Source organism: Klebsiella sp. 141203, from assembly GCF_032601985.1.
Classification (GTDB): domain Bacteria; phylum Pseudomonadota; class Gammaproteobacteria; order Enterobacterales; family Enterobacteriaceae; genus Klebsiella; species Klebsiella aerogenes.
In genome coordinates this window covers 1,489,309-1,546,979 of sequence record NZ_JAQIRL010000001.1, presented here as the reverse complement: position 1 = coordinate 1,546,979, position 57,671 = coordinate 1,489,309, and the positions used below count along the sequence as shown (strand labels likewise).

General features: G+C 55.8%; 49 protein-coding genes and 1 pseudogene (2 of these 50 only partly in view). 30 read left to right on the top strand and 20 right to left on the bottom strand.

Features of this window, described 5'->3' with window-relative positions:
* The 10 genes from pbpC to PGR29_RS07340 form a co-directional block, all read left to right on the top strand.
* Positions 1–269, top strand: the final stretch of a protein-coding gene (pbpC, locus tag PGR29_RS07385) for a peptidoglycan glycosyltransferase PbpC (RefSeq protein ID WP_316424319.1). It extends 2,056 nt beyond the left edge of the window; 269 of the gene's 2,325 nt are visible here — the last part of the coding sequence; the start codon falls outside the window, past its left edge; its stop codon occupies positions 267–269.
* 160 nt (positions 270–429) lie between these two features.
* Positions 430–861, top strand: a complete 432-nt coding sequence (gene ndk, locus PGR29_RS07380) for a nucleoside-diphosphate kinase (RefSeq protein ID WP_004866348.1) — start codon at positions 430–432, stop codon at positions 859–861.
* Between the two features lie 349 nt (positions 862–1,210).
* Positions 1,211–2,377 (top strand): bifunctional tRNA (adenosine(37)-C2)-methyltransferase TrmG/ribosomal RNA large subunit methyltransferase RlmN, encoded by a 1,167-nt coding sequence (locus tag PGR29_RS07375; RefSeq protein WP_015370322.1) that lies wholly within the window; start codon positions 1,211–1,213, stop codon positions 2,375–2,377.
* Positions 2,378–2,651: 274 nt separating this feature from the next.
* Positions 2,652–3,638: a cytoskeleton protein RodZ gene (rodZ, locus tag PGR29_RS07370; RefSeq protein WP_087858407.1), complete on the top strand. Its 987-nt coding sequence runs from the start codon at positions 2,652–2,654 to the stop codon at positions 3,636–3,638.
* A 26-nt stretch (positions 3,639–3,664) separates the two neighbouring features.
* The gene (gene ispG / locus PGR29_RS07365) at positions 3,665–4,786 is read left to right on the top strand and encodes a flavodoxin-dependent (E)-4-hydroxy-3-methylbut-2-enyl-diphosphate synthase (RefSeq protein WP_087858408.1); all 1,122 of its coding nucleotides are present in this window, start codon (positions 3,665–3,667) and stop codon (positions 4,784–4,786) included.
* 89 nt (positions 4,787–4,875) lie between these two features.
* The gene (hisS, locus tag PGR29_RS07360; RefSeq protein ID WP_015703166.1) at positions 4,876–6,150 is read left to right on the top strand and encodes a histidine--tRNA ligase; all 1,275 of its coding nucleotides are present in this window, start codon (positions 4,876–4,878) and stop codon (positions 6,148–6,150) included.
* A gap of 34 nt (positions 6,151–6,184) precedes the next feature.
* Positions 6,185–6,805 carry a YfgM family protein gene (locus PGR29_RS07355; RefSeq protein WP_045377550.1) on the top strand — a complete coding sequence of 207 codons (621 nt, stop codon included), beginning with the start codon at positions 6,185–6,187 and terminating at the stop codon, positions 6,803–6,805.
* A gap of 10 nt (positions 6,806–6,815) precedes the next feature.
* Positions 6,816–7,994 carry an outer membrane protein assembly factor BamB gene (gene bamB, locus PGR29_RS07350; protein WP_045392712.1) on the top strand — a complete coding sequence of 393 codons (1,179 nt, stop codon included), beginning with the start codon at positions 6,816–6,818 and terminating at the stop codon, positions 7,992–7,994.
* 113 nt (positions 7,995–8,107) lie between these two features.
* Entirely contained in the window at positions 8,108–9,586 is a 1,479-nt protein-coding gene (gene der, locus PGR29_RS07345) for a ribosome biogenesis GTPase Der (RefSeq protein WP_015370328.1), read from the top strand.
* 117 nt (positions 9,587–9,703) lie between these two features.
* Positions 9,704–9,919, top strand: a complete 216-nt coding sequence (locus PGR29_RS07340) for a zinc ribbon domain-containing protein (protein WP_087858409.1) — start codon at positions 9,704–9,706, stop codon at positions 9,917–9,919.
* Here PGR29_RS07340 and PGR29_RS07335 read toward each other — a convergent pair.
* The 3 genes from PGR29_RS07335 to xseA form a co-directional block, all read right to left on the bottom strand.
* Complete coding sequence (locus PGR29_RS07335; protein ID WP_045386960.1) at positions 9,916–10,254, bottom strand: protealysin inhibitor emfourin; 339 nt, start codon at positions 10,252–10,254, stop codon at positions 9,916–9,918. The two genes, PGR29_RS07340 and PGR29_RS07335, sit on opposite strands and share 4 nt — an antisense overlap.
* Entirely contained in the window at positions 10,251–11,279 is a 1,029-nt protein-coding gene (locus PGR29_RS07330) for a M4 family metallopeptidase (protein ID WP_316424317.1), read from the bottom strand. Before PGR29_RS07330 ends, PGR29_RS07335 begins: the two co-directional genes overlap by 4 nt.
* 80 nt (positions 11,280–11,359) lie before the next feature.
* A complete protein-coding gene (gene xseA, locus PGR29_RS07325; protein ID WP_316424315.1) occupies positions 11,360–12,733 on the bottom strand; it encodes an exodeoxyribonuclease VII large subunit in 1,374 nt (457 codons plus the stop codon).
* Between the two features lie 158 nt (positions 12,734–12,891).
* Here xseA and guaB point away from each other — a divergent pair, with 158 nt between their 5' ends.
* The 3 genes and pseudogenes from guaB to PGR29_RS07310 form a co-directional block, all read left to right on the top strand.
* Positions 12,892–14,358, top strand: a complete 1,467-nt coding sequence (gene guaB, locus PGR29_RS07320) for an IMP dehydrogenase (protein WP_015370334.1) — start codon at positions 12,892–12,894, stop codon at positions 14,356–14,358.
* A 69-nt stretch (positions 14,359–14,427) separates the two neighbouring features.
* Positions 14,428–16,005, top strand: coding sequence for a glutamine-hydrolyzing GMP synthase (gene guaA, locus PGR29_RS07315; protein WP_015703162.1), 1,578 nt, complete (start codon positions 14,428–14,430; stop codon positions 16,003–16,005).
* A 203-nt stretch (positions 16,006–16,208) separates the two neighbouring features.
* A pseudogene (locus tag PGR29_RS07310) lies at positions 16,209–16,442 on the top strand (type II toxin-antitoxin system RelE/ParE family toxin); the annotation flags it as partial.
* Positions 16,443–16,476: 34 nt separating this feature from the next.
* On the opposite strand, the gene PGR29_RS07305 reads toward PGR29_RS07310, so the two are convergent.
* A complete protein-coding gene (locus PGR29_RS07305; protein WP_316424314.1) occupies positions 16,477–17,685 on the bottom strand; it encodes an MFS transporter in 1,209 nt (402 codons plus the stop codon).
* 98 nt (positions 17,686–17,783) lie between these two features.
* Between PGR29_RS07305 and PGR29_RS07300 the strand changes: the two genes are divergently transcribed.
* Positions 17,784–18,677: a LysR family transcriptional regulator gene (locus tag PGR29_RS07300; protein WP_316424313.1), complete on the top strand. Its 894-nt coding sequence runs from the start codon at positions 17,784–17,786 to the stop codon at positions 18,675–18,677.
* Positions 18,678–18,680: 3 nt separating this feature from the next.
* Here PGR29_RS07300 and PGR29_RS07295 read toward each other — a convergent pair whose 3' ends face one another.
* Positions 18,681–18,872, bottom strand: coding sequence for a YfgG family protein (locus PGR29_RS07295; RefSeq protein ID WP_015370389.1), 192 nt, complete (start codon positions 18,870–18,872; stop codon positions 18,681–18,683).
* A gap of 370 nt (positions 18,873–19,242) precedes the next feature.
* Here PGR29_RS07295 and PGR29_RS07290 point away from each other — a divergent pair, with 370 nt between their 5' ends.
* Entirely contained in the window at positions 19,243–21,474 is a 2,232-nt protein-coding gene (locus tag PGR29_RS07290) for an EAL domain-containing protein (protein WP_316424312.1), read from the top strand.
* A 48-nt stretch (positions 21,475–21,522) separates the two neighbouring features.
* On the opposite strand, the gene ppx is transcribed toward PGR29_RS07290, so the two are convergent.
* Positions 21,523–23,049, bottom strand: a complete 1,527-nt coding sequence (gene ppx / locus PGR29_RS07285; RefSeq protein ID WP_087858415.1) for an exopolyphosphatase — start codon at positions 23,047–23,049, stop codon at positions 21,523–21,525.
* A gap of 3 nt (positions 23,050–23,052) precedes the next feature.
* Positions 23,053–25,113 carry a polyphosphate kinase 1 gene (gene ppk1, locus PGR29_RS07280; RefSeq protein ID WP_047043447.1) on the bottom strand — a complete coding sequence of 687 codons (2,061 nt, stop codon included), beginning with the start codon at positions 25,111–25,113 and terminating at the stop codon, positions 23,053–23,055.
* Between the two features lie 177 nt (positions 25,114–25,290).
* Between ppk1 and PGR29_RS07275 the strand changes: the two genes are divergently transcribed.
* Positions 25,291–26,949, top strand: coding sequence for a hypothetical protein (locus PGR29_RS07275; protein WP_316424345.1), 1,659 nt, complete (start codon positions 25,291–25,293; stop codon positions 26,947–26,949).
* A 5-nt stretch (positions 26,950–26,954) separates the two neighbouring features.
* On the opposite strand, the gene PGR29_RS07270 is transcribed toward PGR29_RS07275, so the two are convergent.
* Together PGR29_RS07270 and PGR29_RS07265 are read right to left on the bottom strand one after the other, a co-directional pair.
* Positions 26,955–28,052 carry a glycoside hydrolase family 88/105 protein gene (locus PGR29_RS07270; RefSeq protein WP_308958510.1) on the bottom strand — a complete coding sequence of 366 codons (1,098 nt, stop codon included), beginning with the start codon at positions 28,050–28,052 and terminating at the stop codon, positions 26,955–26,957.
* Complete coding sequence (locus tag PGR29_RS07265; protein ID WP_308958512.1) at positions 28,027–29,478, bottom strand: MFS transporter; 1,452 nt, start codon at positions 29,476–29,478, stop codon at positions 28,027–28,029. Before PGR29_RS07265 ends, PGR29_RS07270 begins: the two co-directional genes overlap by 26 nt.
* 421 nt (positions 29,479–29,899) lie before the next feature.
* Here PGR29_RS07265 and PGR29_RS07260 point away from each other — a divergent pair, with 421 nt between their 5' ends.
* Positions 29,900–31,240, top strand: a complete 1,341-nt coding sequence (locus tag PGR29_RS07260; RefSeq protein ID WP_087858419.1) for a glycoside hydrolase family 28 protein — start codon at positions 29,900–29,902, stop codon at positions 31,238–31,240.
* A gap of 53 nt (positions 31,241–31,293) precedes the next feature.
* Here PGR29_RS07260 and purN read toward each other — a convergent pair whose 3' ends face one another.
* Positions 31,294–31,935 (bottom strand): phosphoribosylglycinamide formyltransferase, encoded by a 642-nt coding sequence (gene purN / locus PGR29_RS07255; protein WP_015370398.1) that lies wholly within the window; start codon positions 31,933–31,935, stop codon positions 31,294–31,296.
* A complete protein-coding gene (gene purM / locus PGR29_RS07250; RefSeq protein ID WP_020078194.1) occupies positions 31,932–32,969 on the bottom strand; it encodes a phosphoribosylformylglycinamidine cyclo-ligase in 1,038 nt (345 codons plus the stop codon). The genes purN and purM overlap by 4 nt, the downstream gene beginning before the upstream one ends.
* 249 nt (positions 32,970–33,218) lie before the next feature.
* Here purM and PGR29_RS07245 point away from each other — a divergent pair, with 249 nt between their 5' ends.
* The 4 genes from PGR29_RS07245 to PGR29_RS07230 all read left to right on the top strand — a co-directional run bounded on the left by PGR29_RS07245 (position 33,219) and on the right by PGR29_RS07230 (position 37,655).
* Positions 33,219–34,649, top strand: coding sequence for a 6-phospho-beta-glucosidase (locus tag PGR29_RS07245; RefSeq protein ID WP_316424311.1), 1,431 nt, complete (start codon positions 33,219–33,221; stop codon positions 34,647–34,649).
* A gap of 196 nt (positions 34,650–34,845) precedes the next feature.
* Positions 34,846–35,472, top strand: a complete 627-nt coding sequence (gene upp, locus PGR29_RS07240) for a uracil phosphoribosyltransferase (RefSeq protein WP_015370402.1) — start codon at positions 34,846–34,848, stop codon at positions 35,470–35,472.
* A 96-nt stretch (positions 35,473–35,568) separates the two neighbouring features.
* Positions 35,569–36,855, top strand: a complete 1,287-nt coding sequence (gene uraA / locus PGR29_RS07235) for a uracil permease (protein WP_015370403.1) — start codon at positions 35,569–35,571, stop codon at positions 36,853–36,855.
* 98 nt (positions 36,856–36,953) lie between these two features.
* Positions 36,954–37,655: a DnaA inactivator Hda gene (locus PGR29_RS07230; protein ID WP_026612247.1), complete on the top strand. Its 702-nt coding sequence runs from the start codon at positions 36,954–36,956 to the stop codon at positions 37,653–37,655.
* On the opposite strand, the gene PGR29_RS07225 is transcribed toward PGR29_RS07230, so the two are convergent.
* From PGR29_RS07225 to bepA, 3 genes are all read right to left on the bottom strand, one after another.
* Positions 37,652–38,575 (bottom strand): Rpn family recombination-promoting nuclease/putative transposase, encoded by a 924-nt coding sequence (locus PGR29_RS07225; protein ID WP_308959147.1) that lies wholly within the window; start codon positions 38,573–38,575, stop codon positions 37,652–37,654. The two genes, PGR29_RS07230 and PGR29_RS07225, sit on opposite strands and share 4 nt — an antisense overlap.
* Positions 38,576–38,711: 136 nt before the next feature.
* Positions 38,712–39,071: an arsenate reductase (glutaredoxin) gene (arsC, locus tag PGR29_RS07220; protein WP_047043470.1), complete on the bottom strand. Its 360-nt coding sequence runs from the start codon at positions 39,069–39,071 to the stop codon at positions 38,712–38,714.
* Between the two features lie 9 nt (positions 39,072–39,080).
* Complete coding sequence (bepA, locus tag PGR29_RS07215) at positions 39,081–40,544, bottom strand: beta-barrel assembly-enhancing protease (protein WP_015703149.1); 1,464 nt, start codon at positions 40,542–40,544, stop codon at positions 39,081–39,083.
* A 223-nt stretch (positions 40,545–40,767) separates the two neighbouring features.
* On the opposite strand from bepA, the gene PGR29_RS07210 reads away from it, so the two are divergent.
* A complete protein-coding gene (locus PGR29_RS07210; RefSeq protein WP_087858424.1) occupies positions 40,768–41,832 on the top strand; it encodes an AI-2E family transporter in 1,065 nt (354 codons plus the stop codon).
* Positions 41,833–41,896: 64 nt separating this feature from the next.
* On the opposite strand, the gene bcp is transcribed toward PGR29_RS07210, so the two are convergent.
* Entirely contained in the window at positions 41,897–42,367 is a 471-nt protein-coding gene (gene bcp / locus PGR29_RS07205) for a thioredoxin-dependent thiol peroxidase (protein ID WP_015365462.1), read from the bottom strand.
* A gap of 3 nt (positions 42,368–42,370) precedes the next feature.
* The gene (locus PGR29_RS07200) at positions 42,371–42,940 is read right to left on the bottom strand and encodes a glycine cleavage system transcriptional repressor (protein WP_015365463.1); all 570 of its coding nucleotides are present in this window, start codon (positions 42,938–42,940) and stop codon (positions 42,371–42,373) included.
* 153 nt (positions 42,941–43,093) lie between these two features.
* On the opposite strand from PGR29_RS07200, the gene dapA reads away from it, so the two are divergent.
* The 6 genes from dapA (at position 43,094) to ypfH (ending at position 49,691) form a co-directional block, all read left to right on the top strand.
* The gene (gene dapA, locus PGR29_RS07195) at positions 43,094–43,972 is read left to right on the top strand and encodes a 4-hydroxy-tetrahydrodipicolinate synthase (protein ID WP_015365464.1); all 879 of its coding nucleotides are present in this window, start codon (positions 43,094–43,096) and stop codon (positions 43,970–43,972) included.
* A gap of 16 nt (positions 43,973–43,988) precedes the next feature.
* Positions 43,989–45,023 (top strand): outer membrane protein assembly factor BamC, encoded by a 1,035-nt coding sequence (gene bamC, locus PGR29_RS07190; protein WP_316424308.1) that lies wholly within the window; start codon positions 43,989–43,991, stop codon positions 45,021–45,023.
* A 142-nt stretch (positions 45,024–45,165) separates the two neighbouring features.
* A complete protein-coding gene (gene purC / locus PGR29_RS07185; RefSeq protein WP_015703148.1) occupies positions 45,166–45,879 on the top strand; it encodes a phosphoribosylaminoimidazolesuccinocarboxamide synthase in 714 nt (237 codons plus the stop codon).
* Between the two features lie 120 nt (positions 45,880–45,999).
* Entirely contained in the window at positions 46,000–46,875 is an 876-nt protein-coding gene (gene ypfJ, locus PGR29_RS07180) for a KPN_02809 family neutral zinc metallopeptidase (protein WP_045392648.1), read from the top strand.
* A 9-nt stretch (positions 46,876–46,884) separates the two neighbouring features.
* The gene (locus tag PGR29_RS07175; RefSeq protein WP_316424307.1) at positions 46,885–48,885 is read left to right on the top strand and encodes a tRNA(Met) cytidine acetyltransferase TmcA; all 2,001 of its coding nucleotides are present in this window, start codon (positions 46,885–46,887) and stop codon (positions 48,883–48,885) included.
* Between the two features lie 107 nt (positions 48,886–48,992).
* The gene (gene ypfH / locus PGR29_RS07170; protein ID WP_316424306.1) at positions 48,993–49,691 is read left to right on the top strand and encodes an esterase; all 699 of its coding nucleotides are present in this window, start codon (positions 48,993–48,995) and stop codon (positions 49,689–49,691) included.
* 273 nt (positions 49,692–49,964) lie between these two features.
* On the opposite strand, the gene PGR29_RS07165 is transcribed toward ypfH, so the two are convergent.
* From PGR29_RS07165 to PGR29_RS07155, 3 genes are read right to left on the bottom strand one after another with little or no spacing between them, the layout of a single operon-like run.
* Positions 49,965–50,165 carry a YpfN family protein gene (locus tag PGR29_RS07165; protein ID WP_015365470.1) on the bottom strand — a complete coding sequence of 67 codons (201 nt, stop codon included), beginning with the start codon at positions 50,163–50,165 and terminating at the stop codon, positions 49,965–49,967.
* A gap of 53 nt (positions 50,166–50,218) precedes the next feature.
* Positions 50,219–51,346: a succinyl-diaminopimelate desuccinylase gene (dapE, locus tag PGR29_RS07160; protein WP_113374476.1), complete on the bottom strand. Its 1,128-nt coding sequence runs from the start codon at positions 51,344–51,346 to the stop codon at positions 50,219–50,221.
* Between the two features lie 3 nt (positions 51,347–51,349).
* Complete coding sequence (locus PGR29_RS07155) at positions 51,350–51,706, bottom strand: ArsC family reductase (RefSeq protein WP_316424305.1); 357 nt, start codon at positions 51,704–51,706, stop codon at positions 51,350–51,352.
* 355 nt (positions 51,707–52,061) lie between these two features.
* Here PGR29_RS07155 and ypfM point away from each other — a divergent pair, with 355 nt between their 5' ends.
* Positions 52,062–52,121 carry a protein YpfM gene (ypfM, locus tag PGR29_RS07150; protein ID WP_087867655.1) on the top strand — a complete coding sequence of 20 codons (60 nt, stop codon included), beginning with the start codon at positions 52,062–52,064 and terminating at the stop codon, positions 52,119–52,121.
* A gap of 84 nt (positions 52,122–52,205) precedes the next feature.
* Here ypfM and acrD read toward each other — a convergent pair whose 3' ends face one another.
* A complete protein-coding gene (gene acrD / locus PGR29_RS07145; RefSeq protein WP_316424304.1) occupies positions 52,206–55,319 on the bottom strand; it encodes a multidrug efflux RND transporter permease AcrD in 3,114 nt (1,037 codons plus the stop codon).
* A gap of 383 nt (positions 55,320–55,702) precedes the next feature.
* On the opposite strand from acrD, the gene aegA reads away from it, so the two are divergent.
* On the top strand, positions 55,703–57,671 hold the 5' portion of the coding sequence (gene aegA, locus PGR29_RS07140; RefSeq protein WP_316424302.1) for a formate-dependent uric acid utilization protein AegA. The gene runs 2 nt beyond the window's last position; 1,969 of the gene's 1,971 nt are visible here — the first part of the coding sequence; it begins with the start codon at positions 55,703–55,705; its stop codon straddles the right edge of the window (only 1 of its three bases is visible, at position 57,671).

The window sequence follows — 57,671 nt, the reverse complement described above, 5'->3', positions numbered from 1 at the left end:
CGCCGCTGCAAACTCAGGATGCCGCGCCGCTGGTGCTTTCCGGCATTCGCGAAGGGGCGGTGATAAAACGGCTCCCGGGCGAGGCGCGGGTGATGTTACCCGTGCAAACGAGCGGTGGAGAAGGGCGGCGCTGGTGGTTTATTAACGGCGAACCGTTAGAGGCGACAGGCGCAAGAACGACAATTACGCTAGATAAACCTGGCGAGTGGCAACTGGTGGTAATGGATGAGGCAGGGCAAACGGCAGCCGCCAGTTTTACCTTACAATAAACAGGGTAAATCTGTTGTTGGCGGTTTGTGTTGCTAATACTCATCTTATTTTAACAAAATGTTACCTTCATCCGTAGGCATCGCCGACGTTGCTCATTATAATGCGCGCCAGGCCATACGATCGTATGTGCAACAACAGAACATTTAATTAGAGGTAATCATGGCTATTGAACGTACTTTTTCCATCATCAAACCAAACGCGGTGGCAAAAAACGTTATTGGCAGCATCTTTTCTCGCTTTGAAGCTGCAGGGTTCAAAATCGTCGGCACCAAAATGCTGCATCTGACCGTTGAGCAGGCTCGCGGCTTCTACGCTGAGCACGAAGGCCGTCCGTTCTTCGACGGTCTGGTTGAGTTCATGACCTCCGGTCCGATCGTGGTTTCCGTACTGGAAGGCGAAAACGCGGTTCAGCGTCACCGTGACCTGCTGGGCGCCACCAACCCGGACAACGCCCTGGCTGGTACCCTGCGCGCTGACTACGCTGACAGCTTCACCGAGAACGGCACCCACGGTTCCGACTCTGTAGAGTCTGCGGCTCGCGAAATCGCGTTCTTCTTTGCTGAAGGCGAGGTTTGCCCGCGTACTCGCTAATCTCCTGCGTCTTTCACGCCACAGCTTTGTTGGCTTCATTCGCGCACCCCGGTCACATAGTTATCTATGCTCCCGGGGATTTGCGAACTCGCCGCCTCGCTGTGACCTGAAATACTTTGGAGATACGACCCTCGTCTTTTCGACCGTCGCGGCGTGGCCTGACAATCGAAAAGCCTTAGAGGATTGAGCAGTCAGTTACAGATTTTTTTATCATTGCTTTGTGCAAACGTGGCAATGATGCGCCAGAATTTGTAGAATATAGCGCCCCCGGACGAGCAGTCGCTCTCCGGGGCGTTTCTTTTTCAACCCACCTGGGGCCATAACGTGTAATAACGAGGCCGGAAAAATTATGTCTGAACAAATTGTCACACCTGATACCGCCGCTCTGACGGTGCCGAATAAAGATGCCAAAATCAACCTGCTGGATTTAAACCGTCAGCAGATGCGCGAGTTTTTCAAAAACATGGGCGAGAAGCCTTTCCGCGCCGATCAGGTGATGAAATGGATGTATCACTACTGCTGCGATGACTTTGATGAAATGACCGACATCAACAAAGTCCTGCGCGGCAAACTGAAGGAAGTCGCCGAGATCCGCGCCCCGGAAGTCGTTGAAGAGCAGCGCTCCAGCGATGGCACCATCAAATGGGCGATTGCCGTTGGCGATCAGCGCGTTGAAACGGTCTACATCCCGGAAGAAGACCGCGCCACGCTGTGCGTCTCTTCACAGGTTGGCTGTGCGCTGGAATGTAAATTCTGCTCCACCGCTCAGCAAGGCTTCAACCGTAACCTGCGCGTTTCCGAAATTATCGGCCAGGTCTGGCGCGCGGCGAAAATCGTCGGCGCGGTGAAGACTACCGGCGTGCGTCCAATTACCAACGTGGTAATGATGGGTATGGGCGAGCCGCTGCTGAATCTCAACAACGTCGTTCCGGCGATGGAAATCATGTTGGATGATTTCGGTTTTGGTCTCTCCAAACGCCGCGTGACCTTGTCCACTTCCGGCGTGGTGCCGGCGCTGGATAAACTCGGCGATATGATCGACGTTGCGCTGGCGATTTCTCTGCACGCGCCGAATGATACCATCCGTGACGAAATTGTACCGATTAACAAAAAGTACAATATTGAGACCTTCCTGAACTCGGTGCGCGGCTATATTTCGAAGTCCAACGCCAACCAGGGCCGAGTGACCATCGAGTACGTCATGCTGGATCACGTCAACGACGGTACCGAGCACGCCCACGAACTGGCGGCGCTGTTGAAAGATACGCCGTGCAAGATCAACCTGATCCCATGGAACCCGTTCCCGGGCGCGCCGTATGGCCGTAGTTCTAACAGCCGTATCGATCGTTTCTCCAAAGTGCTGATGGAATATGGTTTCACCACCATCGTGCGTAAAACCCGCGGCGACGATATCGATGCTGCCTGCGGCCAGCTGGCGGGCGATGTTATCGACCGCACCAAACGTACGCTGCGTAAGCGTATGCAGGGCGAAGCGATCGACGTTAAAGCCGTCTGATAAGTTATGCAGCGCACAGCTTTCGCTGCGCGCTGCATAAATATGTCGAATTGCCAGGCGAAATACGCTGATTCGGTTAATAATTACGGTGCGTTTTTGTCGACTTTGAGGCAGTATGTAGCGGTACAACAACCGCTTAGCATTCAATATTGATAAGTCTCTGTGATAGTCGCCCGGACAGCCTTATACTGTCGGTTGACGTTGAGCAGTGTCTCGCGGCGCAGGCTCTTTCCCGCGCTGAACTTTAAATTTCACGTACCAGTAGTTGTAGCGAATGAATACTGAAGCCACTCAAGACCATCAAGAAGCAAACTCTACGGGCGCGCGCCTGCGTAACGCCCGCGAACAACTCGGACTCAGCCAGCAAGCGGTGGCTGAACGCTTATGCCTGAAGGTTTCCACGGTTCGTGATATTGAAGAAGATAAGGCGCCAGCCGATCTCGCTTCGACCTTCCTGCGCGGCTATATCCGTTCCTACGCTCGCCTCGTACATATCCCGGAAGAAGAACTGCTGCCGATGATGGCGAAGCAAGCGCCAATTCGCGCCGCCAAAGTGGCGCCGATGCAGAGCTTCTCGCTGGGTAAACGTCGTAAAAAACGCGACGGTTGGCTGATGAGCTTTACCTGGCTGATTTTGTTTGTGGTTATCGGCCTGAGCGGCGCATGGTGGTGGCAAGACCACAAAGCGCAGCAGGAAGAGATCACCAGCATGGCCGATCAATCCACCAGCGACCTGAACGGCAGTCAGTCAATTCCGCTGGATACCAGCTCGGCGAATAACGCGCCGGATACGACGGCAGCCAATACCAATAGCGCGCCGGTCGATACCTCCACCGCACCTGCGCCAAGCGCACCAGCGGCTACCTCCGCGCCGGTGGATAACAACGCCGTGGTCGCCCCTTCGCAGGCTAACGTCGATACCGCCGCCGCCGCGCCGGCTTCGCCAGCCCCGACCTCCGCGTTGCCGACCGATCAGGCGAATGCCGCAGCGGCGGCTTCCGCTCAGGATCTGGTAATGAACTTTAGCGCCGATTGCTGGCTGGAAGTGAGCGATGCGACCGGTAAAAAACTGTTCAGCGGCCTGCAGCGTAAAGGCGGGAACCTGAACCTGAGCGGTCAGGCGCCATATAAGCTGAAAATCGGCGCCCCGGCTGCGGTACAAATCCAGTATCTGGGCAAACCAGTCGATTTGAGTCGTTTTATCAGAACTAACCAGGTTGCGCGTCTGACCCTAAATGCCGAACAATCACCGGCGCAGTAACAGACGGGTAACGCGGGAGATTTTTCATGCATAACCAGGCTCCGATTCAACGTAGAAAGTCCAAACGCATTTACGTTGGTAATGTGCCGATTGGCGATGGGGCTCCCATCGCCGTACAGTCGATGACCAATACTCGCACCACCGATGTGGCCGCGACGGTAAATCAAATTAAAGCGCTGGAGCGCGTGGGCGCGGACATCGTCCGCGTTTCCGTCCCGACGATGGACGCAGCGGAAGCTTTCAAGCTCATCAAACAGCAGGTCAACGTGCCGCTGGTCGCCGATATCCACTTTGACTACCGTATTGCGCTGAAAGTCGCGGAATATGGCGTTGATTGCCTGCGCATCAACCCAGGCAACATCGGTAACGAAGAGCGTATCCGCATGGTCGTGGACTGCGCGCGCGACAAAAACATTCCTATCCGCATCGGCGTCAACGCCGGTTCGCTGGAAAAAGATCTGCAGGAAAAATACGGCGAGCCGACGCCGCAGGCGCTGTTAGAGTCCGCCATGCGTCACGTCGATCATCTCGATCGTTTGAACTTCGATCGGTTCAAAGTTAGCGTAAAAGCCTCTGATGTCTTCCTCGCCGTTGAATCCTATCGCCTGTTGGCGAAGCAGATCGATCAGCCGCTGCATCTCGGGATCACCGAAGCCGGCGGCGCGCGTAGCGGCGCGGTGAAATCCGCAATCGGTTTAGGTTTGCTGCTGTCTGAAGGGATCGGCGATACCCTGCGCGTGTCGCTGGCCGCCGACCCGGTGGAAGAGATCAAAGTCGGTTTCGATATCCTCAAGTCGCTACGCATCCGCTCTCGCGGTATTAACTTCATCGCTTGCCCGACCTGCTCGCGTCAGGAATTTGACGTCATTGGTACGGTGAACGCGCTGGAACAGCGTCTGGAAGATATCATCACTCCGATGGATGTTTCGATCATCGGTTGCGTGGTTAACGGCCCAGGCGAAGCGCTGGTTTCCACCCTCGGCGTCACCGGCGGCAACAAGAAAAGCGGCCTGTACGAAGACGGCGTGCGCAAAGACCGACTGGACAATAACGACATGATCGACCAGCTGGAAGCGCGTATCCGTGCGAAAGCTACCATGCTGGATGAAGCGCGTCGTATTGAAGTTCAGCAGGTTGAAGCAAAATAACGTGTTGGGAAGCAATACGCTTCCCGTGTATGATTGAACCTGCGGGCGCAAGGCGCCGGGGTTCATTTTTATATATAAAGAGAATAAACGTGGCAAAGAACATTCAAGCCATCCGCGGCATGAACGATTATCTGCCGGGCGAAACCGCTCTCTGGCAGCGCATTGAAGGCTCACTGAAGCAGGTGCTCGGTAGCTACGGTTACAGCGAAATTCGTTTGCCGATTGTAGAGCAGACCCCGTTATTCAAACGCGCGATCGGCGAAGTGACCGACGTGGTTGAAAAAGAGATGTATACCTTCGAAGACCGCAATGGCGATAGCTTGACGCTGCGTCCGGAAGGAACGGCGGGCTGCGTACGTGCCGGCATCGAACATGGTCTGCTGTACAATCAAGAACAGCGTCTGTGGTACGTGGGGCCGATGTTCCGCCACGAGCGTCCGCAGAAAGGGCGCTACCGTCAGTTCCATCAGATTGGCGCGGAAGTCTTTGGCCTGCAGGGCCCGGATATCGACGCTGAGCTTATCATGTTGACCGCGCGCTGGTGGCGCGAGCTTGGCATTTCCGATCACGTCAGCCTCGAACTGAACTCCATCGGCTCGCTGGAGGCGCGTGCCGCCTATCGCGACGCGCTGGTTGCCTATCTGGAACAATTCAAAGATAAGCTGGATGAAGACTGCAAACGCCGCATGTATACCAACCCGCTGCGCGTGCTGGACTCTAAAAATCCGGAAGTACAGGCGCTGCTGAACGATGCGCCGGCGCTGGGCGATTATTTGGACGACGAGTCCAAAGAACACTTCGCCGGTCTGTGCGCGCTGCTCGACGCGGCCGGAATTCGCTATACCGTCAACCAGCGTCTGGTGCGCGGGCTTGACTATTACAATCGCACCGTATTTGAGTGGGTCACCACCAGCCTCGGTTCGCAGGGCACCGTCTGCGCCGGCGGCCGTTACGACGGTCTGGTTGAGCAGCTTGGCGGTCGCGCGACGCCGGGCGTTGGCTTTGCGATGGGCCTGGAACGTCTTGTTTTACTGGTTCAGGCCGTCAATCCGGAATTTAAAGCCGATCCTGTTGTCGATATATACCTGGTAGCCTCCGGTACCGATACTCAGTCCGCAGCAATGCGTCTGGCTGAGCAGGTTCGCGATGCGCTGCCCGGCGTTAAGCTGATGACTAACCACGGCGGCGGTAACTTTAAGAAGCAGTTCGCTCGCGCTGACAAGTGGGGCGCGCGCGTCGCGCTGGTGGTCGGTGAGTCAGAAATTGCTGACGGAAACGTGGTAGTGAAGGATTTACGCTCAGGTGAGCAAACTACCGTAACGCAGGATAGCGTTGCCGCGCATTTGCGCACACTTCTGGGTTAATTTCCCGGAAACCATTAGTCAGGAGAAGGACTGCGTGGAAACTTTCAACAACGAAAACGAGCAGGTCGACGCCCTCAAGCGTTTCTTTGCCGAGAACGGTAAAGCGCTGGCCGTCGGGGTGATTTTAGGGATCGGCGCGCTGGTTGGCTGGCGCTACTGGACTTCCCATCAGCTGGATTCGGCCCGGGATTCCTCTTTGGCCTATGAGAATGCCATTTCCGCGCTGAAGTCAGGTTCGCCTGAAACGCTGACCGCGGCGGAGAAATTCGCCGCCGACAGTAAAAACACCTATGGCGCGTTCGCATCGCTGGAGCTCGCGCAGCGTCTGGTCGATAAAAACGATCTGCAGGGCGCGGAGAAGCAGCTGCAACAAGGGCTGGCTGCCGCCTCTGATGATAATCTGAAATCAGTTATCAATATGCGTCTGGCGCGCGTACAGCTGCAGCTCAAGCAGCCGGATGCGGCGCTGAAAACCCTGGAAGGCATTAAAGGCGAAGGCTGGACCGCTATCGTCGCCGATTTGCGTGGTGAAATTCTGCTGAGCAAAGGCGACAAGCAGGGCGCCCGCGCGGCCTGGGAAGCAGGCGTGAAAAGCGATGCATCGCCAGCGCTCAGCGAAATGATGCGTATGAAAATAAATAATTTGTCCATCTGAGAGGGACTCGATGCAATTGCGTAAATTACTTTTGCCAGGGCTGCTTTCCGTCACCTTACTGAGCGGTTGCTCGCTGTTTAACAGCGAAGAAGATGTGGTGAAAATGTCACCGCTGCCGACGGTGGAAAATCAGTTTACGCCGTCCACGTCCTGGAGCACTTCAGTTGGCGATGGTATCGGTGATTTCTATTCCAACCTGCACCCGGCGTTTGCCGACGGCGTTGTGTATGCGGCTGACCGTAAAGGCACCGTGAAAGCGCTGCACGCTGAAGACGGTAAAGAAGTCTGGTCAGTGAACCTGGCGGAAAAAGACGGCTGGTTCTCGCGCGCTCCGGCGCTGCTCTCCGGCGGGCTGACCGTTTCCGGCGGCCACGTTTATGTTGGTACTGAAAAGGCGCAGCTGTTCGCGCTGAATACCAGTGACGGTACCGTCGCGTGGCAGAGCCGTGTTGCGGGTGAAGCGATTTCTCGTCCGGTCGTTAGCGATGGCATGGTACTGGTGCATACCAGTAACGGTCAGCTGCAGGCGCTGAACGAAACCGACGGCGCGGTGAAATGGACCGTGAACCTGGACATGCCTGCGCTCTCCCTGCGCGGTGAATCCGCTCCGGCTACCGCCTATGGCGCGGCGATTGTCGGCGGCGACAACGGTCGTGTCAGCGCCGTGCTGATGCAACAGGGGCAGATGATTTGGCAGCAGCGTATTTCTACGGCCACCGGCCCGACTGAAATCGACCGTCTGAACGATGTTGACACCACGCCGGTTATCGTTAATGGCGTTGTTTATACGTTGGCTTATAATGGCAACCTGACCGCGCTGGATCTGCGCAGCGGCCAGATTATCTGGAAACGCGAACTGGGTTCAGTGAACGATTTCATCGTTGACGGCAACCGTATCTATCTGGTCGATCAGAATGACCGCCTGCTGGCGCTGACCACCGATGGCGGCGTAACGCTGTGGACCCAGAGCGACCTGCTGCACCGTTTGCTGACCGCTCCGGCGCTGTATAACGGCAGCCTGGTGGTAGGCGACAGCGAAGGCTACATGCACTGGATTAATCCGGAAGACGGCCACTTTGTGGCGCAGCAGAAAGTCGATAGTTCCGGCTTCCTGACCGACCCGGTTATCGCCGATGGTCGCCTGCTTATCCAGGCCAAAGACGGTACGCTGTATTCGATCACGCGTTAACTCGCGCGGTAGTATCGCTTTAATAAACGGCTCCTGGCAGACAGGGGCCGTTTTGATTTTTTAAAAAACCTCGTAAAATGAGGTTGTATTGCAATTTGTATGAGGCATTTAACATGATACCTGTGGTCGCGCTTGTCGGGCGCCCTAACGTTGGAAAATCCACGCTCTTCAACCGCTTAACGCGCACTCGTGACGCGTTGGTCGCGGATTTCCCGGGGCTGACTCGCGACCGTAAGTACGGTCGTGCTGAAGTGGAAGGCCGCGAATTCATCTGTATCGATACCGGTGGTATCGACGGTACGGAAGAAGGCGTGGAAACCCGGATGGCGGAACAGTCTCTGCTGGCGATTGAAGAGGCCGACGTGGTGCTGTTTATGGTTGATGCGCGCGCGGGCCTGATGCCGGCGGATTCCGCGATCGCCAAACATCTGCGTTCTCGCGAAAAACCGACCTTCCTGGTGGCGAACAAAACTGACGGCATCGACGTCGATCAGGCGATGGCCGACTTCTGGTCGCTGGGGCTGGGCGATATTTATCCGATTGCCGCTTCGCATGGCCGCGGCGTCACCAGCCTGCTGGAACACGTGCTGCTGCCGTGGGTAGATGAGGTTAATCCTCAGGAAGAAGTGGATGAAGACGCCGCATACTGGGCGCAGTTTGAAGCCGAGCAAAACGGCGAAGAAGTTGAAGAGCCGGAAGACGACTTCAACCCGCAAGATCTCCCGATTAAGCTGGCGATCGTCGGTCGTCCAAATGTCGGTAAGTCAACGCTGACTAACCGTATTCTCGGCGAAGACCGCGTGGTGGTTTACGATATGCCGGGTACAACCCGCGACAGTATCTACATCCCGATGCAGCGCGATGAACGCGAATATGTGCTTATCGATACCGCCGGCGTGCGTAAGCGCGGCAAAATTACCGACGTCGTGGAGAAATTCTCGGTCATCAAGACGCTGCAGGCGATTGAAGACGCCAACGTGGTGATGCTGGTCATTGATGCCCGTGAAGGCATCTCCGATCAGGATCTGTCGCTGCTGGGCTTTATTCTTAACAGCGGTCGTTCCCTGGTTATCGTGGTTAACAAATGGGATGGCCTGAGCCAGGAAGTGAGAGAGCAGGTGAAAGAGACCCTCGACTTCCGTCTGGGCTTCATCGACTTCGCCCGCGTGCACTTTATCTCCGCTCTGCACGGCAGCGGCGTTGGCAACCTGTTCGAATCGGTGCGCGAAGCTTACGACAGCGCCACCCGTCGCGTGGGTACCGCCATGCTGACCCGCATTATGACCATGGCGGCAGAAGACCATCAGCCGCCGCTGGTACGCGGTCGCCGCGTGAAGCTGAAGTATGCGCATGCCGGTGGTTATAACCCGCCGATCGTGGTGATTCACGGCAACCAGGTGAAAGACCTGCCGGATTCCTACAAGCGTTATCTGATGAACTACTTCCGTAAATCCCTGGATGTCATGGGAACGCCGATCCGCATTCAGTTCAAGGAAGGGGAGAACCCGTTTGCCAATAAACGTAATACCCTGACGCCGAACCAGATGCGTAAGCGTAAACGCTTGATTAAGCATATCAAGAAAAGCAAATAATGCAGAAACCCGCCGCTGGCGGGTTTTTTTATCTACCCTATTCAACGCTTCGCCGGGTCAGCAACGCTGACGTATGACGTGATAAACTCATGCTATTCATTATGAGAAGGAGACGCCATGGAACTCAATTGCCCCATTTGTCATGCCCGGTTGGAAGCACAAGGCAACAGCGCGCATTGCGCGCACTGTGAGAAAGATTTTGCTTTAGAGGCGCGCTGCCCGGACTGCCATCAGCCGCTGGAAGTGCTGAAGGCGTGCGGCGCGGTGGATTATTTCTGCCAGCACGGCCACGGGCTGATCTCGAAAAAGCGCGTCGAATTTGTGCCTGTCTAATCGCTAACGCAGCCTTCACCATTACGCCAGAGTTCAACCAGCGCCTGCGGCGCGCGCTCTTCCGGGATGAGAATGATCAGGCTGTGATAGTGCTGGGCGCTGATTATCTGAATGCGAAAAAAACGCTGGTCGCCGCTACCCGGAGAATCCGGCTGCCCCGGCGGCTTGCCCAGCGGCAACGACTGCTGCAGTATTGCGGCGATGCGCTGTTTTTGTTGCTCGTTAAGCTGCGCCACGACAATCTTACGCATGCCGCTCAGCGTCGGGATCCAGGCGACGCCGCCCTCGCGCGCCAGTTCAATAATTGCGTCATCGCTGAGGTCGGCCTCGTTCATGATGTGACTCCAACGCCCTCCCAGGCCTGGCGAATCGCCTCGGCGACCGTTTTACCAAAACGTTTTTCGCCATGTTGAATCGTCAGTCCGGCAAAGGCTGAAAAATCGGCGTCTTTGGCCAGTGACTTATCACAAACTGCGTCGTACCAGGCATATCCCGCTTTTTCCCATGCAAAACCACCCAGCGCGCTGGCGGCGAGATAGAAAGCATGATTAGGAATGCCGGAGTTAATATGCACGCCGCCGTTATCCTGCTGGGTATGCACAAAATCTTTCATATGGGCGGGTTGCGGGTCTTTACCAAGAATGGGGTCATCATAGGCGGTTCCCGGGTGCGACATCGAACGCAGTCCTTGGCCGTGAATACCTTTCGCGAGGAGCCCCTCGCCAATTATCCAGTCTGCTTTATCTGCCGTTTGCTGGCGTTGATATTGCTTGACCAGTGAGCCAAAAACATCGGAAAGCGATTCATTGAGCGCGCCGGATTGTTCGAAATAGATAAGCCCGGCTTCGCTCTCCGTAACGCCATGGCTTAACTCGTGCGCCACCACATCAATCGCAATAGTAAAGCGATTAAAGATTTCACCATCACCGTCGCCAAACACCATTTGCTGCCCATTCCAGAAAGCGTTTTGATATTCGTGACCATAGTGGACGCTGCCGGTCAGCTTCAATCCGCGGTTGTCCAGCGAATCACGATGATAGCTCGTCCAGAAAAACTCATGGGTGATGCCGAGATAGTCGTAGGCTTCATCCACGGCGACATCGCCGTTGGAAGGCTGTCCTTCAAAGCGCACCTGGAATCCTGGAAGTTCCTGAGTCTGCCTGGCATCGTAAATGTCGCGCTCAAGCTGGCCTGGCGTGGCGACATGGGCGGCGGCGGGGCGGCCCGGCACGTGCGTCATCAGGGTTTGTACATGGCTCAGCGTTTGCTGCGCGCAGCGCTGCTGCTGAACGGAACCATGATCGACAATGCGGCGTAAAATGTAGGGTGGAATCACGAAACGAGGACAAGTATCTGGCATATCACGCTCCCTGGCCGGATGAACGGTTTTAAAAGGGCATGACAGCAGTATAGTTATCCCCGCATGATACGGGGGGATAATCAGACTTTTTTGCGGGCGCGCGTTTTTTTCACTGGAGTGATGGTTGTCACTTCGCTCTCGACCCAACCATCTTCCAGCCGGGTAGTCACGACATCGCCAGCCTGCACCTGTTTGATTTTTTTCAGCACTTTGCCGTCACCGGCTGAGGTGACGCTATAGCCGCGAGCCAGCGTCGCCAGCGGACTGACGGCTTCCAGATGCGTCACGGTATTGCCGAAACGCTCGCGCTGCTCGCTCAGTCGGGCGCGAATATTTTCCGCCAGACGATACTCCAGTTGCTGAATACGCGACTGCGCGCGATGGATGCGCGGCTGCGGGTTTTGCTGATTCAACCGCTGCGCGGCGCGCTGCTGACGCTGGTCGGCACGTTTGAGCTGGCTTTCCAGCGCAAAGCGCATCCGCTGTCGCAGGCGTTCCAGCTCGGTTTGCTGACGCGCTAAGCGCAGCTGAGGATGTTGCTGCTGTAAGCGGTGAAACAACTGCGTAAAGCGGCGCTGGCGGTTGGCGAGGAAATAATCCATCGCCATCTCCAGGCTCTGCTGGCCTGACTGTAGCTGACGCAGAAGCTCCTGCTGATTGCGGCTGACGATCTCTGCCGCCGCAGAGGGCGTCGGCGCCCGTAGGTCGGCGACGAAATCGGCGATGGTGACGTCGGTTTCATGGCCGACGGCGCTCACTACCGGAATGCGGCTGGCGAATATTGCCCGCGCCACCCGTTCGTCGTTAAAGCTCCATAAATCTTCCAGCGAACCGCCGCCGCGCCCGACGATCAGTACATCGCATTCCTGCCGCTGGTTGGCTACTGCTATCGCGCGCACGATTTGCCCCGGCGCATCATCGCCTTGCACCGCCGTCGGGTAGATAATCACCGGCAGCGAGGGATCGCGGCGTTTCAAAACATGTAAAATATCATGCAGCGCGGCGCCGGTTTTGGAGGTGATGACGCCGACGCAGTGCGCGGGAGAGGGGAGCGCCTGCTTGTGGCTTTGATCGAATAAGCCTTCCGCCGTCAGGAGCGCCTTGAGCTGCTCATATTTCTGCTGCAGCAGGCCTTCACCGGCGGGTTGCATGCTTTCGACGATGATCTGGTAGTCGCCGCGCGGCTCGTAAAGGGTAATGTTGGCGCGAACCAGCACCTGCTGGCCATGCTGCGGGCGAAACGTGACGCGGCGGTTGCTGTTGCGAAACATCGCGCAGCGCACTTGTGCGTTATCGTCTTTTAAGGTGAAGTACCAGTGGCCGGAAGAGGGCTGGCTGAAGTTAGAGATTTCGCCGCTTATCCAGACCTGGCCCATTTCGCGTTCCAGCAGTAAGCGAACCGTCTGATTCAGGCGGCTGACCGTAAATATTGCAGGGGATTGAGATGGCAACATGTGAGCAAGATCAAATTCTAAATCAGCAGGTTATTCAGTCGATAGTAACGCGCTGAGAGGGGATCGCAAGTATTATTTGCAAAAAAGGGTGGATGCAATCGGTTACGCTCTGTATAATGCCACGGCAATATTTATCCACCCTGGTCGAGATATTGCCCATGCTACGTATCGCTAAAGAAGCCCTGACGTTTGACGACGTCCTCCTTGTTCCCGCTCATTCTACCGTTCTGCCGAATACCGCCGATCTCAGCACGCAGCTGACGAAAACTATTCGTCTGAATATTCCTATGCTCTCCGCGGCGATGGATACCGTAACTGAAGCGCGCCTGGCGATTGCCCTGGCCCAGGAAGGCGGCATCGGCTTTATTCATAAAAACATGTCCATCGAGCGTCAGGCTGAAGAAGTCCGTCGCGTGAAGAAACATGAATCCGGCGTGGTAAGCGATCCACAGACCGTTCTGCCGACTACCACCCTGCGCGAAGTGAAAGAGCTGACCGAACGTAACGGTTTCGCCGGTTATCCTGTAGTGACCGAAGACAACGAACTGGTCGGCATTATCACCGGCCGCGACGTGCGTTTTGTTACCGACCTGAATCAGCCGGTCAGCGTTTATATGACGCCGAAAGAGCGCCTGGTCACCGTGCGTGAAGGCGAAAGCCGTGAAGTGGTCTTTGCTAAAATGCACGAAAAACGCGTAGAAAAAGCGCTGGTAGTGGATGATAGCTTCCATCTGCGCGGCATGATCACCGTAAAAGATTTCCAGAAAGCGGAACGTAAACCGAATGCGTGTAAAGACGAGCACGGTCGTCTGCGCGTTGGCGCGGCCGTTGGCGCTGGCGCCGGTAACGAAGAGCGCGTTGACGCGCTGGTTGCCGCAGGCGTTGACGTTCTGCTGATCGACTCCTCTCACGGTCATTCCGAAGGCGTTCTGCAGCGTATTCGCGAAACGCGCGCTAAATATCCTGACCTGCAAATCATCGGCGGCAACGTGGCGACCGGCGCGGGCGCTCGTGCCCTGGCGGAAGCTGGCGTCAGCGCGGTGAAAGTGGGTATCGGCCCTGGCTCCATCTGTACTACCCGTATCGTTACCGGCGTAGGCGTTCCGCAGATCACCGCCGTTTCCGACGCGGTTGAAGCGCTGGAAGGCACCGGTATTCCGGTTATCGCCGATGGCGGTATCCGCTTCTCCGGCGATATCGCAAAAGCGATTGCTGCAGGCGCCGCCGCGGTGATGGTTGGCTCCATGCTGGCCGGTACCGAAGAATCCCCGGGTGAAATCGAGCTCTATCAGGGTCGTTCTTACAAATCCTACCGCGGTATGGGTTCCCTGGGCGCGATGTCCAAAGGTTCCTCCGACCGTTACTTCCAGAGCGATAACGCCGCTGACAAACTGGTGCCGGAAGGTATCGAAGGCCGCGTTGCCTATAAAGGCCGCCTGAAAGAGATCATTCACCAGCAGATGGGCGGCCTGCGCTCCTGTATGGGTCTGACCGGTTGTGGTACTATTGACGCACTGCGTACCAAAGCAGAGTTCGTGCGCATCAGCGGCGCGGGCATCCAGGAGAGCCACGTTCACGACGTGACGATCACCAAGGAATCCCCGAACTACCGCATGGGCTCCTGATTTTCATCGCCCGGCTACGCGCCGGGCGATTTTTATTCAATCATCGCTACTTCTCTGGAATTAACGTCAATGACGGATAACATTCATAAACATCGCATTCTTATCCTGGACTTCGGTTCTCAGTACACCCAGCTGGTTGCGCGTCGCGTACGTGAATTAGGGGTCTATTGCGAGCTCTGGGCTTGGGACGTGACCGAAGCTCAAATCCGCGAGTTCAACCCGAACGGCATTATTCTTTCCGGCGGCCCGGAAAGCACCACCGAAGACAACAGCCCGCGCGCGCCGCAGTACGTCTTCGAAGCCGGTGTACCGGTATTCGGCGTATGCTACGGCATGCAGACCATGGCCATGCAGTTGGGCGGCCACGTTGAAGCTTCCAACGAGCGCGAGTTCGGTTACGCGCAGGTGGAAGTGCAGACCGACAGCGCGCTGATCAAGGGCATCGAAGATGCGCTGAGCGCTGACGGTAAGCCGCTGCTGGACGTGTGGATGAGCCATGGTGATAAAGTCACCGCTATCCCTTCCGACTTTGTGACCGTCGCCAGCACTGAAAGCTGCCCGTTCGCCATCATGGCTAATGAAGAAAAACGCTTCTACGGCGTACAGTTCCACCCGGAAGTCACCCACACCCGTCAGGGGCTGCGTATGCTGGAGCGCTTCGTGCGCGATATCTGCCAGTGTGAAGCGCTGTGGACGCCGGCGAAGATCATCGACGACGCGGTTGAGCGTATTCGTCAGCAGGTGGGTGAAGATAAAGTCATCCTCGGCCTGTCCGGCGGCGTTGACTCTTCCGTTACCGCGATGCTGCTGCACCGCGCCATCGGCAAAAACCTGACCTGCGTATTCGTGGATAACGGCCTGCTGCGCCTGAACGAAGCCGAGCAGGTTATGGATATGTTCGGCGACCGTTTCGGCCTGAACATCGTGCACGTTGCGGCGGAAGACCGCTTCCTGACCGCGCTGAAGGGCGAAAATGATCCGGAAGCGAAGCGTAAAATCATTGGCCGCGTCTTCGTTGAAGTGTTCGACGAAGAAGCGCTGAAGCTGGAAGACGTGAAATGGCTGGCGCAGGGCACTATCTACCCTGACGTGATCGAATCCGCCGCTTCCGCGACCGGTAAAGCGCACGTCATCAAGTCTCACCACAACGTGGGCGGGCTGCCGAAAGAGATGAAGATGGGCCTCGTTGAACCGCTGAAAGAGCTGTTCAAAGACGAAGTGCGTAAGATTGGTCTGGAGCTGGGCCTGCCGTACGACATGCTGTTCCGTCACCCGTTCCCGGGGCCGGGCCTTGGCGTTCGCGTACTCGGCGAAGTGAAGAAAGAGTACTGCGACCTGCTGCGTCGCGCGGACGCTATCTTCATTGAAGAACTGCGTAAAGCCGACCTGTATGACAAAGTGAGCCAGGCATTTACCGTGTTCCTGCCGGTTCGCTCCGTCGGCGTGATGGGCGATGGCCGTAAATACGACTGGGTCGTCTCCCTGCGTGCGGTAGAAACCATCGACTTTATGACCGCGCACTGGGCGCACCTGCCGTATGATTTCCTTGGCCGCGTCTCCAACCGCATCATCAACGAAGTTAACGGTATTTCCCGCGTGGTGTACGACATCAGCGGTAAGCCGCCAGCGACTATTGAGTGGGAATGATTTCGCGTCTGGCAACAGCCTGCACGTAAAAGCAGTCAAGTACCTCTAAGCCCGCGTAAATGCGGGCTTTTTTGTTTTTGTATCTGGCACTTTCTGGCAGCTTTTAGCCACGGGAAGCACTGTTTTTTCAATGGAATTTTTGATGGTACTCTCTGATTTAGAATTCAGGTTTGAAAAAGTACCATGTGATAAATTTCGGTTGGGTTATCGCAGATATTCTTACACAGTTTGAGAGCACCGTAGGCCAGTTCCCCTTGGGCTGCCAGATTTGCCCCGAATTGCTGAAAATTGGCTGCGCCAAATACCGGGAGTTTAATCACGCTGAAGGCTACCGGGTTTTGTATTCCGTAGACGGTACGTTAGTGACCGCGCATGCGATCCTGGCACATCGTCAGGACGTCCAGCAGCTGCTGTTTAAGCGTCTGATCGTGGCCTGATAGTCCTAAATGTGTGTGTTTTACAGAGGCTTTTTCATACCCTCTCTTCACTTTGTCTCTGACTTATACGTACAACCTGCCGCCGCTGCAGCCAGCCGATTCTCAGCGCCAGCCCCAGTACGACCAGCGATAAGAGACCCGAAATAGCAAGGCTCCTTTCTATCCCCAGATGTTGATTTAGCCAGGCATAGGCAAATGGCGAGACGGCGGCCAGCAGTTGCGCTGGGATCAGCAGCCGTCCGGTACGCCGCGCGTAATCTTCCGCTGCGAATAGCTGCAACGGTAATGTTGCCTTAAATACCGTTGTCAGGCCGTTAATTGCCCCGTAGGCGAAAACAAAACCGCCAACGGTCCAGCTTAGCGAGGTGGCGTTGAGGCCCAGTAAAAAGCAGAGCGGCAATAGCGCTGTGGTCAACAGCGTTAGCCGGAGTGGGGTGAGTCGCGCTCCTGAAATCACCTCAAGAAAGCGGGCGCCGGTCTGTCCGATGCCCCATAGTACGCCTATTGTTACCGGCAGACCGTAGCTGGCGATAAACTCAGGCAGATGGGTGGATGTGCCGTTAGAAATAAAGGTGACCAAAGCGATAAGCGAGGCGTACAGCAGGCCTGTGCGCTGGTCGCGGCGGGAAAGCGGCACTTTCTCCTGATGAGCGCTCCGGTCGGGCAAGCGTTGATTAGGCATCCGCCACAGCAGTAGTGCGCTAAACAGGCCAAACAGGCTGTAGATTACCAGCGCTCCACGCCATCCCATTAGCGCGAGCAGCGCGGTGCCCAGCGGCCAGAATATCGCTGAGGCCAGTCCTCCAGCCAGGGTCACCCGTGAAATAGTCATTCTCGCGCGTTGACCATACAGGTTAACCAGCGCGGCGAACAGCGCATCGTATAGCGCCAGCCGCATACCGACACCGGCCAGTAGCCATGCGACGTACCAGAAGATCAGGCTGTCTGCCTGCGACATAGCCAGGCAGCTTGCCGCGATGGTTAATGAACCGATGAACACCACCCGCTGACCGCCAAACCAGGCCAACAGGCGGGCGATAAAAGGCGAGATCGCCGCCATCATCAGCATGGCGAAGGTCAAACCGAGATAGATCTCCGTTCCGCCCCAGCCAGTATCACTAGCAATAGCGCCGGCAAAGGTACCGGGCATATAAAAAACGATCCCCCAGTTGATGAGCTGGTTGCCGCCGGCTGCGAGAGTAAGGGAAAGAGGCGCGGTGGCAGGCAAGGTTGACGTTTTCATTGAATTCCAAAGCGTTATGCAGTTGTCGGCAGCATATCGCGCGCGCTATTGTGCAGGCAGTCCCTGGGGCTTATAGCCTGCATAAGAGAAACTTTGTGATGACGATGCTGAATTTGGTAAATCTGACGACCTTTCGGCTGGTGGCGCAGCGCGGCAGTTTTTCCGCCGCCGCTGATGTACTGGGAATATCGCAGCCGGCGGTAAGCCTGCAGGTTCGCCAGCTTGAGCAGTTCCTGAAGACGCGGTTGGTTGAGCGTACCGGCCGAGGGATCAAAGCCACTGCCGCCGGATTGGCGCTACTGGCCCATAGTGAAATTATTGAGCAGGCGGTGAATACGGCGGTGCAGTCGGTGGCTGAGTTTAACCATGAAGTGCACGGCACGATGAGCTTCGGTACCGGGGCGACGGCCTGTATTCATTTGCTGCCGCCGCTATTGCGCCATCTACGCGAGAAGCATCCGCTGTTAACGGTTGGCGTCACGACCGGTAATACGCTTGACATTGTACGTGCGGTGGAAGAAAGCCGGCTTGATCTGGGATTGGTGACCTTACCTGCCAGCGGCCGCAGCCTGGCGGTAACGCCAGTGCTGGAGGAAGAGTTTGTATTTATTACTGCCAACGATGATGAACCGCTAGTGGGGCAAGTGACGCCTTCACTGCTACAGGCACTTTCGCTAATAGCATTTGAAGCCGGCAGCGGGACCCGTGGGCTAATCGATGGCTGGTTTCGCGCTGCCGGGGTAAACTCGGCGCCGGTGATGCAACTCGGTAGCATTGAGGCTATCAAGCGTATGGTGCGTGCCGGTCTGGGATACAGTATCGTACCGAAGATGGCGGTGGCGGATGAAGATGACCGCACCGGAATACGTATACAGTCGCTATCGCCGCGGCTCTATCGCCAACTGGGCGTGGTGATGCGTCAGGATAAAGTTATCAACAAAGGGATAGCGGAGATGCTGCGTCTGCTGCAACAACTAAAAATTTTGCCGTAGGCGTTATTCCTGGGCTGGAGTCGTTGGCGTCGCCGGAGCGTCAATGGTGATGGTCGATTGCTGCGACTCTTGTTTGTCCTGATGATGGTACCAGGCACCGATAGAGGAGTAGACAAAGCGTCCAAAGAAGAAGAGAAAACTGATAAGTAGTACGATACGGGTCATGCGACGGTTAAATCGATGTCGTTTACGCATACTGGGTGCCTGACTCACAAAAGGTTCCTTGAAGTATACCCGAAGACGGGCGATGGGGGTATTAAGTCATAGTATAGCGGTGGGGTCAATTGTCGGCGGTGTAAAAATCGTAGTGCTAAAACATTACTTAATGTTATATAAGATGAACATCGTATTTACACAGATTTTGGTTGTTGAACGAGGTCGCAAAAAAATAAGTTTTATTAATATTAGCTAAATAGTTTATTGATTTGCGTCAATTGCTTGATTCCATTGCTCACTAAAATCGTCCATCTGTTCCGCATCGTTATTACTTTCGCGGTTAGCCTGGTCGGGTTGGATGCCTGTCTGAATATACTCCGCAGGAGTTGGGGTAATCTGTCGAGCATCTATGAGTATTATTAAACTATACAAACGATATCAGGATAAATGGTGGGCGCTACCGCTCATCCTGCCTACGCTGCTGTTGCCGCTGGCGCGCGCCGCGAATACATTTGCAAATCTTAACGGTCATACCGTCTTCCTGTATTACCTTCCACTGGCGCTAGTATTAAGCCTGATGCTTTTTTTTGGCTGGGCGGCGCTGCCGGGCATCGTTATCGGTTTGCTGCTGACCATTACGCGCGGCATGACCTTTGAGCAAGCCATCGGTGTGTTATTTCATTTTTTGATCCCCGCGGTGCTGTGCTGGGGCGGGTATCGTATTTTCGTTCCGCGCCGTCAGCAGATTTCACACGGCAATGTTGCCCTGATGCCGCATCGGTTGTTCTGGCAAATGCTGCTGCCTTCGGTGATTTTTCTCATTATTTCTCAACTTGCTGAGTATCTTGGCCTGCATCCGCGTGCGGCGGAACTGGTTGGGACGACGCCATTTAGTTTACGATCGTTAATCACTTTTCAGGCGCTGATGGTCGGTTGTCTGACCGGCGTGCCGCTGTGCTATTTTTTGCTTCGCGTTATTCGTAATCCGCTACACTTACGCGGCTTTATATCCCAGGTACGTTTACAAATTGACCAAAAAATAAAACCGCTGGAAATTATTGTCTGGGCAATAGTATTGTTAATAATACTGGCTTTATTATTCATGCCGTTAAATGCCAACAGCACGATATTTAGCACAAATTATACACTTTCATTACTTATGCCGGTCATGCTATGGGGAGCGATGCGTTTCGGTTATCGTTTTATTTCCCTGGTGTGGCCGCCGATATTAATTCTGGTTATCCATTTTCATTACAGCTATCTGCCATTTTCCCCGATCTACAATAACCAGCTGGCGATTACCTCCTCCAGCTACCTGGTTTTCTCCTTTATTATCGCTTATATGGCGATGCTGGCGACGCAGCAGCGGATGATCCACCGTCGGGTTCGTAGGATGGCCTTTCTCGACCCGGTCGTTCATATGCCAAATTTACGGGCCCTGAGCCGAGCGCTAAACCACTCGACCTGGTCGGTACTGTGCTTTTTACGCATGCCGGAGCTGGAGTTGCTTGGTCGGCACTATGGCGTGATGCTACGCATTCAGTATAAGCAGCAGCTGTCGGAATACTTAAGTCACATGCTGCAGCCGAATGAAATGGTCTATCACCTTTCGGGCCATGATCTGGTGGTACGCCTGAATAGCGACGATCATCAAAAACGCATCGTGATGCTGGATGAGCGGATTAAGCAGTTCCGTTTCATCTGGGATGGTATTCCGCTGCAGCCGCCCGTCGGGATCAGCTATTGCAACGTGCGCTCTCCGGTCAAACATCTGTATTTACTGCTCGGCGAACTGAATAATATTGCCGATATGTCGTTAACCAGCGGCCACCCGGAAAACGTGCAGCGCCGCGGCGCCGTTCACGTCCAGCAGGGATTAAAAGAACGCGTGTCTATGATGAACCAGATCCTGCAGGCGCTGGAGCAGAATCGCTTTCGGCTGATGGCGCAGCCCATTATCGGCATGCGTGGCGATAGCTATCATGAAGTCCTGTTGCGTATGGTGGGCGAGCAGGGCGAACTGGTTGCGCCGGATAATTTTTTGCCCGCGGCGCACGAATTTGGCCTGGCTTCTCGCATCGACAGCTGGGTTATCGACAATACGCTGGCTTTTATGAACGATAATCGACATACGCTGCCAGGCATGCGTCTGGCCATCAATCTGTCGCCAGTCTCGGTCAGCCGCAGCCGGTTCCCGGACGAAGTCGAGGAAATGTTGCATCATTATAATATCGAGCCGTGGCAGCTTATTTTTGAACTGACGGAAAATCACTCGCTCAGTAATCCGGAGCAGGCGCAACAAACGCTCGCGCGGTTGCAGGAGTTGGGATGCCGGGTGGCGATTGATGATTTCGGGACCGGCTATGCCAGCTATGCGCGGCTGAAAACGCTCAACGTCGACATGCTGAAAATTGATGGGAGCTTTATCCGTAATCTGGTGACCAGTAGCCTGGATTATCAGGTTGTGGCGTCGATTTGCCGGTTGGCGCAAATCAAAAATATGCAGGTAGTGGCGGAGTATGTGGAATCGCCGGAGATCCGCCAGGCGGCGATTTCTCTGGGGATTGATTATATGCAGGGCTATGACATTGGTATGCCGGTTCCGATAGAACAGTTGGCCTGTGCGGCTGAAGTCGCATAAAAAACGGCCGGGCGTATGACCCGGCCGTTTTAGTCAAAGATGTCAGCTTTACGCTTCTTCTTCAGTAATTTTCAGCAGCCATTCCGGCACGCCTTCCCAATACTGTTGCTCTTTTTCCAGATCCAGCAGTACCAACGCGTTCTGGCTAAACCAGTCGTGCGGGAAAATTAAGGTCCAGTGGTTGGCTTCCGTCTTCAATGTCAGTTTTGGCGGCGTCGTCGTCGCCTGACGCTGATTGTTCAGTAACACGCCCAGACGCAGTAGTTGGATAAGCGGCAGGAACTGTTTTTTCTTGAACAAGGTAAAACGCGGCAAATCATCCAGCTTGATAGCCTTGCGATGATAGCGCACCAGCGTGGCCATCAGCATCTGCTGCTCCTGATTAAAGCCCGGCAAGTCGCTATTTTGCAGGATATAGGCGGAGTGGCGATGCATACCGCTGTGGTTAATGTTCAGCCCCACTTCATGTAGCATTACCGCCCACTTCAGCAGGGCAGACAGATGCGGATTCGCCAGTTTCGGGTTTTGTTCCTGCCACTGTTCCAGCATCTGAGTGGTGGTCTCCAGTACCCGGCGGGCCTGTTCGCGATCGATATTGTACTGGTTCGCCAGGCTTTGGGCCGTTCGGCTGCGAATATCCTGGTGGCGGAAGCGGCCTTCCATCTCGTACAACACGCCTTCGCGCAGGGCGCCGTCGGACAGGCGCAGCTCTTTGATCGCCAGCGCGTCGAATACCCCGCACAAAATCGCCAGGCCCGGAGCGAATACCGCTTTGCGGTCTTCCGACAATCCCGGCAGGCTTAATGAATCGAAGTTTTTATTCTTCAGCAGCTCACTAACCAGCATTTCCAGGCGATCAGGCGTAATAAATCCGTCTTTTTCCCCCATGGCGATCAGCACTTCATGCGCGGCTTTGATGGAGCCAGAGGCGCCCAGCGCCACGTTCCATCCCTGAATACGGAACTGCCATGCCAGCGTTTCCAGCTTCTGCACCGCCGCCAGGCGCGCGCGCTGGAAGTTTTCTTTATTGATAACGCCGCCGGGGAAATAGGCCTGGGAGAAGCTTACGCAGCCCATACGTCGGCTTTCCACCAGGCGGGGTTCGAAATCTTCGCCGATCACGAGCTCAGTCGAGCCGCCGCCGATGTCGATAACCAGCTTACGACCGCGCTCCGGTTGCGTATGCTCAACGCCCATAAAAATCAGACGCGCTTCTTCGTTACCGGAGATTATCTCGATGGGATAAGGAATAACTTTTTCCGCTCGTTTGAGAAAGTCCGCCGCGTTGGCCGCCTGGCGCAGGGTATGCGTCCCGACGATACAAACGCTGGAAGGGGAGAACCCTTGCAGACGTTCAGCAAACAGCGACAGGCAGTTCAGTCCGCGAGTAATCGCTTCTTCGCTCAACACCGAGTTTTCATCCAGGCCATCGGCCAGGTGGACGCGTTGCTTCAGGCGACCGATGATCTGCATTGCCCCGTCGACGACACGGGCGATCACCATATGAAAACTGTTCGAACCAAGGTCGACCGCAGCGAACTCCTGCGGCCGAGGGGTTTTTTCGTTTATTGGCATAGGTTAATCGGGTTGTTCGAGTGATTTGAGATAATCGTAAATCGCCATCTGTGCGCGTACTTTGCGACGATTGCCGCGCGGCACGTAGCGATTACTCAGTTCTTTATCAAGATAGCGCGCTTTTACGGTATCGTTGAACAGGATATCGAGAATATCCAGTACGCGTTGCTTCAGACGCGGGTCCAGCAGCGGTACGGCGACTTCGATACGATAGTCGATATTGCGCGTCATCCAGTCGGCGGAGGATAACCACACCTGTTTATCACCGCCGTTTTCAAAACAATAGACCCTGTCGTGCTCAAGGAAACGGTCAACGATACTAATCACGCGAATATTTTCGCTTATTCCCTCAAGACCGGGGATCAGCGAGCACATGCCGCGGATAAGCAGGTTCACCGGCACGCCGGTGCTGGAGGCGGCGTAGAGTCTGTCCACCAGCCCTTTATCGACCAGGTTATTTAATTTAAGCGTAATTCCGGACGGTTGCCCATTCTGCGCATTGGCGATTTCGCGGTCGATCATTTCATACAGCAGACGACGCGAGTTCTGCGGCGACACCAGCAGGTAGTCGAAGCTAACTGGCCGGTAAGGGTTTTCGATAAAGTTAAATACGCGACGAACTTCATTGGTGATGCGCGCGTCGGCGGTGAGAAGTGAATAGTCGGTGTAGATACGAGCGGTTTTCTCGTTGAAGTTGCCGGTGCCGATATGCGCATAACGCACTACCTCATCGCCTTCTTTACGCGAAATGAGGAATAGCTTGGCGTGGATCTTCAGCCCCGGCGCCGAGAAGATAACGTGTACGCCGGCTTCTGTCAGACGTTTGGCCCAGTGAATATTGGCCTCTTCGTCGAAGCGAGCCTGCAGTTCAACCACCACGGTCACTTTTTTACCGTTGTGGGCGGCGTGGATCATCGAATCGATAATCCGTGAATCCTTAGCGACGCGGTAGATATTGATTTTGATCGCCAGCACGCTTGGGTCGAACGACGCCTGACGCAGCAGTTCAAGCACATGCTCGAAGGTATGGTATGGGTAGTAGAGCAGTACGTCGCGTTCGCGGATAGCGTCAAAGCCGTTGCGGAATTTATCGAACCACAGATGGCGCAGGCGCGGCATCGGTTTGTTGACCAGATTGGCCTTGCCAACATTCGGGAAACCGATAAAGTCTTTAAAGTTGTGATAACGCCCGCCCGGCAGCATTGAATCGTAGTTGGAGATGGAGAGCTTATCGCGCAGCATTTCAACCATCGCGTCCGGCATATCGCGCTGGTAGACAAAACGTACCGGCTCGGCGGTTAAGCGCTGCTTCAGGCTGGAGGACATCAGCTCCATCAGGCTCGATTCCATTTCGTGTACCAGATCGTACTCGGCATCGCGGGTCATTTTCATCGAGTATGCATTCAGGGCATCGTAGTCAAAGAAGCCCTTAAAGATATCATCCAGGCAGTAACGCAGAATGTTATCCAGCAGAATCATTGGCTTGCGGCGTCGCGGCGTTTCCGGCGGCAGGTTCACAAAGCGCGGCACCTTATCAGATGGAATCTCCAGCAGCGCATAATTAATGGTGTCGCCGCGGATAATCTCCACCGCCAGATAGGTGTAATCATCTTTCAGGAATTGAACCAGGTCCGTCTCGCGGTTGATCAGAATCGGCGAAATATGCTGGCGAAGATACTGTTTGAAGTAGTTGCGCAGCCAGGACTGCTGGTTAACGGACAGCTGGCGTTCGTTAATCAGGAAGATCTGATTACGCGCCATTTCCAGCAGCAGTTCATTGTAAAGACCATCAAATTCCTGATCGGCCTTTAGCACGCGGGCCTGGATTTTGCCTAACAGATGACGTGAATGGGCGGTACTACCTTGTTCTTCACTGATAAGAATGCGTCGCTTAAGTTCGGCGAAGCGCACTTTGTAAAACTCATCAAGGTTGTTGGAGTAAATTCCTAAGAAGCGCATGCGCTCGATAAGCGGGTTGCTCTTGTCCGCCGCTTCCTGAAGTACGCGCTCGTTAAAGGACAACCAGCTGAGTTCTTTTTCGATGTATAGCTTTTCCTGGCCCATTACAACTCACACTCCGGATCATTGACGTCGCTTTTTCATTATGGCGAGCTTTGCCATTGAATGTCCAACTATGTCAAAGCAATATGACAGTTTTCTTTCAATCAGATGTCAGGAAAAAGCGGACGCGTTTGTTTGCTTACGTTATGTTCAGTCAGGGGCGAAATGGAGGGCGAAACGATGTGGGAAACGCGGGCGCTGGAGCTTAACAACCAGGATATCTGGCACTGGCCGTCGGCCTGCCGGTTGATTGAATACGCACTTGAGCATGATTTTAATACCGTGGTGGTGGGGCAGGCCGAGCTGTTTGGCAAGCTGGTTTCGCCACAGGGGTATACGCCTTTTGACTATAACGACCGGTTGTCGAGCCAACAACGAGCGCGCTGTATCTATCTCAATCGCCTGGCGTTACGCTGCCGTGAACAGGGGTTGCGATTTTATCTGCAGGCGAAAGAACTTAGCTTTCCAACCGAACTGTTATTAGCGCATCCGGAACTGCTGGATACCCCGCGCGGGGTGCGTTTCGATGTCGATTTCTGGAGCCGCTGGTTAACTGACAAAATCCGCGCCGTGTGCCAAAGCGTGCCAGCGCTCACCGGTTTGATTATCGCGCTCTCCAGTACCGACGGCTTATTACCAATCTCTCACCCGCAGTGGGCCAGACAACACGACGATCCCCGCCAGCCCGCGCAAAGCTTGATGCTGTATCGCCGCTGCTTTAATGCCCTGAGCCAGGTGGTAGCCGCGCAAAATAAACATCTGGTACTGCGCGTTTTCCCGGCCAGCAATGACGATCTCAGCGCCGTGCTGGATGCGATTGAACCGCTGCCGCCTGCGGTTTCGGTATCGATAAAACTCACGCCGGAACGTTTCTGGCCTGCATTCCCTAATAATCCGGCGCTGCTGGCGGTGCAGACGCGAGATGTATGGATCGATATCGATCTTGCCGGCGAGGAAGTGGGATGGGGAGTCATGCCGTTTTTACGTATTGATGAGCTACAGGGGCGACTGCTGTGGTGCCAGAGCCGCAATCCGCGCATTACCGGCGCTATCTGCAAAACCAGTTGGGAAAGCATCGATAATCACTGGATCCCTGCGACGTTAAGCGAATGTAACCTCTTCGCCTGCAGCCAATTGCTGGGCGAAGGGGCGGCAAAAAATCAGCAGCAGTTACTGGTGCAATGGCTGGCGCAGCGTTACGGCTGGTGTCCGCCAGCCGATGTCGCGCAGCAGTTCCAGTCGCTGCTTGAGCAGGCGACGCAGACACTCTATCAGTCAATATATGTGCGAGACCATGTGTTCCATCGCCATAGCCAATTGCCTGAAAGCTACGGCCAGGCGGTGTGGAGCCTTTACGGACAACTGGCGCGCAGTCACTGGTTACCCGGTTCGGCGCACGATATCCACTTCAAGCGTGACGATCCGCAGAAATCGATGGCTAATCTCACGCAAATCGCGCAAGAAAAAGATGACGTCGCAGCCAGCGCGCAGCAGTTGGGGAAAGCGGCGCAAGCGTTCGCTCTCACGGCGGATTTTCCCGCCGCGCTGGCGCTTCGGTGGCGTGAAGAGTGGCAGGGACTGGCGCTTTATTGCCAGACATTTACCCACGCGCAAAAGGCCTTCTTTACTCTGCACTTCGCCCGAGAGGTGGAAAACAGCTGGAGCATGCGGGAAATTTGTCATATCAACGTACAGGCGCTGTATCGCTGCGCATCGGAAATGGAAACGCTTTGTCAGCAGACAGGAGAGGCCTCGCCGGCGTTTTACGTGATGTTCGATCCCGTACGAGCACGTCATCTGGCTGATAGCCTGAGCACCGAACTGACGGCGCTCAGATAGCCGTATTAAAGCGTGCGGTGTAGCGCTTCAACCAGGCACAGTATCGCCATTGCCTGGCCGTAGGGCATGGCGGTCAGGGGAATGTTACGATAGTGGTCGAGGTCGCGGCCCATCGCTGTGCCAAACGACACCTGCGTTAGCTCTCCTTGCGGTGAGATATGTTCGATTATACCCCGGCAGGCCCGCTCGGCGACCGGCAGAAACGCGTCGTCGAGGTAGCCGAGGCGCACCGCCTTAAAAATACCCGCGGCAAACCCCGCCGTCGCAGAGGCTTCCAGATAACTATCGGGGTCGTTGAGCAGTGTTGGCCATAGGCCGTTTTCGGCCTGGCAGCGGGCAAGGGCGCTGACCTGAATCTGCAGAGTATTTTGCAACTGGCGGTAAAAGGCGTCGTGCTCGTCGAGCGCGAGCATCTCCAGTAGCTCCGGTATCGCCAGCGTTATCCAGCTATTGCCGCGAGCCCACAGCGCGCCGGCGAAATGGTGTCTGCCGTTGAAATGCCAGCCGTGAAACCACAGGCCGCTTTGGCGGTCGCTTAAATAGTGCAGGTGCTGCAAAAACTGAAATTTCGCCTCTTCTACCCAGCGCGATTTAGCAAACATTTTGCCGAGCATCGCCAGCGGCAGCACCGCCATCATTAGCGTATCGTCCCAGATTTGTTGATGATGGGGAGCCTCATAGGTGACGTGCTGCAGGCAGCCTTCATCGGTACGCGGCATCTGGCGATATATAGCGTCTCCCCAGCTTTCCAGATAGGCGCGCCAGTCGCTGCGAGGCGTCTGTTGATAGCGCAGCGCCAGGGTTAAAAACGGGCAAGCGGTATTGATGTTTTTCTCCGGCGTGCCCTCGGCGAAACGGGCGCTAAACCAGCCGTCGATAAGTTCACCAGCCCGAAGCGATCCTGTCAGGTGCTGGTAGCGAAACAGGCCAAACAGGGCGATGCCATGCGTCCACTCCCAGCCGTCCCAACCTTTGGTATCAACCACCCGGCCATCCGCCAGCCGCTGCAAATACTCGCCGCTATCATCGGTAATCGCGGTTAAGTTGCCGATTAGCGCTTCGATGAGTGACTGTAATTCAGGACGGTTGTTTTTCTGCGACATAGTGATTTCCTTGAGTAGAAACAGCGGCGTGTTGCCAGCGATCGTTGTGATGTGGATGGCCGGTCAATAGCTCGATGGTTTCGCGTGCCAGCGGGCTGGCATCCTGTGGATGACCACCGGCGCGCAGACGCTCCAGTTCGCTAATCAGGATTTGATGTCGCGGCTGGCTCAAGCGAAAACGAAACGCGCCATACATCGCCAGTAAGGCCAGCAGGCCGGGGCCAACGAGGAATACCCACCAGATACCATTCAGCGCGGCGGTATTCTGCGTTTCGGCGCCTTTGGTGAATCCAAAGGTTTCCAGCGCCAGGCCGACGATAAACAGCGCCAGCGCCTGGGAGAATTTGCGCGTCAGCATCATCACCCCCGCGTAGATCCCTTCGCGGCGCACGCCGGTGTAGGCTTCATCGATATCGGGCAGGAAATTGTAGACATTCCATGGGATGAGATAGGTGCCGCCGCGGGCGATGCCCATCACGATTGCGCCGCCGAGCAGCAGCCAGGAAAGATGGCTGAAAGAAGCGGTTAGTTGGCTGAACCACAGTAGCGCGCAGAGGATCAGCGCGATGGCGACCTTATAGGCGTTGCCGTTGCCGACGCGGATGCAAAGCCAGGTAAATAAAGGGATCGCGAAGAATTGAAACAGCGTCATCAGACTCATGGCCTGCGAAGCCAGCGAGGTGCCGACACGTAGCACGTAGGTCATGTAGTGCATAAACAGCGAGCCGAAAATATCCAGCGCCACCGCGCCGCCGACGTACATCATGATATGGATACGGAAGGTCCGCAGACGGAAGGTCGAGGCCATTTCCCGATACAGCGAGCGCAGCGTTTTACCTAAACCTTGCTGCGTCTGCGGTGGTGGGAGATGCTCACGTTCCCAGGTACCGCGCCAGACGAAGATCCACGGCAAGGCAAAAAGCAGGGCAAAGATAATGCCGATATAGAGAAACGCCTGCGATTTATCGGCGACGTGGGCCATGATTTGCCCGGGGATTAGCGCCGCGAGAAAGGCTGTCGCCTGAGCAAATAGCATTCGTGCCCCGGACATTTTCGAGCGCAAATCATAGCGCGCGGTCATCTCTGCAGGCAGGGTATCGTAAGGCACCATCAGCAGGGTGAAGACGGTGCTGAATAGTAGATAGGTACCGAGGTACCAAGCGTAGCCAAAACCACTTATCCACATCAGAGCGAAACAGAGCGATAGCGGCGCGCCGACAATAAAGAAGATCCGTCGCCGTCCCCAACGGGTGCGAATGTTGTCGGTAATGTAGCCCATTACCGGGTCGGTGATGCCGTCCCAAATCTTGGCGATGGCGAAAATAGAGGCCGCGGCGGCGGGCGAGAGCCCGGCGACTTCAATATAAAAGTAGAGCAGCCACAGGCCGGTGATGGTCATCGCGCCGCTGCCGAAAATATCGCCCATCCCCCAGCAGAGGATATTGCGGGTTTTGACTTCTCGTTGCGGGGTTACTGTCCTCGTCATGCGCGTATCTCTTTTATCAGGGATGAGAGGTTGCACAGTAAAAGAGGGAGATGGGGGCGAAAATCCCGATAGACGGTTTTTCGTACCGTTCTGCGAGCAGCATGCCAAATGGCGACAAAATGAAATAAACCCCGCGATGCGCCTCACGTTTTCTGTGGTTGAATCAGGCCTTAAATGTGATGCGGACCCTTTTTTCATTTTTGTCAGGGGTAAAGTTTGCGGGTGTTATCACGTTTTGCCCCTGGTCGTGACGGCGATTGTGAAAGGGTACGCAGATATTTCCGCGATATCGCTTTCGACCCTACGCTGAGGGTGAGAGAGATGGTGAGATAGCCTCCACGTTGATTTTCCAGGACATGCTATGAACATTTATCTTTCGCAGCGCCATCCCCATGCGGATGGCGTGACGCCTGATACCGAACTCTTTCAACAGGCGCTGGACGAACTGGCGCAGGCGGGCGGCGGCCGGTTGGTGGTTGATTGCGGCAGGTACGCGCTCGGCGGTTTACGGATAGGCTCGAACACCTGTCTGTGGCTGTCGCCGGGCGCCGAGCTTATCGTTAGCGAAAACTATGATGACTTTGCCCAGGCGACGGCGCTGAGCCGGGCGGAATCTTCAGATCGGGCCTTTCTGTATGCTGTGGATGCGCAGAATATTACCATCTGCGGCGGCGGTGAGATTTACGGCAGCGCTGACGGCTGGTTTTCCCGTCGCGTTGATGCCATGGGTTACCGCACGCCAGCCACGGCGCGCCCGAGGATCATTTTGCTGGAAAATTGCCTTCGCGTCCGGCTGGAAAACATCACCGTACGACATGCCCCGATGTGGACAATTCATCTGGTCTCCTGCACGGGCGTGGTGGTTGACGGTGTCACCGTTGACAATGATTTGACGATGGCTAATACCGATGCGCTGGATATCGACAGCTGCCAGCAGGTACATATCGCCAATAGCTATTTCAGCGCGGCGGATGATGCCATCTGTCTGAAGACCACCGATAAACCTGAGCGCATCCAGCGACCGTTGCGTCAGGTAACCATTGTTAACTGCACGCTGCGCTCGAAAAGCTGCGCCTTTAAAATCGGTACTGAAACCTGGCAGGATATTGAGGATGTGCTGGTGAGTAACTGCACTATCTTTGACTCCAATCGCGGCATCGGCCTGATATCCCGCGACGGCGGGCGGCTACGGCGGATGATTTTTAGCAGCATTGCTTTTGATTGCGTGAGCGCGCCGGCCTGTCACTGGGGCGAGGCGGATCCTGTTTTCCTTTCCGCGCGCCGCCGCGATCCGGCGATTGAACCCGGCGAAATCTCACAGATCCAGTTCCGCGGGCTGGTTGGCGAGTGCGAAGGCGCGATAAACCTACATAGTGAAACGCCAGGCCAGATCCGGCGTATTCTGTTTGACGGCGTGCAGCTAACCCAGAAGCTGAACCTGGCAGCGGAGCAGGGGCTTTATGATATCCGCCCGCCGTGCAATCCGATGTCGCCGACCGGGATGGGGATTGATAACGCCTGGTGTTTGAATCCGCAAAGCGGCCGCGTTTGGGGTGTTGAGCCTTATCCCGGCGGTTTGCCGGTACTGTATGCTAACGGCGTAGCGGGTCTGACACTGCGCGAGTTTGATTATCAGCGCCCGACACCCTTACCGGCAGCCTGGAACCCTAACGCGCTGTGTCTGGAAAACGGCGATAATTAGCGAGGAAATAAGAGAGGAAGGTGCCCCGGCGAATGCTCCGGGGCAGGTCGAACTTATTCTTCGGCGGCATAGCCCTGCGGCGGCAGCTTGCGATTATCCAGCCACGCAGAGTTAGCTTCCATACGCAGGCGGCCATCAACAAACCAGCTCACCACCAGCGGGTAGATGTCGTGCTCCTGCGCCTGAACGCGGGCGGTAACGTCATCTTCGCTGTCTTCCGGAAATACCGGCACCCGAGCCTGTAAAATCACCGGCCCGCCGTCGAGTTCGTCGGTGACGAAATGTACCGAGGTGCCATGTTCCTCATCACCGTTTTCCAGCGCCTGGCGATGAGTATGCAGCCCCGGATATTTCGGCAGCAGAGAAGGATGGATATTCAGCAAGCGCCCCTGATAGTGGCCAACAAAGGCCGGACTAAGGATACGCATGTAGCCCGCCAGCACCACCAGATCGGGTTGGAAGACATCGATTTGCTGCATCAGCTCGCGGTCGAAGGCTTCGCGGCTATCAAACGCTTTCGGCGAGAGCGCAAAGGCTGGAATACCGGCCTCGCGGGCGCGCTCAAGGCCGAATGCTTCGGCCTTATTGCTGAATACCGCACGCAGGGTGCCGTTGATTTGCTTCCGGGCGCAGGCATCAATAATCGCCTGTAAATTACTGCCGTTACCGGAAATCAGCACCACAATGTTTTTCATTCAATGACCACGCGTTGTTCGGCATCGGATGCCTTGATGTAACCGATTTTCCAGGCGTTTTCACCCTGCTCGTTCAGCAGGGCGATGGCTTTATCCGCCTCGGCTGCCGGCAGAGCGACCAGCATGCCGACGCCGCAGTTAAAGGTGCGGTACATTTCGTGGCTGCTGACATTACCGGCGGTTTGCAGCCAGTTGAAGACTTCCGGCCACTGCCAGGAGGACTCGTCAATCACCGCCTGGGTGTTGTCCGGCAGTACGCGCGGGATATTTTCCCAGAAGCCGCCGCCGGTCAGGTGAGCGATAGCATGGACGTCGACGTTGGCAATCAGATTCAGAATCGATTTGACATAAATGCGGGTCGGCGCCAGCAGATGGTCGGCCAGCGGTTTGCCGTTGAGGTCGGTGGTTTGTGGGTCAACGCCGCTGACTTCGATAATCTTACGCACCAGCGAGTAGCCGTTAGAGTGCGGGCCGCTGGAGGCAAGGGCGACCAGTACGTCGCCGTCAGCCACTTTGCTGCCGTCGATGATTTCTGATTTTTCTACCACGCCGACGCAGAAACCGGCCACGTCGTAATCTTCACCGTGGTACATACCCGGCATTTCCGCCGTTTCGCCGCCAACCAGCGCGCAGCCGGACTGTAAGCAGCCTTCGGCGATGCCGCTTATCACGCTTGCTGCGGTATCCACGTCCAGTTTACCGGTCGCGTAGTAGTCGAGGAAAAACAGCGGCTCGGCGCCCTGAACTACGAGGTCATTGACGCACATGGCGACCAGATCGATACCGATAGTGTCGTGACGTTTAAGGTCCATCGCCAGACGCAGCTTGGTGCCGACGCCGTCGGTACCGGAGACCAGTACCGGTTCGCGGTATTTCTGCGGCAGAGCGCACAGCGCGCCGAATCCGCCCAGTCCGCCCATCACTTCCGGGCGACGGGTTTTCTTCACCACGCCCTTAATACGGTCGACGAGAGCGTTGCCTGCATCAATATCCACGCCGGCATCTTTATAGCTGAGAGAGGTTTTATCGGTCACTGCGAAGTCTCCACGCGTTTGCGGTAGCAAGAAAAATCGGCGCAATTCTAACAGGGAAAGCAAACGTTTGCGAGCCTGCTTTACACTCGATTTAAAACGGCTTACAGATGAGCAAATTTGATACTGTTCACGAAAATGAAACCGGGTACAGTCTTCTGCTTGCCTCGCCTTTAATGAATGATCATTATGCCAATGAAACCGGTTTCTGTTTGGTGAAAAGCGCATAACGATCGTCTATAGGGAGAGTATATGTCCGGATTCAAAGAAGGTTTTCTGTGGGGCGGCGCGGTTGCGGCGCATCAGCTTGAGGGCGGCTGGCAAGAAGGAGGGAAGGGGATTAGCGTCGCTGACGTGATGACCGCAGGCGCCCATGGGGTGCCGCGAACGATCACCGACGGCGTACTGCCCGGCCATAACTATCCCAACCATGAGGCGATTGATTTTTATCATCGTTATAAAGAAGACGTGGCGCTGTTTGCCGAACTGGGATTTAAGTGTTTCCGTACTTCAATTGCCTGGACGCGCATTTTTCCGCTGGGCGATGAGCTGGAACCCAATGAGGCGGGCCTGCAATTCTATGACGATCTGTTCGACGAGTGCCTGAAATATGGTATTGAACCGGTGATCACGCTCTCCCATTTTGAGATGCCTTACCACCTGGTGACTGAATACGGCGGCTGGCGCAACCGTAAACTCATTGATTTCTTCGTCCGCTTTGCGAAGGTGGTGTTTACCCGTTATCAGCACAAAGTGAAGTACTGGATGACCTTTAACGAGATCAACAACCAGGCCAACTTCCATGAAGATTTCGCCCCCTTTACCAACTCCGGCCTGAAGTATCAGCCCGGAGAAGACCGTGAGCCGGTGATGTTTCAGGCCGCCCATTATGAACTGGTGGCCAGCGCGCTAGCGGTGAAGGCAGCACGCGAGATTAATTCGGACCTGCAGATTGGCTGTATGATCGCGATGTGTCCTATCTATCCGCTCACCTGCGCGCCGGACGACATCATGATGGCGATGAACGCTATGCATCGTCGTTACTGGTTTACCGATGTGCACGTGCGTGGCCGCTATCCGCAGCATTTGCTCAACTACTTCGCGCGCCGTGGTTTTACGCTGGATATCACCGACGCCGATCGCCTGGCGTTAAAAGAGGGCTGCGTCGACTATATTGGCTTTAGCTACTATATGTCCTTCGCCACCAAAGCGACTGACGATAATCCGCACCTGGATTACGACGAAAGCACCAGCCTGGTCTCCAATCCCTACGTCAAGAAATCGGATTGGGGCTGGCAGATTGACCCGGTTGGTCTGCGCTACTCGCTCAACTGGTTCTGGGATCACTATCAGCTGCCGCTGTTTATCGTTGAAAACGGCTTTGGCGCCATTGACGTGCGTGAAGCTGACGGCAGCGTGGACGACCAGTACCGTATCGAGTATCTCAGCGCCCATATTGCCGAAATGAAAAAAGCGGTGGTGGAAGATGGCGTCGATCTGATGGGGTATACCCCGTGGGGCTGTATCGATCTGGTCTCCGCCGGTACCGGCGAGATGAAAAAACGCTATGGATTTATCTTTGTCGATAAAGATAACGACGGTTGCGGCACGTTGGCCCGTAGCCGTAAAAAATCCTTTGCCTGGTATCAGCAGGTTATTGCCAGTAACGGCGAAAACCTATAGCCGCCAGCAAGCGTCACGTTGCTAAAGATAAAAGCCGAAGGGGAACCTCCGGCTTTTTTTGTTTGTTTTATAATGTGTAACAATCCATAAATCACTTTGTTTGATATACGTCAAGCAAGATGGGTATGGCGCAATCCGCAAAAAGCGGTATAATCCCGCGATTTTTTTTGTGGCTGCCCCTCAGAGGAGAAAGAGAATGAAGATCGTGGAAGTGAAACATCCACTCGTCAAACACAAGCTGGGCCTGATGCGTGAGCATGACATCAGTACTAAACGCTTCCGTGAACTCGCCTCAGAGGTTGGTAGCTTACTGACCTACGAAGCAACCGCCGATCTCGCTACCGAGCGTGTCACTATCGAAGGCTGGAACGGTCCGGTCGAAGTTGAGCAGATCAAAGGTAAGAAAATTACCGTGGTGCCTATCCTGCGTGCCGGTCTGGGTATGATGGAAGGCGTGCTGGAGCACGTGCCGAGCGCGCGTATCAGCGTTGTTGGTATCTACCGTGATGAAGAAACGCTGGAGCCGGTTCCTTATTTCCAGAAGCTGGTTTCAAACATTGACGAGCGTATGGCGCTGGTGGTTGACCCGATGCTGGCAACCGGTGGTTCGATGATCGCGACCATCGACCTGCTGAAAAAAGCGGGCTGCTCGAGCATTAAGGTGCTGGTGCTGGTGGCGGCGCCGGAAGGCATTGCCGCGCTGGAGAAAGCGCATCCTGACGTCGAGCTGTACACCGCCTCCGTCGACCAGGGCCTCAACGAGCACGGATACATTATTCCGGGCCTCGGCGATGCTGGCGATAAGATTTTCGGTACCAAATAAATGATGAAGTGATAAAAAGCCGACTTTGAGAGTCGGCTTTTTTTTGAATAAATCACGCCCACAACAAATAACAAACGACTCTCAGAGGATAATATTATGACGCGCCGTGCAATCGGGGTGAGTGAAAGACCGCCGCTTTTACAGACAATCCCGCTTAGTTTGCAACATCTGTTCGCCATGTTTGGCGCAACGGTTCTGGTGCCTATCCTGTTCCACATTAACCCGGCTACTGTACTGCTGTTTAACGGCATCGGTACGCTGTTGTACCTCTTTATCTGTAAAGGCAAAATTCCGGCCTATCTGGGGTCGAGCTTCGCCTTTATCTCCCCGGTGCTGCTGTTGTTGCCGCTGGGTTATGAAGTGGCGCTCGGCGGTTTCATTATGTGCGGCGTCCTGTTTTGCATCGTCTCCTTTATTGTCAAAAAAGCCGGTACCGGCTGGCTGGATGTGATGTTCCCGCCGGCGGCGATGGGCGCCATCGTGGCGGTTATCGGCCTGGAACTGGCGGGCGTGGCGGCGAACATGGCCGGGCTGCTGCCGGCTGACGGCCAATCGCCCGATAGCAAAACCATTATTATTTCGATGGTGACGCTGGCGGTGACGGTTTTTGGTTCCGTACTGTTCCGCGGCTTCCTGGCGATTATCCCGATTCTTATCGGCGTGCTGGTGGGCTATGCGCTCTCCTTTGTGATGGGCGTTGTCGATACGACGCCTATCGCCGAAGCGCACTGGTTTGCACTGCCGACCTTCTACACCCCGCGCTTTGAGTGGTTTGCCATTTTCACCATTTTGCCTGCCGCGCTGGTGGTGATCGCCGAGCACGTGGGGCACCTGGTGGTGACCGCCAATATCGTTAAGCGCGACCTGATCCGCGATCCGGGTCTGCACCGCTCGATGTTCGCCAACGGGCTGTCGACGATTGTCTCCGGTTTCTTTGGCTCAACGCCAAACACCACCTACGGGGAAAATATCGGCGTGATGGCGATTACCCGCGTATACAGTACCTGGGTTATTGGCGGCGCGGCGATTATCGCGATTCTGCTCTCCTGCGTCGGCAAGCTGGCGGCGGCGATCCAGATTATCCCGGTTCCGGTGATGGGCGGCGTTTCTCTGCTGCTGTACGGGGTGATCGGCGCATCCGGTATCCGCGTGCTGATCGAATCAAAAGTCGATTACAGCAAAGCGCAGAACCTGATTCTGACCTCAGTCATCCTGATCATCGGCGTGAGCGGCGCCAAAGTACATATTGGCGCGGCGGAGCTGAAAGGCATGGCGCTGGCGACGATCGTCGGTATTTGCCTGAGCCTGATCTTTAAACTGATCAGCGTTCTGCGTCCGGAAGAAGTGGTGCTGGACGCCGCGGATAGCGAAGAAGCGAAATAACGATCCTCATACCGGGCAGCGATCCTGCCCGGTTCTCTCCTGACCTAAAACTGTGTTAAACTCTTCGCGTTTTTCTGTAAGCCTATGTTGAGGTCCATCTGAACGCTCCGGCACAGCTCTCTTTGCCACTGTATCTTCCTGACGACGAAACGTTCGCGAGTTTCTGGCCGGGTGATAATCCTTCCCTACTTGCCGCTCTGCAGAACGTGTTGCGGCAGGAACACAGCGGATACATCTATATCTGGTCACGCGAAGGCGCGGGGCGTAGCCATCTTTTGCATGCCGCCTGCGCTGAGCTATCCCAGCGTGGCGATGCCGTCGGCTACGTGCCGTTGGATAAGCGCACGTGGTTCGTGCCGGAAGTGCTGGACGGCATGGAGCAACTGGCGCTGGTGTGCATCGATAACATCGAGTGCGTGGCCGGGGATGAGCCCTGGGAAATGGCTATTTTCAACCTCTATAACCGTATTCTCGAATCAGGTAAAACTCGCCTGCTGATCACCGGCGATTGCCCGCCGCGACAGCTGCATCTTGGCTTGCCGGATCTCGCCTCGCGCCTTGACTGGGGGCAAATCTATAAGCTACAGCCGCTGTCGGATGAAGATAAGCTGCAGGCGCTGCAGTTGCGCGCCAGACTGCGCGGTTTCGAGATGCCGGAAGATGTCTGCCGTTTCCTGCTCAAGCGTCTGGATAGAGAAATGCGCTCGCTGTTTATGACGCTCGATCAGCTCGATCACGCGTCAATTACCGCTCAACGAAAACTGACGATCCCATTTGTTAAAGAGATCCTGAAGCTTTAGGCCGAAAGCGACGCCAGTTCCTGCTCTGCCAGCCCGGTTAGCTGCGCCACCAGCGCGGGGGCGAGACCGCTACGTAACATCGCGGCGGCGATACGCTGTGCTTCTTCTTTACGGCCTTCTTGCCGGCCCTCTTGCCGTCCCTGAAGCAAACCGCGCTCCAGCCCTTGCTGCTCGAGATATTCTGCAATAGTCATCAGCGTCTCCTTATGTTGCGGCGTCCGGCGCGCCAGCTCACGAATAAACTTTATCGGTTCGCGGCTATTTCCCGCGAGCACCAGGTAGTGCATTAGCGCCTGCACCTGTGTTTGCGTGGCTAATCCAGTCAATAATAATTCGCCCAGCTTGTCGAGTAACTGCGCCAGATCGCGTTGTCGAATATGTTTTTGCAGTAATTCCAGCGTTGCCATACGTTGATGAGTGGCGATTTCATCATCCGGTATGACGGTGATATCCGCCAGTGGAAATTCGCCGTGGTAGAGTGTGGTCGCCAGCTCCGGCGCGGCAAACTCATCCAGCCAGCGCATTGAAAACGGATAGGGCGTCACCAGGCCGTGATAGAAAAGCACCGGGATCACCAGAGGGAGTTTTTCGTGTCCGGCATCAAGGTGGCGCTGCATGACGGCGACGGCATAGCGCATCAGGCGAAAGGCCATATGTCGGTCGGGGCTACTTTGATGTTCGATCAGCGCGTAAATATAGCCGTCGCCCGCGGTGGTTTGCAGCGAGTAGAGAATATCGGAATAGTAAGGTCTGAGATCTTCTTCGACAAAATTACCCGATTCTAAATGTAGCGTACGCAGATCGCAGATCTCCTTTAGTGCTTCAGGCAGATACAACTGGAGAAAATCGCGCGCGGTATCCGAATGGGAAAGATAGGTTTTAAATACTGCGTCATGCGGTGTGGAAATAGCTTTATTCATTGGCAATCCGTCCAGTGGATTCAGGTGATGGACGGACAGTAGCACTACTGCGCAAGGGGAGGGGATTGGCCTGTTTTTTCTGGAAGCGGCCACGAAAAAAATCGCGCCGCGGGCAACACCGGCGGCGCGTAGGGGGTTAGCTGACGATTTCCAGCACCTGTTCCGGCGGGCGGCCGATACGCGCCTGACCGTGGCTGACCACGATGGGCCGTTCGATGAGTTTCGGGTTCTCGACCATAGCCTTAATCAACGCCTCTTCGCTGAGCTGTGGGTCGGCGAGATTGAGCGACTTATACAGATCTTCTTTCTGGCGCATCAGTTCGCGGGCGCTGCTCATATTCAGCATTTTCAACAGCTGGCGCAGCGTCGCGGCATCCGGCGGCGTCTCCAGATACAACACCACTTCAGGGTCGATGCCGTTGGCTTTCAGCAGGCTGAGCGTGTCACGGCTCTTCGAGCAGCGAGGGTTGTGGTAAATTTTTACCGCGTCAGACATGTGGTCTCCTTACATTTTCTGATAGGGGCGGAATCTTTCCTGCAGCTGGCGCAGCTGGTCGATGCGAGCGTCGTAGCGCGCCTGCTGCAAACTGCCCAATTTCACTTGCGAACTGGCGCTGCTCAGCAGCGAGATGGCCTGGTCAAGTCTACCGGCCAGCGCCATGCCTTCGGCCCGCGCCGCCAGCTCCTGGTCGCGATGACCCAATGCGCCTTCCGCCTGCGCCAACAGGTCCCAACCGTTGCCGTCATCCTTGTTATTAAAGGTGTAGCGGTTGAGAATGGTCGCGGCTTCCGCCGGCTGTCCGCCCTGCAGATAGGCATTGGCCAGGTTCAGCTGCAGGACCGGATCGGTGCGGATCTCTTTGGCGTTTTTCAGACGGTTAATCGCGTCGGTAGTCTTTTTCTGCCCAAGATCGATATCGGTGGCGAGATCCAGATACCAGGGATTTTGCGGGTCGGCGCCGAGCAGCGGCTGGAGCGCTTTGCGCGCCTGATCGTAGTTATTGCTCTCCATGGCCAGTAGCGCGCGGCCATACTGCGCGGCGTGCTGTTCGCGGATATTCCCTTTTGACCAGGCGTCAAGCAGATCGCTGCCGAGCTTATTTTCCCCGGAGTTGTACATACCGAGGGTACGGGCCTTAGCGAGATAGAAATCCGCCGACGACTGGACTACTACCGGGCGCATCTGATTGGCGCGGTTACGGGCATCGGCCAGACGGCTTTCCGGCAGTGGGTGAGTGAGCAGCATTTCCGGCGGGCGGCTGGAATAGCGGGATTCGTCGAGTAATTTACCCATAAAAGCCGGCATCGCCTGCGGATCGAACCCGGAGCGCTGCAGTACCTGAATACCGATGCGGTCGGCTTCTTCTTCATTCTGACGGGTGAAACTAATCATTCCCTGCTGGGTGCCGGCCAGGGTGCCGGTTAATGCCGCCATCCCCGCCTGCGGGCTGGCCATCGCCAGCAGAATAGAGCCCAGCGCGCCGACCCAGGTTAGCGGCGCGCTACGTTTTTGATCTTCCATCGCGCGCGCCAGATGGCGCTGGGTGACGTGGGAGATTTCGTGCGCCATTACCGAGGCAAGCTGGCTTTCGTTATCCGCGTAGCGGAACAGCGCCGAGTGCAGCACTACGTTGCCGCCGAAGAAAGCAAAGGCGTTAATCTGATCGTTATTAATCAGATAAAAGTGGAACGGCGTACGCACTGAGTTAGCGTGGGCGACCAGGCGCATGCCCAGCCCGTTAATGTATTGCACCAGTAGCGGGTCGTTTATCAGCGGCGCGCTACCGCGCAGCTGGCGCACGTAGTAATCGCCCATCTGCATTTCCTGCCCGATGGAAAGCGTGCTTCCTGCCGAGGTGCCCATATCCGGCAGCGTATCCGCCGAGTCAGCGGCGGCAGGTAATATCGTCCCCAGCGTCAACGACGCGACGGCGGCGGCCACCAGCGTTTTCTTTAACTGCCTGAACATAACCTCTGTCCTGTAATGTGGGTGTGCCAGTTTGACCGGTTGCGCGGCCCAATGTTCCCGTGCCGCAGATTCTGCGAGTTTAGCTGTGGTTGATGGCGTTGAAAATATGATATTCGCACAGTTGTGCAGGTTTGTGTCATAGCCAATAAAAAGCGAAGTCTTTTTTGTGACACTTAGATACAATTCCCCGGATTGTGGCGATTTGCGCTTCAGGGAAGGGTTTATGCTTGAGATGTTAATGCAGTGGTATCGTCGTCGTTTCAGCGATCCGGAAGCGATAGCGCTGCTGGTTATTCTGCTGGCCGGCTTCGGCATTATGTTCTTTTTCAGCGGGCTGCTGGCGCCGCTGCTGGTCGCCATCGTGCTGGCCTATCTGCTGGAATGGCCGACCGTTCGCCTGGAGCGTATCGGTTTGTCGCGAACCTGGGCCACGTCGTTGGTGCTGGTGCTTTTTGTCGGTATCTTGCTGTTGATGGCCTTTGTGGTGATGCCGGTGGCCTGGCAACAGGGTATTTATCTCATCCGCGATATGCCAGGCATGCTGAATAAGCTTTCCGATTTCGCCGCCACGCTGCCGCGGCGTTATCCGGCATTGGTGGATGCCGGCATCATCGATGCGATGGCGGAAAATGTGCGCACTCGCATGTTGACCGTGGGGGATTCGGTGGTGAAGTATTCGCTCGCCTCGCTGGTGGGCCTGCTGACGCTGGCGGTTTATCTGGTCCTGGTTCCGCTGATGGTCTTCTTCCTGCTGAAAGACAAACAGCAGATGCTGAATGCCGTACGCCGCGTATTGCCGCGTAATCGCGGCCTGGCGGGGCAGGTGTGGAAGGAGATGAACCAGCAGATTACCAACTATATCCGCGGCAAGGTGCTGGAGATGATTGTCGTCGGCGTCGCCACCTGGATAGGCTTCATTCTCTTTGGTCTCAACTACTCGCTGCTGCTGGCCGTACTGGTAGGATTCTCGGTGTTAATCCCGTATATCGGCGCTTTTGTGGTCACCATTCCGGTGATCGGCGTGGCGTTGTTCCAGTTCGGCGCGGGCACTGAGTTCTGGAGCCTGTTTGCCGTATACCTGATTATTCAGGGGCTGGATGGCAACCTGCTGGTGCCGGTGCTGTTCTCGGAGGCGGTGAATTTACATCCGCTGGTGATTATTCTGTCGGTAGTGATTTTCGGCGGGCTGTGGGGTTTCTGGGGGGTATTCTTCGCGATTCCGCTGGCGACGTTAATCAAAGCGGTGGTTCACGCCTGGCCTGACGGAATGGTTATTGAAGACGAGTGACACGCTGATTGACGCAAAAAAACGCCGGGCGATTTATTATCCCCCGGCGTTTTTCATTTAGACGTTATGCGTTTTCTTTCAGCCAGTTCAGCACGACATCGTGGTGATTGCTGGTTTTGAAGTTATCAAACACATGTTCAATCTTGCCGTCAGCATCAATGAGGAAGCTAATACGGTGAATACCGTCGTAGGTTTTCCCCATAAATGATTTTTCGCCCCAGACGCCGAACTGTTCGCAGACCTGATGATCTTCATCAGACAGCAGCGTAAAGTTCAGCAGCTCTTTTTCGGCAAAACGGGACAGCTTTTCTGGTTTATCAGTGCTGATACCCAGAACTTCGACGCCCGCTTTTTTCAGGTCGTCCATGTTATCGCGTAAACCGCACGCTTGTACGGTGCAGCCCGGGGTCATGGCTTTCGGGTAAAAATAAACCAGAACACGCTGTCCCTGGAAGTCGGTTAAATTTACTTCCTCGCCGTCCTGGTCCGGTAAGCTAAATTTCGGTGCGATATCACCGGCTTTCAGTGGGGTCATTGGTTAAACTCCATCCTGTTCATCATGCTGTGAATAATTAACGATGTTAATACTGCCTTGTGCGCTCAGTTCTGTACATAGGGCTTTGAACGCTTGCTCGATATTTGTCGTGTTTTGCGAGGCAGGACTGTGTGCGGTGATTTGAATAAATAGCTGAGCGGCGTCTTTATCTTCGCCCGGTTGAGTACGGGAGACCAGTTCGGCGATATTCATATTCCACGTGTCGCACAGCGCGGTAAAGCGCTCAATGATATGCGGCGAGTCCGGCACCTCTACCTGGATCCAAACCGTATTTGGCATCGCCTGCGGCGGCCGGGCGGAGGTGCGCTTCATTACGATCAGCAAATCCAGCTCGGCTCCTTTTAACGGCAGCGTTGATTCGATCAGGTTAATCGCGTTCCACGAGCCGGAAAGCAGCATTATAAACGTGAACTCGTCGCCGAGCATGGCCAACCGGCTGTCTTCAATGTTGCAGCCGCAGCTGCTGACGTGGCGAGTGATTGTGTTTACGATGCCGGGGCGGTCTGCGCCCAGAGCGGTAATCACCAGATAGTGTTGTAATGAGGCTGTCAAACCTGTTCTTCCTTTAAAAAGGTGAGGTAACATTAGGAAAGCATAAAAAAAACCGGCGTACAACATCCCAGATGGCGTTGGGTCTCTTGCTTTTATTGCGGCACCAAACGTAACATTGAGAATCTTGTCCCACTTCTGCTCTGAGGATGGCCCATGTTCACGGGAAGTATTGTAGCGCTTGTCACGCCGATGGATGATAACGGTAATGTCTGCCGGTCAAGCCTGAAAAAACTGATTGATTACCATGTCGCCAACGGAACCTCGGCGATTGTTTCGGTAGGGACTACCGGCGAATCCGCAACGTTAAGCCATGAAGAGCATGGCGACGTCGTGATGATGACCCTTGAACTGGCCGATGGCCGCATCCCGGTCATTGCTGGTACCGGTGCAAATGCAACCGCAGAGGCGATTAGCCTGACCAAACGTTTCAACGATAGCGGCGTTGTCGGCTGCCTGACGGTCACTCCTTATTATAACCGTCCGACTCAGGAAGGCCTGTTCCAACACTTTAAAGCTATCGCTGAGCATACTGACCTGCCGCAAATTCTGTATAATGTGCCGTCCCGTACCGGTTGCGATATGCTGCCGGAAACCGTTGGTCGCCTGGCGGAAATTAAAAATATTGTCGGTATTAAGGAAGCAACAGGGAACTTAAGTCGCGTTCACCAGATCAAAGAGCTGGTTTCAGACGACTTTATTCTGCTGAGCGGCGATGACGCGACCGGCATGGACTTTATCCAGCTCGGCGGCGTCGGCGTCATTTCCGTCACGGCGAACGTCGCCGCCCGTGAAATGGCGGACATGTGCCGACTGGCGATGGCGGGTCAATTCGCGGAAGCTCGCGCGATTAACCAGCGTCTGATGCCGCTGCATACAAAATTATTTGTCGAACCCAACCCGATCCCAGTCAAATGGGCTTGTAAGGCGTTGGGACTTGTAGCGACCGACACGCTGCGCCTGCCGATGACGCCGATTACCGAAGCGGGTACGAAAGCGGTTACCGCAGCGCTGAAGCATGCCGGTTTGCTGTAGAGTTTAGGGAGATTTGATGGCTTACTCAGTACAGAAGTCGCGCCTGGCGAAGGTTGCGGGTGTTTCGCTGGTTTTACTCCTCGCGGCCTGTAGTTCTGACTCGCGCTATAAGCGTCAGGTTAGCGGCGACGAGGCTTATTTAGATGCCGCGCCGCTCAGTGAACTTCACGCCCCGGCGGGGATGATCCTGCCGCTGCAGACTGGCGACTACAACATTCCGGTTGCCGCCAGCACCGGTGCGGTAGGTAAAGCGCTGGACATTCGTCCTCCGGCTCAGGCGTTAGCCCTGGTCAGCGGCGCGCGTACCCAGTTTAACGGCGACACTTCCACCCTGATGGTTGAAAATAGCCGTAGCGGTTCTTTATGGGCGCAGGTTGTCAGCATCGTACAGGCGAAAAACTACACCATCACCAAGCGTGACGATGCAGGCCAGACGCTGAATACCGATTGGGTAGAGTGGAACCGCCTTGATGAAGACCAGCAGTACCGTGGCCGTTATCAAATCTCCGTTAAGCCGCAGGGCTATCAGCAGGCGGTGGTGGTGAAGCTCGTGAACCTGGAGCAGGCGGGCAAGCCCGTGTCTGACCCGGCTTCTCTGCAGCGCTACAGCACCTCGATGCTGAACGTTATCTCCTCCGGTCTTGATTCCAACGCCACCAATGCGCAGAATGCGGCGCAGAGAAGCGCTGGCGCGACCTTTGACGTGCAGAGCGCGGCGGATGACACCGGCTTGCCGATGCTGGTGGTGCGCGCGCCATTCAACATGGTATGGCAGAAACTGCCGGCCACGCTTGAAAAAGTGGGCATGAAGGTGACCGACAGCACTCGCTCCCAGGGCAGCATGGCGGTAACTTACAAGCCGCTGTCTGACAGCAGCTGGCAGGAACTGGGCGCAACCGATCCGCAGTTGGTCTCTGGCGACTATAAACTGCAGGTCGGCGATCTCGATAACCGCAGTAGTCTGCAGTTCATCGACCCGAAAGGCCACACCCTGACGCAGTCGCAAAATGACGCCCTGGTAGCCGTATTCCAGGCCGCATTTAACAAGTAATAAAAAGGGCTGGAGCAATCCGGCCCTTTTTAATGTATAGTGACGCAAACGTGTGCGTAGCCGCAAAGTCCGGTAATTTGCCTGATTTTGCCTACGGGCGGAAAGGTAATTTTTTGGCTTAATATCACTGGAGTGGTGAAAGATGAAAAAGCAAGCTGAGTTGTATCGTGGCAAAGCGAAAACGGTATACAGCACCGAAAACCCGGATCTGCTGGTACTTGAATTCCGTAACGATACGTCAGCAGGGGATGGCGCCCGCATCGAGCAGTTCGATCGTAAAGGCATGGTGAATAACAAATTCAACCATTTCATTATGAGCAAGCTGGAAGAAGCCGGTATCCCGACCCAAATGGAAGCGCTGCTTTCCGATACTGAATGCCTGGTGAAAAAGCTGGATATGGTGCCGGTTGAATGCGTGATTCGTAACCGCGCTGCGGGTTCGCTGGTGAAACGCCTGGGTATTGAAGAAGGTATCGAACTGACTCCGCCGTTGTTCGATTTGTTCCTGAAAAACGACGCCATGCACGACCCGATGGTCAACGAATCCTACTGTGAGACGTTCGGCTGGGTGAATAAAGAAAACCTGGCGCGCATGAAGGAGCTCAGCTACAAAGCGAACGACGTACTCAGCAAGCTGTTTGATGATGCCGGTCTGATTCTGGTCGACTTCAAGCTGGAGTTTGGTCTGTTCAAAGGTGAAGTGGTGCTTGGCGATGAATTCTCTCCGGACGGTAGCCGTCTGTGGGATAAAAACACCCTCGATAAAATGGACAAAGATCGCTTCCGCCAGAGCCTCGGCGGCCTGATCGAAGCTTACGAAGAAGTGGCCCACCGTCTGGGCGTCAAGCTCGACTAATCCCCTCCGCGCCGGAAGAAATCATTCTTCTGGCGCTCTTATTCGTTGTTTCCTGTGGTAATCCTCCGCTGAACCGCCTACGATCTCTCATATTCGTAACATGATGGAATAGAGGTGCTTATGCGCTGGCAAGGGCGTCGTGAAAGCGACAATGTGGAAGACAGACGTAGTGATTCAGGTTCGCCGCTGGGCGGCGGCGGTGGCGGTTTTCGCATTCCAAGCGGTAAAGGCGGCATCGTCCTGCTGATTATCGTTCTGGTGGCGGGTTATTATGGCGTGGATTTAACCGGCATGCTGACCGGCGAACCGATGCCGCAGCAGCAAACCTCCACCCAGCGTTCCATCAGCCCGAAGGATGACGAAGCGGCGAAGTTCACCTCCGTTATTCTGGCCACCACCGAAGACACCTGGGGGCCTATTTTCGAAAAGATGGGGCGGCAATATGTTCAGCCGAAGCTGGTGATGTATCGCGGCGCGACCCGTACCGGTTGCGGCACCGGCCAATCGGTGATGGGGCCGTTCTACTGCCCGGCGGACAGCACGGTCTATATCGACCTGTCATTCTATGACGAGATGAAAAACAAACTCGGCGCTGACGGCGACTTCGCGCAGGGCTACGTGATTGCGCACGAAGTCGGCCACCATGTGCAGAAGCTGCTCGGCATTGAACCTAAGGTCCGTCAGATGCAGCAGCAGGCTTCGCAGACCGAAGTGAACCGCCTGTCGGTGAAAATGGAGCTGCAGGCAGACTGCTTTGCGGGCGTCTGGGGCAATAACATGCAGAAACAGGATGTGATGGAAACCGGCGATCTGCAGGAGGCGCTCAATGCCGCTGAGGCCATCGGCGACGATCGTCTGCAGGAGCAGAGCCAGGGCCGCGTGGTGCCGGATAGTTTCACCCATGGGACTTCCCAGCAGCGCTATACGTGGTTCAAACGCGGTTTCGATAGCGGCGACCCTGCGCAGTGTAATACCTTCGGCAGCGCGCTTCGCTAACGTTTGCCGATGGAAACGCTGCTTGACCTGACCGCGCAGATGGCGCGCGAGGGTATTCGTCGCCTGCTGGTGCTCAGCGGCGACGAACATTGGTGTCTGGCGCAGGCCGTTGAGCTGCGAGAGCGACTGGACGGCGATAGTCTATGGGTCGGCGCGTTGCCGCAGCAGGAACCCTGCGTAGCGCCGGGCGCGCTGAAAACGCTGCTCGGGCGCGAATTTCAGCATGCCTTTTTCGACGCTCGCCACGGTTTTGACGTGGCGGCTTTTGCCGCGCTTGCCGGCACGCTGCGCGCCGGCAGCTGGTTAGTGCTCCTGGCGCCGGATTTTGCCCGCTGGCCTGAGCAGGCGGATGGCGATTCGCTGCGCTGGAGCGATACGTCTGAACCGATCGCCACCCCTAACTTTGCCCACCGTTGTGTTCAACTCTTTAACGCGGATCCTGAGGTCGCCCTGTGGCGACAGGGCTACGGCTTACGGTTGCCGGAGGCCGTGCCGCGCAGGCACTGGCATGCTGCCGATGGTTACCCGCAGGCCGAACAGGCCGCTATTCTCAATTCGCTGACGTCGTCGCCCCCACACATTGCCGCCGTCACCGCCGGGCGCGGGCGCGGTAAATCTGCGCTGGCGGGAATGTTGATTCATCAGCTAGCTGGCTCCGCCATCGTCACCGCGCCAACGCGCGACGCGACAGAGGTCATCGCCGCTTTTGCGGGACAGAAGATGCGCTTTATGGCGCCTGATGCGCTGCTGGCAAGCGACGCAAAAGCCGACTGGCTGGTGGTCGATGAGGCCGCCGCTATCCCGGCGCCGACGCTACGCCAGCTGACGGCGCGTTTTCCCCATACGCTGTTAACGACGACGGTTCAGGGCTATGAGGGGACCGGTCGTGGCTTCTTGTTGAAGTTCTGCGCCAGTTTCCCAACGCTACGGCGGTATCATCTGTCGTCGCCGATTCGCTGGGCGCCGGGTTGCCCGCTGGAGTCGGTTATCGATCGGCTATTGTTGTTTAACGATGAGGCGTTTCTCCAGGCGCCGCACGGGGAACCGCAGCTAGAGACGTTAAGCCAGCGTGCCTGGCGCGAACAGCCCTCGCGCCCATCAGAGGCTTATCAACTGCTTTCCGGCGCGCATTACCGCACTTCGCCGCTGGATTTGCGCAGGATGATGGATGCGCCAGGCCAGCATTTTACCGTGGCTCGCTGCGCGGATGGCGTCGCTGGCGCGGTGTGGCTGGTGGAAGAGGGCGGTCTCGAACCTGAGCTTAGCCGCGCCGTCTGGGCCGGATATCGCCGCCCGCGCGGCAATCTTGTCGCCCAGTCATTGGCCGCGCACGGCGGTAGCCCGCTGGCGGCGACGCTGACCGGCAGACGCGTCAGCCGTATTGCCGTACATCCAGCGCGCCAGCGCGAAGGACAGGGGCTGCGTTTAATCGCCCATGCCGTCAAGCAGACGCATGGCTGTGACTATCTCTCCGTCAGCTTTGGTTTTACCCCTGAACTATGGCGCTTCTGGCAGCGCTGCGGGTTTCTGCTGGTGCGTATGGGAACGCATCGCGAGGCGAGCAGCGGCTGTTATACGGCGATGGCGCTTTATCCGCTCAGCGAAGAGGGGCGGCAGCTGGCCTGGCGTGAATATCAACGGCTGGCGCGGGATGAGCGCTGGCTAAGTCAGTGGCGTGATGAACGCGCTCCGGTGACGGCGGATGAAACAACTATGCTTACTGAGGAGGACTGGCTGGAGGTCGCCGGTTTTGCCTTTGCGCATCGTCCGCTGTTGACGGCGGTCGGGAGTCTGAACCGGCTCTTACAGGCGACGCCGCTGCCGTTAGTGGCGCTTCGTGCGCGATTAGCGCAGCAGGATGAGGCAACGCTGTGCGCAAACCTTGGTTTATCCGGTCGAAAGGCGCTACTGGCGCGACTGCGGGAAGAGGCGGCGGCGGCCATGGCGGGACTCGATCCTGCCCGCGCGCAACAGCTGGAAGAGTGGGTCAGGAAGCTGCAATTTTTTTAACTAACTCATTCAGTTAAATGGCATGGTCATATTCCCTGCGCGGCGTAAACTGCCTTGCATCAACCAGGAGCCAGATTCCTGTTTATCTGAGACATCAGGAGACAACCATGAAACACGATCACTTTATTGTTCAGAGCCCGGCGACGCCTGCGCAACAGTTGCTGCTGCTGTTTCATGGCGTGGGCGATAATCCGGTTTCGATGGGGCAAATAGGTAGCTGGTTTGCACCGCTGTTTCCCAACGCGCTTATTGTCAGTATTGGTGGCGCAGAACCCTGCGGTCCGGCGCCGGCGCGGCAGTGGTTTTCGGTGCAAGGCGTGACGGAAGAGAATCGTCAGCAACGCATCGATGCCATTATGCCGACCTTTATTGAAACGGTGCGCTACTGGCAAAAACAGAGCGGTTTAGGCCCGCAGGCAACGGCGCTGATCGGTTTTTCGCAGGGTGCGATTATGTCGCTTGAGAGTATTAAAGCCGAGCCAGGGCTGGCGTCACGGGTGATTGCCTTTAACGGCCGTTACGCGACGTTGCCGCAAACGGCGACTACGCAAACCACCGTGCATCTGATCCACGGCGGCGAGGATCGGGTGATCGATCTGGCGTGGGCGGTTTCCGCGCAGGAGCGGCTGCAGGAGCTGGGGGGAGATGTTACGCTGGATATCGTTGAAGATCTCGGACATGTCATTGATGATCGCAGCATGCAGTTTGCTCTCGACCGTCTGCGGTATACCGTACCGAAGCACTATTTTGATGAAGCGTTGAGCGGCGGTACGCCGAAAGATGACGATATAATCGAAATGCTGTAATGGCCCCGCGGTACAACGTCGGCTGGTATAGGTAGATACTGTTATCGGTTTACAACTTTTTTAAGGTTTTTCCCGGACGCGGCGCGTTGCGCCTTCTCCGGGCTACCAAATCGCACAGCGCTGTAGCCCCGGTAAGCGGCAGCGCCACCGGGGAATTTTGAGGCCGCCAACACCGGCAGTTTCAGTTCGCAATGGTACGGGCCGTAGCCCGGGTAAGGCGTCAGCCGCTACCCGGGAATGCATCCAGCCTGCGCGATGACGGGGAGCGCAGGTTTACTTCTTCGGCTGGTCTTTGTTCGGCCAGTCGTCGTCGTCATCCCACTTGCTATTGAAGTCGCGATGCGGCGGCAGATCCGGTTTGTTGTCGAGATACTTTTTCGGGTCGACGCGATTAAGATCTTTAATCACGTTGATCATTACCCCGACTAAAAATACTAACACCAGAATCCACCAGTGGTTGATAAGCCATTCCATGCTGTGTCCTCTTTTTACCCCGCAGCGGCGCTGCGGGGTAATCGTTATTGTCGTCAGGCGACCAGTTGTTCCATGATGCGTTGATACATCCGCGCCAGCAGCTGCAGGTCGGCGGCGTTGACGCATTCATTAATTTTATGAATGGTCGCATTCACCGGGCCCAGTTCAACTACCTGCGCGCCCATGCGGGCGATAAAGCGTCCGTCAGAGGTACCGCCGGTGGTTAGCAACTGCGGTTTTACTTCATTATAGTGCTCAATGGCGTTCACGACCGCATCGACAAGATTGCCGCGACCGGTCAGGAATGGCTGGCCGGAAAGCCACCATTCGACGGTATAGCGCAGCTGATATTTTTCCAGCAGCGCGATGATGCGCGCCTTGATCATCTCGTCGGTCAGCTCGGTGCTGAAACGGAAGTTGAACTGAACGAACATATCGCCAGGGATGACGTTGTTACTGCCGGTGCCGGACTGCACGTTGGCGATTTGCATGCTGGTTGGCGGGAAGTATTCGTTGCCTTTATCCCATTCGATAGCCACCAGCTCCGCCAGCATCGGCGCCGCGCGGTGTACCGGGTTATCGGCGAGATGCGGATAAGCGACGTGGCCCTGGACGCCGTGAATCGTCAGGTTACAGGTGAGTGAACCGCGACGGCCGTTTTTCACGACATCGCCAACCACTTCGGTACTCGAGGGTTCGCCGACCAGGCAGTAATCAAGACGCTCGTTACGCGCCATCAGCGCTTCGACCACTTTAACCGTGCCGTGGGTGGCGCTGGCCTCTTCATCAGAGGTGATGAGAAACGCCAGACGGCCTTTGTGATTCGGGTACTGCGCGACAAAGCGCTCGGCGGCGACAACCATCGCCGCCAGCGACCCTTTCATATCCGCCGCGCCGCGGCCAAACAGCATGCCATCGCGGATAGTCGGTTCAAACGGCGGATTGATCCAGCGGTCGGCGTCGCCTGCCGGCACCACATCGGTATGGCCGGCAAAGGCCAGCGTTTCACCCTGTCCACGCCAGGCCCAGAAATTTTGCGTATCGCCGAAGTCCATCGCTTCAACGGTAAAGCCGATCGCCCGCAGGCGTTCAATCATTAACGCCTGGCATCCCGCATCATTGGGGCTAAGGGAAGGGCGGCGAATAAGCTGCTGAGCCAGCTCAATGACCGGGCAAGACATAGACTACACCTCGTTAATAAATTTTTCGTAGTTTGCTTCGCTAAAGCCCAGCAGCATAGGCTGACCGGGCGCGCAGAGCAATGGGCGTTTGATAATTGCCGGCATTTCCAGCATCAACGCCGCCGCCGCATCGGCATTATCGATCCCAGTGCGGACCGATTCATCGAGTTTGCGCCAGGTGGTGCCGCGGGTGTTAAGCAGCGCTTCCCAGCCTAATTCGGCAATAAAGGTATTCAGCAATTCGCGGTCCAGTCCGTCAACACGATAATCGTGGAAGCGATACTCTATCTGATGGGCTTCCAGCCAGCGGCGGGCCTTTTTAATGGTGTCGCAGTTTTTGATGCCGTACATGGTCAACATAATTAAACCTTCACGTTAAAAGAATATGTTTCTCAGTTTTTTCCGAATATATAAGCTTTGTTAAATAATACGTGAATCGGCTGGATAAATATAACTTTTCAGCCTTGTCTGATTAAAATTTGTTCTTTTTCTCGGCAGACTAAGATAATGAATTACAGGAATTCTGATATTAACAAAATGTTGCGTAATGTTGCTCCATGTCACATTAAATTTACATGAACCGGCTTATGGTAGCCGCAAGCCAGAGTATTCAAGGCTTGTGGCGACAAGAAAAGCGATTAGAGCGATAGATCGGACGAACTTCTCCTGAGCGGGGAAATTATCTAAAATCGCCATAATAATAAGAGAGGCTATTATGATTGAACATGAACTGGGGAACTGGAAAGATTTTATCGAAGATATGCTGCGTAAATAAAATCTGGCTTTGTCGGTACTGAAGACAATGTTTGACCCATGAAAAAGGCGACTGTGACAGTCGCCTTTTCTGTTATTTGCAGGTTTATTCCGTCCTCTCTTTCAGCGGGAAGCGGCGGCGTACCAACACGAAGAACAGCGGTACAAAGAAGATGGCCAGCACGGTGGCGGAGATCATGCCGCCCATGACGCCGGTACCAACAGCGTGCTGGCTGCCGGAGCCCGCGCCGGTACTGGTGGCCATTGGTAGCACGCCAAAGATAAACGCCAGTGAGGTCATCAGTATCGGGCGTAGACGCTGGCGGCAGGCCGATAGCGTGGCGGTCAGCAGATCTTCACCTTTCTGGTTGAGTTCGTTGGCGAACTCAACAATCAGGATGGCGTTCTTGGCCGACAGGCCGATGACCGTCAACAGACCTACCTGGAAGTAGACATCGTTTTCCAGGCCGCGCATCCAGGTCGCCAGCAGCGCGCCGATAACCCCCAGCGGCACCACCAGCATCACCGAGAACGGTACCGACCAGCTTTCATATAGCGCCGCCAGACACAGGAAGACCACCAGCAGAGAAATGGCATACAGGGCAGGCGCCTGAGCGCCAGACAAACGCTCCTGATAGGACATCGCTGTCCATTCCAGGCCGAAACCGTTCGGGAGCTGGTTGGCTAACTCTTCCATAATGGTCATGGCGGTTCCGGTGCTGACGCCAGGCGCGGCTTCGCCGACGATCTCGACCGCTGAGTAGCCATTGTAACGTTCGAGGCGCGGCGAACCTGTTTCCCAACGCGAGGTGGCGAAGGCGGAGAACGGTACCATGGTGCCGCTGTTGTTACGCACATACCACAAATTGATATCGTCCGGCAGCATGCGATATTTCGCCGCCGCCTGGACGTAGACCTTCTTCACGCGTCCGCGATCCATAAAGTCGTTTACGTAGCTCGAACCCCAGGCGGTCTGTAGCGTATCGTTAATATCATCAATGGAGACTCCCAGCGCTTGGGCTTTACGCTGGTCGATATCAACCTGTAGCTGCGGGCTGTCGTCCAGGCCGTTGTGGCGCACGCGGGTGAGCTGGTCGTTGTTCGCCGCCAGCTCCAGCAGCTTATCGCGCGCTGACATCAACGCCTCGTGGCCGTTACCAGCGTGGTCTTCAAGCTCCATATCGAAGCCGGCGGAGCTGCCGAGACCGCTGATGGCCGGCGGGCTACTGGCAAAGACGCGCGCTTCTTTAATTTTGTTGAAAGCCTTGGTCGCGCGCTCAATGATAGCGAATGAGGAGCCAGTGGTTGGGTCGCGTTGGTCCCAGTCTTTCAGGCGCACAAACATACGAGCAACGTTCTGGCCGTTGCCGCCGGGGCCGGAGCCGACGGTTGCAAATACCGACTCGACGTTACTCTTCTCGTTATTGAGGAAATAATCTTCCGCTTTCTGCACCACCTTCAGCGTCTGCTGTTGGGTGGAACCGCTCGGGAGCTGTATCGAGGTGGTGAACATACCGCGGTCTTCCAGCGGCAGGAATGAGGTCGGCAGATGCAGGAACAGCAGCACCATGCCGCCGAGCAGCAGGACATAAATCAAAATCCAGCGCAGCGAGCGGTGGAGAATTTTGCCCACGAAAGTTTCATAGCGGCTGGCGCTGCGGTTGAAGGTGCGGTTAAACCAGCCGAAGAACCCTTTTTGACCATGCACCTCGCCTTTATGAATCGGTTTTAACAACGTGGCGCACAGCGCCGGGGTGAGGATCATCGCTACCAGCACCGACAGCACCATTGCTGAAACGATGGTAATGGAGAACTGGCGGTAAATGGCGCCGGTGGTGCCGCCGAAGAAGGCCATGGGGACGAATACCGCCGATAGCACCATAGCGATACCGACCAGCGCCCCCTGGATCTGTTTCATCGATTTTCGCGTCGCTTCACGCGGCGAAAGACCTTCTTCGCTCATAATGCGCTCGACGTTTTCAACCACGACGATGGCATCATCGACCAGCAGGCCGATAGCCAGCACCGTCGCGAACATCGTCAGGGTGTTAATACTGTAACCGCAGGCGTAGAGCACCGCGAAGGTGCCCATCAATACTACCGGCACGGCGATGGTCGGGATAAGAGTCGCGCGGAAGTTCTGCAAGAACAAATACATGACCAGGAACACCAGCAGAATCGCCTCCAGCAGCGTTTTCACTACATCGGTAATCGAGGCTTTTACAAAAGAGGTGGTCTCGTAGGCGACTTTATACTGCAGCCCGTGCGGAAAATATTGCGACAGTTCATCAAGACGGGCGATAACGCGCTCGGCGGTGGCCATTTCGTTGGCGCCGGAGGCGAGCTTAATTCCCAGCCCCGAAGCGGCCTGACGATTATAGCGGCTCAGATAATCATATTTTTCTGCGCCCATTTCGACGCTGGCGACGTCGCCCAGCGTGACTTCCGAACCATCCTGATTAACGCGCAGGGTAATATCGCGGAACTGCTGCGGCGTTTGCAGCAGCGATTGCGAGTTTATGGTGGCGTTCAGCGCCTGCTTATCAACCGACGGCGTACCGCCCAACTGGCCGACGGCAATCTGCGCGTTCTGCGATTCGATGGCGTCAGTTACATCTTTCGCCGTCATCTGATAGCTGTTGAGTTTCGCCGGATCGAGCCAGATACGCATTGAGTACTGCGAACCATAGGCGTCGATATCGCCGACGCCGTTGACGCGGCTTAGAGGATCCTGCACGTTACTGGCGACGTAGTCGGCAATATCCTGCTTATCCATGCTGCCGTCGGTAGAGACAAACGCGAGAGTGAGAATGTTGGTGTCGCCGGTTTTGCGCACCGTGACCCCCTGATTCTGTACCGCCTGCGGCAGTTTACGCATCGCCGATTGCAGCTGGTTTTGTACCTGCTGTACGGCTTCATCCGGGTCGGTACCGGCGGTAAAGCTCAGGGTAACCGTTGCCTGACCGGTGGCGCTACTCTGCGATGACATGTACATGAGGTTATCAAGGCCGGTCATATTCTGTTCGATAACCTGGGTGACGGTATTCTCCAGCGTTTGCGCCGAAGCGCCGGGATAATTGGCCGTCACTCGGACGTTAGGCGGCGCCAAATCCGGATATTGTTCTACGGGGAGCGACAAAATTGCCAGCGTGCCGGTCAGGACTAATAAAATAGCCAAAACCCAGGCAAAGATGGGGCGATCGATAAAGAAATTCGCCATCGGAATCAGGACCTCATTGTGTACATTTTTTGTTATTTCGCAGCCTGTGATACTTTATAGATAACCCCGCAGGCAATCGTGGAGAAATTAAGGAGATAGTGTAATTTATCATGTGTCTTTTATGAGAGCGTAAAGAAACGTCTGTCGCTCCTCTCTGAATTTATATGCGCTTATCACGTCTTTTCTGTCATTCCGCCAAAGCCGCTTATTATTGCTCAGCTAAATGAAACAAAATTTCATTCAGGTCAATATTTTTGATCTAAACCGGATTCTGGTGAGAAAAGCCGATTTCTGGGCAAACGACCATTGTCCCACGGTCATGATGTCAGGTAATAAACAGTCATACTAAATGAGGGGTTATTAGCGATAAGCCGGAAGGATGTATGAACCACTTTATTATGAGCGATAGTCGCAAATGCATCGGATGCAGGGGCTGCGAAGTGGCCTGCGTGATGGCGCATAATGGCGAACAACATGTCTTGACCCCACAGCGCTTTTTGCCGCGCATTACCGTGATTAAAAACCAGAAACAGCGTAACGCGGTAACCTGTCGTCACTGTGAAGGCGCGCCCTGCGCGCGTAGCTGTCCTAACGGCGCCATTAGCCGGCAGGAAGACAGCGTATTGGTGCAGGAAGAAAAATGTATCGGCTGTAAATCCTGCGTGGTGGCCTGTCCCTTTGGCGTGATGCAAATCGTCGTCACGCCAAACGGCAGAGCGACGGCGCACAAATGCGACTTATGCCATGGTCGCGAAGCCGGGCCAGCCTGCGTGCAGAATTGTCCGGCGCAGGCGTTACAGCTGGCGAACGATTCCGCGTTAAGCGAGATGGCGAAAGCGCGGCGGCTGCGGGCGGCGCGTGCGGATGCGGCGTCCTGGCAACATCGGACTTTGACCGCCTTAGCGCCGACTACCGGCGATAAAGCCAGCCAGATGGCGGCCACGCCCGCCCGCGGCGAGGCGGATAAACTGGCGGCTGACGCGCGTAAACAGCACTTTGGCGAAATCTATTTGCCGTTCAGCGCCGCCCAGGCGCAGCGGGAAACGCAACGCTGTCTGAAATGCGGCGATCGCAGCATCTGCGAGTGGACCTGTCCGCTGCATAACCATATTCCGCAGTGGATCGAGCGGGTAAAAGCCGGCGACATCGCCAGCGCCGTTGAGCTTTCCCATCAAACCAACTGCCTGCCGGAAATCACCGGTCGCGTCTGCCCGCAGGATCGTCTGTGCGAGGGGGCCTGCACGCTGCGCGATGAGAGCGGCTCGGTGACGATCGGCAATATCGAACGCTATATCTCCGACCAGGCGCTGGCCGGCGGCTGGCGCCCAGACCTTTCGGCGGTAAAAGCCAGCGGCAAGAAGGTTGCCATCATCGGCGCCGGGCCTGCGGGCCTGGCCTGCGCCGACCTTCTGGCGCGTAGCGGCGTGGCGGCGGTGGTGTTCGATCGCCACCCGGAAATCGGCGGCCTGCTGACTTTCGGCATTCCGCCTTTCAAACTGGATAAATCATTGCTGGCGCGTCGGCGCGAGATTTTCAGCCAGATGGGCATCCGCTTTGAACTGAACTGCGAGGTGGGAAAAGACATCAAACTCGCTCAACTGCTTGCAGATTATGACGCGGTTTTCGTCGGCGCCGGTACCTATCGCTCGATGAAAGCCGATCTGCCCAACGAGGAGGCGCCGGGCGTGTATGAGGCGCTGCCGTTCCTTATTGCCAACACCAAACAGGTGATGGGGCTGGAAGCGCTGGCCGATGAGCCTTATATCGATACCGCCGGGCTGAAGGTTGTCGTGCTGGGGGGCGGCGATACGGCGATGGACTGCGTGCGTACCGCGCTGCGCCACGGCGCGCAACAGGTCACCTGCGCCTATCGTCGTGATGAAGCCAATATGCCGGGGTCGAAAAAAGAAGTCAAAAATGCCCGGGAAGAGGGGGCGAGCTTTGAATTCAATGTTCAGCCGATCACCCTTGAGCTCGGCGAGGACGGCCGGGTCAGCGGCGTGCGTTTTCTGCGCACCCAGCTTGGCGAACCTGACGCACAGGGGCGTCGCAGCCCGTCGCCGATCCCCGGCAGCGAATTTGTCATGCCTGCCGAAGCGGTCATTATGGCGTTTGGTTTCCACCCGCATTCGATGCCGTGGCTGGAAGCCGCAGGGGTACAGCTGGATAGCCGCGGGAGGATCAAGGCGAGCGTGGAGAGCCGCTATCGTTACCAAACCAGTAATCAGAAGGTCTTCGCCGGCGGCGACGCGGTACGCGGCGCGGATTTGGTGGTGACGGCGATGGCGGAAGGGCGGCATGCCGCGCAGGGGATCATGGACTACCTGGGCGTCGCTTCCGCACTGACGCACT

Coding starts and splice junctions, on each gene's coding strand:
- ndk (WP_004866348.1), top strand. CDS start 430: ATGGCTATTGAACGTACTTTTTCCATCATCAAACCAAACGCGGTGGCA.
- PGR29_RS07375 (WP_015370322.1), top strand. CDS start 1,211: ATGTCTGAACAAATTGTCACACCTGATACCGCCGCTCTGACGGTGCCG.
- rodZ (WP_087858407.1), top strand. CDS start 2,652: ATGAATACTGAAGCCACTCAAGACCATCAAGAAGCAAACTCTACGGGC.
- ispG (WP_087858408.1), top strand. CDS start 3,665: ATGCATAACCAGGCTCCGATTCAACGTAGAAAGTCCAAACGCATTTAC.
- bamB (WP_045392712.1), top strand. CDS start 6,816: ATGCAATTGCGTAAATTACTTTTGCCAGGGCTGCTTTCCGTCACCTTA.
- der (WP_015370328.1), top strand. CDS start 8,108: ATGATACCTGTGGTCGCGCTTGTCGGGCGCCCTAACGTTGGAAAATCC.
- PGR29_RS07340 (WP_087858409.1), top strand. CDS start 9,704: ATGGAACTCAATTGCCCCATTTGTCATGCCCGGTTGGAAGCACAAGGC.
- PGR29_RS07335 (WP_045386960.1), bottom strand. CDS start 10,254: ATGAACGAGGCCGACCTCAGCGATGACGCAATTATTGAACTGGCGCGC.
- PGR29_RS07330 (WP_316424317.1), bottom strand. CDS start 11,279: ATGCCAGATACTTGTCCTCGTTTCGTGATTCCACCCTACATTTTACGC.
- xseA (WP_316424315.1), bottom strand. CDS start 12,733: ATGTTGCCATCTCAATCCCCTGCAATATTTACGGTCAGCCGCCTGAAT.
- guaB (WP_015370334.1), top strand. CDS start 12,892: ATGCTACGTATCGCTAAAGAAGCCCTGACGTTTGACGACGTCCTCCTT.
- guaA (WP_015703162.1), top strand. CDS start 14,428: ATGACGGATAACATTCATAAACATCGCATTCTTATCCTGGACTTCGGT.
- PGR29_RS07305 (WP_316424314.1), bottom strand. CDS start 17,685: ATGAAAACGTCAACCTTGCCTGCCACCGCGCCTCTTTCCCTTACTCTC.
- PGR29_RS07300 (WP_316424313.1), top strand. CDS start 17,784: ATGACGATGCTGAATTTGGTAAATCTGACGACCTTTCGGCTGGTGGCG.
- PGR29_RS07295 (WP_015370389.1), bottom strand. CDS start 18,872: ATGCGTAAACGACATCGATTTAACCGTCGCATGACCCGTATCGTACTA.
- PGR29_RS07290 (WP_316424312.1), top strand. CDS start 19,243: ATGAGTATTATTAAACTATACAAACGATATCAGGATAAATGGTGGGCG.
- ppx (WP_087858415.1), bottom strand. CDS start 23,049: ATGCCAATAAACGAAAAAACCCCTCGGCCGCAGGAGTTCGCTGCGGTC.
- ppk1 (WP_047043447.1), bottom strand. CDS start 25,113: ATGGGCCAGGAAAAGCTATACATCGAAAAAGAACTCAGCTGGTTGTCC.
- PGR29_RS07275 (WP_316424345.1), top strand. CDS start 25,291: ATGTGGGAAACGCGGGCGCTGGAGCTTAACAACCAGGATATCTGGCAC.
- PGR29_RS07270 (WP_308958510.1), bottom strand. CDS start 28,052: ATGTCGCAGAAAAACAACCGTCCTGAATTACAGTCACTCATCGAAGCG.
- PGR29_RS07265 (WP_308958512.1), bottom strand. CDS start 29,478: ATGGGCGATATTTTCGGCAGCGGCGCGATGACCATCACCGGCCTGTGG.
- PGR29_RS07260 (WP_087858419.1), top strand. CDS start 29,900: ATGAACATTTATCTTTCGCAGCGCCATCCCCATGCGGATGGCGTGACG.
- purN (WP_015370398.1), bottom strand. CDS start 31,935: ATGAAAAACATTGTGGTGCTGATTTCCGGTAACGGCAGTAATTTACAG.
- PGR29_RS07245 (WP_316424311.1), top strand. CDS start 33,219: ATGTCCGGATTCAAAGAAGGTTTTCTGTGGGGCGGCGCGGTTGCGGCG.
- upp (WP_015370402.1), top strand. CDS start 34,846: ATGAAGATCGTGGAAGTGAAACATCCACTCGTCAAACACAAGCTGGGC.
- uraA (WP_015370403.1), top strand. CDS start 35,569: ATGACGCGCCGTGCAATCGGGGTGAGTGAAAGACCGCCGCTTTTACAG.
- PGR29_RS07225 (WP_308959147.1), bottom strand. CDS start 38,575: ATGAATAAAGCTATTTCCACACCGCATGACGCAGTATTTAAAACCTAT.
- arsC (WP_047043470.1), bottom strand. CDS start 39,071: ATGTCTGACGCGGTAAAAATTTACCACAACCCTCGCTGCTCGAAGAGC.
- bepA (WP_015703149.1), bottom strand. CDS start 40,544: ATGTTCAGGCAGTTAAAGAAAACGCTGGTGGCCGCCGCCGTCGCGTCG.
- PGR29_RS07210 (WP_087858424.1), top strand. CDS start 40,768: ATGCTTGAGATGTTAATGCAGTGGTATCGTCGTCGTTTCAGCGATCCG.
- bcp (WP_015365462.1), bottom strand. CDS start 42,367: ATGACCCCACTGAAAGCCGGTGATATCGCACCGAAATTTAGCTTACCG.
- dapA (WP_015365464.1), top strand. CDS start 43,094: ATGTTCACGGGAAGTATTGTAGCGCTTGTCACGCCGATGGATGATAAC.
- bamC (WP_316424308.1), top strand. CDS start 43,989: ATGGCTTACTCAGTACAGAAGTCGCGCCTGGCGAAGGTTGCGGGTGTT.
- purC (WP_015703148.1), top strand. CDS start 45,166: ATGAAAAAGCAAGCTGAGTTGTATCGTGGCAAAGCGAAAACGGTATAC.
- ypfJ (WP_045392648.1), top strand. CDS start 46,000: ATGCGCTGGCAAGGGCGTCGTGAAAGCGACAATGTGGAAGACAGACGT.
- PGR29_RS07175 (WP_316424307.1), top strand. CDS start 46,885: ATGGAAACGCTGCTTGACCTGACCGCGCAGATGGCGCGCGAGGGTATT.
- ypfH (WP_316424306.1), top strand. CDS start 48,993: ATGAAACACGATCACTTTATTGTTCAGAGCCCGGCGACGCCTGCGCAA.
- PGR29_RS07165 (WP_015365470.1), bottom strand. CDS start 50,165: ATGGAATGGCTTATCAACCACTGGTGGATTCTGGTGTTAGTATTTTTA.
- dapE (WP_113374476.1), bottom strand. CDS start 51,346: ATGTCTTGCCCGGTCATTGAGCTGGCTCAGCAGCTTATTCGCCGCCCT.
- PGR29_RS07155 (WP_316424305.1), bottom strand. CDS start 51,706: ATGTTGACCATGTACGGCATCAAAAACTGCGACACCATTAAAAAGGCC.
- acrD (WP_316424304.1), bottom strand. CDS start 55,319: ATGGCGAATTTCTTTATCGATCGCCCCATCTTTGCCTGGGTTTTGGCT.